At 44.5% G+C, this 57,057-nt stretch carries 55 protein-coding genes, 3 tRNA genes and 1 pseudogene (2 of these 59 cut by a window edge); 32 read left to right on the top strand and 27 right to left on the bottom strand.

All coding sequences use genetic code 11. The features are described 5' to 3' along the window. The 5 genes from hydE to AAIR98_RS09345 form a co-directional block, all read right to left on the bottom strand. Positions 1-501, bottom strand: the 5' portion of a protein-coding gene (gene hydE, locus AAIR98_RS09365) for a [FeFe] hydrogenase H-cluster radical SAM maturase HydE (RefSeq protein ID WP_423971930.1). Its footprint begins 534 nt before the window's first position; the window shows 501 of its 1,035 coding nt (coding positions 1-501); its start codon is at positions 499-501; its stop codon lies beyond the left edge, outside the window. Next, on the bottom strand, positions 494-1,870 hold the full coding sequence (gene hydG, locus AAIR98_RS09360) for a [FeFe] hydrogenase H-cluster radical SAM maturase HydG (RefSeq protein ID WP_423971929.1): 1,377 nt from the start codon (positions 1,868-1,870) through the stop codon (positions 494-496). The genes hydE and hydG overlap by 8 nt, the downstream gene beginning before the upstream one ends. Before the next feature lie 37 nt (positions 1,871-1,907). After that, entirely contained in the window at positions 1,908-2,228 is a 321-nt protein-coding gene (locus AAIR98_RS09355; RefSeq protein ID WP_423971928.1) for a hypothetical protein, read from the bottom strand. Next, the gene (locus AAIR98_RS09350) at positions 2,229-3,905 is read right to left on the bottom strand and encodes an ankyrin repeat domain-containing protein (RefSeq protein WP_423971927.1); all 1,677 of its coding nucleotides are present in this window, start codon (positions 3,903-3,905) and stop codon (positions 2,229-2,231) included. A 72-nt stretch (positions 3,906-3,977) separates the two neighbouring features. Continuing rightward, positions 3,978-4,520 carry a type IV pilin protein gene (locus tag AAIR98_RS09345; protein ID WP_423971926.1) on the bottom strand — a complete coding sequence of 181 codons (543 nt, stop codon included), beginning with the start codon at positions 4,518-4,520 and terminating at the stop codon, positions 3,978-3,980. Positions 4,521-4,657: 137 nt separating this feature from the next. Between AAIR98_RS09345 and AAIR98_RS09340 the strand changes: the two genes are divergently transcribed. Then, entirely contained in the window at positions 4,658-5,542 is an 885-nt protein-coding gene (locus AAIR98_RS09340) for a DMT family transporter (RefSeq protein ID WP_423971925.1), read from the top strand. Between the two features lie 128 nt (positions 5,543-5,670). On the opposite strand, the gene AAIR98_RS09335 is transcribed toward AAIR98_RS09340, so the two are convergent. From AAIR98_RS09335 to AAIR98_RS09315, 5 genes are all read right to left on the bottom strand, one after another. Next, a complete protein-coding gene (locus tag AAIR98_RS09335; protein WP_423971924.1) occupies positions 5,671-6,075 on the bottom strand; it encodes a hypothetical protein in 405 nt (134 codons plus the stop codon). Positions 6,076-6,317: 242 nt separating this feature from the next. Then, on the bottom strand, positions 6,318-7,199 hold the full coding sequence (locus AAIR98_RS09330) for a hypothetical protein (RefSeq protein WP_423971923.1): 882 nt from the start codon (positions 7,197-7,199) through the stop codon (positions 6,318-6,320). 57 nt (positions 7,200-7,256) lie between these two features. Continuing rightward, positions 7,257-7,334 (bottom strand) — tRNA-Asp (locus AAIR98_RS09325). A gap of 94 nt (positions 7,335-7,428) precedes the next feature. Further along, positions 7,429-7,938, bottom strand: a complete 510-nt coding sequence (locus tag AAIR98_RS09320; RefSeq protein WP_423971922.1) for a nitroreductase family protein — start codon at positions 7,936-7,938, stop codon at positions 7,429-7,431. A gap of 9 nt (positions 7,939-7,947) precedes the next feature. After that, complete coding sequence (locus AAIR98_RS09315; protein WP_423971921.1) at positions 7,948-9,171, bottom strand: L-serine ammonia-lyase; 1,224 nt, start codon at positions 9,169-9,171, stop codon at positions 7,948-7,950. A 63-nt stretch (positions 9,172-9,234) separates the two neighbouring features. Between AAIR98_RS09315 and AAIR98_RS09310 the strand changes: the two genes are divergently transcribed. The 11 genes from AAIR98_RS09310 (at position 9,235) to AAIR98_RS09260 (ending at position 20,522) form a co-directional block, all read left to right on the top strand. Continuing rightward, positions 9,235-9,789 carry a manganese efflux pump MntP gene (locus tag AAIR98_RS09310; RefSeq protein WP_423971920.1) on the top strand — a complete coding sequence of 185 codons (555 nt, stop codon included), beginning with the start codon at positions 9,235-9,237 and terminating at the stop codon, positions 9,787-9,789. A gap of 50 nt (positions 9,790-9,839) precedes the next feature. Continuing rightward, entirely contained in the window at positions 9,840-10,412 is a 573-nt protein-coding gene (locus AAIR98_RS09305) for a manganese efflux pump MntP (protein WP_423971919.1), read from the top strand. A 49-nt stretch (positions 10,413-10,461) separates the two neighbouring features. After that, positions 10,462-11,787 carry a surface lipoprotein assembly modifier gene (locus AAIR98_RS09300; protein WP_423971918.1) on the top strand — a complete coding sequence of 442 codons (1,326 nt, stop codon included), beginning with the start codon at positions 10,462-10,464 and terminating at the stop codon, positions 11,785-11,787. 270 nt (positions 11,788-12,057) lie between these two features. Then, positions 12,058-12,585, top strand: a complete 528-nt coding sequence (gene hpt, locus AAIR98_RS09295) for a hypoxanthine phosphoribosyltransferase (protein WP_423971917.1) — start codon at positions 12,058-12,060, stop codon at positions 12,583-12,585. Continuing rightward, positions 12,585-14,480: an ATP-dependent zinc metalloprotease FtsH gene (gene ftsH / locus AAIR98_RS09290; protein ID WP_423971916.1), complete on the top strand. Its 1,896-nt coding sequence runs from the start codon at positions 12,585-12,587 to the stop codon at positions 14,478-14,480. The genes hpt and ftsH overlap by 1 nt, the downstream gene beginning before the upstream one ends. A 1-nt stretch (position 14,481) precedes the next feature. Further along, entirely contained in the window at positions 14,482-15,825 is a 1,344-nt protein-coding gene (gene glmM / locus AAIR98_RS09285) for a phosphoglucosamine mutase (RefSeq protein WP_423971915.1), read from the top strand. 8 nt (positions 15,826-15,833) lie between these two features. Continuing rightward, positions 15,834-16,553: a pyridoxine 5'-phosphate synthase gene (locus AAIR98_RS09280; RefSeq protein ID WP_423971914.1), complete on the top strand. Its 720-nt coding sequence runs from the start codon at positions 15,834-15,836 to the stop codon at positions 16,551-16,553. Between the two features lie 17 nt (positions 16,554-16,570). Next, positions 16,571-18,415 (top strand): glutamine--fructose-6-phosphate transaminase (isomerizing), encoded by a 1,845-nt coding sequence (glmS, locus tag AAIR98_RS09275; RefSeq protein WP_423971913.1) that lies wholly within the window; start codon positions 16,571-16,573, stop codon positions 18,413-18,415. Next, positions 18,415-18,765, top strand: a complete 351-nt coding sequence (gene acpS, locus AAIR98_RS09270; RefSeq protein WP_423971912.1) for a holo-ACP synthase — start codon at positions 18,415-18,417, stop codon at positions 18,763-18,765. The genes glmS and acpS overlap by 1 nt, the downstream gene beginning before the upstream one ends. Next, a complete protein-coding gene (locus AAIR98_RS09265) occupies positions 18,762-19,628 on the top strand; it encodes an NAD(P)H-hydrate dehydratase (protein ID WP_423971911.1) in 867 nt (288 codons plus the stop codon). The genes acpS and AAIR98_RS09265 overlap by 4 nt, the downstream gene beginning before the upstream one ends. A gap of 9 nt (positions 19,629-19,637) precedes the next feature. After that, positions 19,638-20,522: an alpha/beta hydrolase gene (locus AAIR98_RS09260; RefSeq protein ID WP_423971910.1), complete on the top strand. Its 885-nt coding sequence runs from the start codon at positions 19,638-19,640 to the stop codon at positions 20,520-20,522. A 293-nt stretch (positions 20,523-20,815) separates the two neighbouring features. On the opposite strand, the gene AAIR98_RS09255 is transcribed toward AAIR98_RS09260, so the two are convergent. After that, a complete protein-coding gene (locus AAIR98_RS09255) occupies positions 20,816-22,384 on the bottom strand; it encodes a serine/threonine-protein kinase (RefSeq protein ID WP_423971909.1) in 1,569 nt (522 codons plus the stop codon). A gap of 119 nt (positions 22,385-22,503) precedes the next feature. Here AAIR98_RS09255 and AAIR98_RS09250 point away from each other — a divergent pair, with 119 nt between their 5' ends. Both AAIR98_RS09250 and AAIR98_RS09245 read left to right on the top strand, forming a co-directional pair. Then, positions 22,504-23,733 carry an ABC transporter permease gene (locus tag AAIR98_RS09250; protein ID WP_423971908.1) on the top strand — a complete coding sequence of 410 codons (1,230 nt, stop codon included), beginning with the start codon at positions 22,504-22,506 and terminating at the stop codon, positions 23,731-23,733. Positions 23,734-23,737: 4 nt separating this feature from the next. Then, entirely contained in the window at positions 23,738-24,403 is a 666-nt protein-coding gene (locus AAIR98_RS09245) for an ABC transporter ATP-binding protein (protein ID WP_423971907.1), read from the top strand. A 497-nt stretch (positions 24,404-24,900) separates the two neighbouring features. Here the strand turns inward: AAIR98_RS09245 and AAIR98_RS09240 are convergent, their stop codons facing one another. Further along, positions 24,901-25,578 (bottom strand): mechanosensitive ion channel family protein, encoded by a 678-nt coding sequence (locus AAIR98_RS09240; RefSeq protein WP_423971906.1) that lies wholly within the window; start codon positions 25,576-25,578, stop codon positions 24,901-24,903. A 54-nt stretch (positions 25,579-25,632) separates the two neighbouring features. Continuing rightward, on the bottom strand, positions 25,633-26,688 hold the full coding sequence (locus AAIR98_RS09235) for a glycosyltransferase family 4 protein (protein ID WP_423971905.1): 1,056 nt from the start codon (positions 26,686-26,688) through the stop codon (positions 25,633-25,635). A gap of 42 nt (positions 26,689-26,730) precedes the next feature. On the opposite strand from AAIR98_RS09235, the gene AAIR98_RS09230 reads away from it, so the two are divergent. The 3 genes from AAIR98_RS09230 to AAIR98_RS09220 are packed head-to-tail and all read left to right on the top strand — an operon-like array spanning position 26,731 to position 28,326. Next, positions 26,731-27,324 carry an XTP/dITP diphosphatase gene (locus AAIR98_RS09230; protein ID WP_423971904.1) on the top strand — a complete coding sequence of 198 codons (594 nt, stop codon included), beginning with the start codon at positions 26,731-26,733 and terminating at the stop codon, positions 27,322-27,324. Positions 27,325-27,382: 58 nt separating this feature from the next. Beyond that, on the top strand, positions 27,383-27,640 hold the full coding sequence (locus AAIR98_RS09225) for a hypothetical protein (RefSeq protein ID WP_423971903.1): 258 nt from the start codon (positions 27,383-27,385) through the stop codon (positions 27,638-27,640). Positions 27,641-27,645: 5 nt separating this feature from the next. Continuing rightward, positions 27,646-28,326: a hypothetical protein gene (locus AAIR98_RS09220; protein ID WP_423971902.1), complete on the top strand. Its 681-nt coding sequence runs from the start codon at positions 27,646-27,648 to the stop codon at positions 28,324-28,326. On the opposite strand, the gene AAIR98_RS09215 is transcribed toward AAIR98_RS09220, so the two are convergent. After that, on the bottom strand, positions 28,327-28,773 hold the full coding sequence (locus AAIR98_RS09215) for a tRNA (cytidine(34)-2'-O)-methyltransferase (RefSeq protein WP_423971901.1): 447 nt from the start codon (positions 28,771-28,773) through the stop codon (positions 28,327-28,329). A gap of 205 nt (positions 28,774-28,978) precedes the next feature. Next, complete coding sequence (gene glgP / locus AAIR98_RS09210) at positions 28,979-31,531, bottom strand: alpha-glucan family phosphorylase (protein WP_423971900.1); 2,553 nt, start codon at positions 31,529-31,531, stop codon at positions 28,979-28,981. A 226-nt stretch (positions 31,532-31,757) separates the two neighbouring features. On the opposite strand from glgP, the gene AAIR98_RS09205 reads away from it, so the two are divergent. Further along, on the top strand, positions 31,758-33,281 hold the full coding sequence (locus AAIR98_RS09205) for an AbgT family transporter (protein WP_423971899.1): 1,524 nt from the start codon (positions 31,758-31,760) through the stop codon (positions 33,279-33,281). 125 nt (positions 33,282-33,406) lie between these two features. Continuing rightward, the gene (locus AAIR98_RS09200) at positions 33,407-33,892 is read left to right on the top strand and encodes a type IV pilin protein (protein ID WP_423971898.1); all 486 of its coding nucleotides are present in this window, start codon (positions 33,407-33,409) and stop codon (positions 33,890-33,892) included. A 50-nt stretch (positions 33,893-33,942) separates the two neighbouring features. Here the strand turns inward: AAIR98_RS09200 and AAIR98_RS09195 are convergent, their stop codons facing one another. Both AAIR98_RS09195 and AAIR98_RS09190 read right to left on the bottom strand, forming a co-directional pair. After that, positions 33,943-34,644, bottom strand: a complete 702-nt coding sequence (locus AAIR98_RS09195; protein WP_423971897.1) for a class I SAM-dependent methyltransferase — start codon at positions 34,642-34,644, stop codon at positions 33,943-33,945. A gap of 107 nt (positions 34,645-34,751) precedes the next feature. Further along, the gene (locus AAIR98_RS09190) at positions 34,752-38,471 is read right to left on the bottom strand and encodes an ATP-binding protein (protein WP_423971896.1); all 3,720 of its coding nucleotides are present in this window, start codon (positions 38,469-38,471) and stop codon (positions 34,752-34,754) included. Between the two features lie 247 nt (positions 38,472-38,718). Between AAIR98_RS09190 and AAIR98_RS09185 the strand changes: the two genes are divergently transcribed. Beyond that, entirely contained in the window at positions 38,719-39,894 is a 1,176-nt protein-coding gene (locus tag AAIR98_RS09185; RefSeq protein ID WP_423971895.1) for a hypothetical protein, read from the top strand. Between the two features lie 213 nt (positions 39,895-40,107). Beyond that, positions 40,108-40,752 (top strand): YrbL family protein, encoded by a 645-nt coding sequence (locus AAIR98_RS09180; RefSeq protein WP_423971894.1) that lies wholly within the window; start codon positions 40,108-40,110, stop codon positions 40,750-40,752. 53 nt (positions 40,753-40,805) lie between these two features. Here AAIR98_RS09180 and AAIR98_RS09175 read toward each other — a convergent pair whose 3' ends face one another. The 7 genes and pseudogenes from AAIR98_RS09175 to AAIR98_RS09145 form a co-directional block, all read right to left on the bottom strand. Continuing rightward, on the bottom strand, positions 40,806-41,297 hold the full coding sequence (locus tag AAIR98_RS09175; RefSeq protein WP_423971893.1) for a pilin: 492 nt from the start codon (positions 41,295-41,297) through the stop codon (positions 40,806-40,808). 21 nt (positions 41,298-41,318) lie between these two features. Then, positions 41,319-41,864 (bottom strand): type IV pilin protein, encoded by a 546-nt coding sequence (locus AAIR98_RS09170; protein WP_423971892.1) that lies wholly within the window; start codon positions 41,862-41,864, stop codon positions 41,319-41,321. A 182-nt stretch (positions 41,865-42,046) separates the two neighbouring features. Then, positions 42,047-42,121: transfer RNA gene (locus tag AAIR98_RS09165), tRNA-Val, on the bottom strand. 194 nt (positions 42,122-42,315) lie between these two features. Beyond that, positions 42,316-42,819, bottom strand: a complete 504-nt coding sequence (locus tag AAIR98_RS09160) for a type IV pilin protein (protein WP_423971891.1) — start codon at positions 42,817-42,819, stop codon at positions 42,316-42,318. 189 nt (positions 42,820-43,008) lie between these two features. Next, positions 43,009-43,446 (bottom strand): type IV pilin protein, encoded by a 438-nt coding sequence (locus AAIR98_RS09155; RefSeq protein ID WP_423971890.1) that lies wholly within the window; start codon positions 43,444-43,446, stop codon positions 43,009-43,011. Between the two features lie 158 nt (positions 43,447-43,604). Beyond that, positions 43,605-43,678 (bottom strand) — tRNA-Val (locus tag AAIR98_RS09150). A gap of 289 nt (positions 43,679-43,967) precedes the next feature. Further along, positions 43,968-44,406 (bottom strand): annotated as a pseudogene (locus AAIR98_RS09145) (GNAT family N-acetyltransferase). 207 nt (positions 44,407-44,613) lie between these two features. Between AAIR98_RS09145 and AAIR98_RS09140 the strand changes: the two are divergent. Both AAIR98_RS09140 and AAIR98_RS09135 read left to right on the top strand, forming a co-directional pair. Then, entirely contained in the window at positions 44,614-45,780 is a 1,167-nt protein-coding gene (locus AAIR98_RS09140; protein ID WP_423972045.1) for an autotransporter strand-loop-strand O-heptosyltransferase, read from the top strand. A 13-nt stretch (positions 45,781-45,793) separates the two neighbouring features. Beyond that, positions 45,794-46,096, top strand: coding sequence for a hypothetical protein (locus AAIR98_RS09135; RefSeq protein ID WP_423971889.1), 303 nt, complete (start codon positions 45,794-45,796; stop codon positions 46,094-46,096). A 92-nt stretch (positions 46,097-46,188) separates the two neighbouring features. Here AAIR98_RS09135 and AAIR98_RS09130 read toward each other — a convergent pair whose 3' ends face one another. Then, a complete protein-coding gene (locus AAIR98_RS09130; RefSeq protein WP_423971888.1) occupies positions 46,189-47,112 on the bottom strand; it encodes an FkbM family methyltransferase in 924 nt (307 codons plus the stop codon). Beyond that, a complete protein-coding gene (locus AAIR98_RS09125) occupies positions 47,109-47,942 on the bottom strand; it encodes a hypothetical protein (protein WP_423971887.1) in 834 nt (277 codons plus the stop codon). The genes AAIR98_RS09130 and AAIR98_RS09125 overlap by 4 nt, the downstream gene beginning before the upstream one ends. A 51-nt stretch (positions 47,943-47,993) precedes the next feature. Between AAIR98_RS09125 and murI the strand changes: the two genes are divergently transcribed. Together murI and AAIR98_RS09115 are read left to right on the top strand one after the other, a co-directional pair. Further along, a complete protein-coding gene (gene murI, locus AAIR98_RS09120; protein WP_423971886.1) occupies positions 47,994-48,791 on the top strand; it encodes a glutamate racemase in 798 nt (265 codons plus the stop codon). 9 nt (positions 48,792-48,800) lie between these two features. Continuing rightward, complete coding sequence (locus tag AAIR98_RS09115) at positions 48,801-49,490, top strand: purine nucleoside phosphorylase YfiH/LACC1 family protein (protein ID WP_423971885.1); 690 nt, start codon at positions 48,801-48,803, stop codon at positions 49,488-49,490. On the opposite strand, the gene AAIR98_RS09110 is transcribed toward AAIR98_RS09115, so the two are convergent. Beyond that, the gene (locus tag AAIR98_RS09110; protein ID WP_423971884.1) at positions 49,487-50,797 is read right to left on the bottom strand and encodes a cation:proton antiporter domain-containing protein; all 1,311 of its coding nucleotides are present in this window, start codon (positions 50,795-50,797) and stop codon (positions 49,487-49,489) included. The two genes, AAIR98_RS09115 and AAIR98_RS09110, sit on opposite strands and share 4 nt — an antisense overlap. Positions 50,798-50,954: 157 nt before the next feature. On the opposite strand from AAIR98_RS09110, the gene AAIR98_RS09105 reads away from it, so the two are divergent. From AAIR98_RS09105 to AAIR98_RS09075, 7 genes are all read left to right on the top strand, one after another. Next, positions 50,955-52,001 (top strand): DUF1646 family protein, encoded by a 1,047-nt coding sequence (locus tag AAIR98_RS09105; RefSeq protein ID WP_423971883.1) that lies wholly within the window; start codon positions 50,955-50,957, stop codon positions 51,999-52,001. Positions 52,002-52,027: 26 nt separating this feature from the next. Beyond that, positions 52,028-52,663 (top strand): MgtC/SapB family protein, encoded by a 636-nt coding sequence (locus AAIR98_RS09100; RefSeq protein WP_423971882.1) that lies wholly within the window; start codon positions 52,028-52,030, stop codon positions 52,661-52,663. A 6-nt stretch (positions 52,664-52,669) separates the two neighbouring features. Continuing rightward, positions 52,670-53,791: a DegT/DnrJ/EryC1/StrS family aminotransferase gene (locus tag AAIR98_RS09095; protein ID WP_423971881.1), complete on the top strand. Its 1,122-nt coding sequence runs from the start codon at positions 52,670-52,672 to the stop codon at positions 53,789-53,791. After that, positions 53,781-54,278: a type II secretion system protein gene (locus AAIR98_RS09090; RefSeq protein ID WP_423971880.1), complete on the top strand. Its 498-nt coding sequence runs from the start codon at positions 53,781-53,783 to the stop codon at positions 54,276-54,278. The genes AAIR98_RS09095 and AAIR98_RS09090 overlap by 11 nt, the downstream gene beginning before the upstream one ends. 84 nt (positions 54,279-54,362) lie before the next feature. Then, complete coding sequence (gene dnaJ, locus AAIR98_RS09085) at positions 54,363-55,478, top strand: molecular chaperone DnaJ (RefSeq protein WP_423971879.1); 1,116 nt, start codon at positions 54,363-54,365, stop codon at positions 55,476-55,478. Next, the gene (locus tag AAIR98_RS09080) at positions 55,478-56,377 is read left to right on the top strand and encodes a DUF2157 domain-containing protein (RefSeq protein ID WP_423971878.1); all 900 of its coding nucleotides are present in this window, start codon (positions 55,478-55,480) and stop codon (positions 56,375-56,377) included. The genes dnaJ and AAIR98_RS09080 overlap by 1 nt, the downstream gene beginning before the upstream one ends. Continuing rightward, positions 56,367-57,057: the 5' portion of a DUF4401 domain-containing protein gene (locus AAIR98_RS09075; RefSeq protein WP_423971877.1), read on the top strand. The gene runs 350 nt beyond the window's last position; 691 of the gene's 1,041 nt are visible here — the first part of the coding sequence; the start codon lies at positions 56,367-56,369; its stop codon lies beyond the right edge, outside the window. The genes AAIR98_RS09080 and AAIR98_RS09075 overlap by 11 nt, the downstream gene beginning before the upstream one ends.

Raw genomic sequence — 57,057 nt, 5'->3', positions numbered from 1 at the left:
GTTATCGTCCGGGTGCAATTTGGCGTAAAGGTGCTGGTTAGAGGTTTCTATTTTTAAAAGGTAGCGGTTGGCGCCGGCTTTCAGCCAGGTTTTGTAAGTTTCTTTACTTTGCTCCCCGCAGGAAAGTACTACGCGTAAATCAGGAAAGTCTTTTTTAATGGTTTTTATAATGTCTTCTACAAAATCCGTAATTTCGCCGGAGCAAACCTCGCCGGACTGAAGCGTGATTGAGCCAAGTTTGCGCCTGTCGGCCTCGGCCGCCGCAGCCAGTACTTGTTCACGTTCAAGTTTGTAGCGTTGTACAAGAGTGTTGGATTTACGTATGCCGCAGTAGTAGCAGTCTTTGGCGCAGATGTTTGAAAATTCCACAAGACCGCGTAAATATATTTTGTCTCCGCTAAACTCTTTTCTGGCGTTGTACGCGCGCTGCCAAAGCTGGTGCGCCTTGCCGTGACGCGTGCTTAACGCGTCTATAAGAGCTTGCTTGGATGAATCAAACATAAATATCTCTTTTACCGTTTTTTATATCTTCAAGATGTTTTTTAACCTGGTCCAAAAACTTGCTGTCTTTAAACTCAGTCTCTAATGTTTTGTTAATAAGCGCAAAGCCCTTTTCCTGTAAATCTTTGGAGGCAAAGTCGTGCAAATATTCGGCAAAAGTTAACAGTGCGTTTGGCAGACAGTTATGTTTTATCAAACCTGGTTTGGCTAAATCCATAAAGTCTTTGCCCACTCTGCCCAAGCGGTAACAGCCCGTGCAAAATGACGGTATATGGCTGTGCGCCACAATGTCTGCAATAACCTGCTCAAGCGTTCTATGGTCGCCCAGCGAAAACTGCGCGCCCGCGCTGCCCTCTTCATAGCCGCCGGGGTTTGTTTTGGACCCTGCGGACATTTGCGATACGCCCATTTCCATAGCGGCGCTGCGCATTTCCGCGTTTTCGCGTGTGCTTAAAATTATGCCTGTGTAAGGCACTGCCAGGCGCAGTATGGCGATAACCTTTTTAAAGTCGTTGTCAGAAAGCTGATGCGGAGGCGCGACGCTTAACTCGGACCCGTCGGCCGGTTCTATGCGCGGTACCGATATTGTGTGCGGGCCTATGCCGTATTTTTGCTCAAGGTGGGTAATATGGCGGAGCATGGCAAGCACTTCAAATTTATAATCATACAGGCCAAATAGTATGCCTATGCCTACGTCGTGTATGCCGCTGGCTAAAGCGCGGTCCATAGCGTCCAGGCGGAACTGGAAGTCCTTTTTCTGGCCGGCTACGTGCAAGGTTTCGTAAGTGGGTTTGTGGTATGTTTCCTGGAATAACTGAAACGTACCTATATTATGTTTGGCTAATGCTTTAAATTCGTCTTCAGTCAACGGGGCTATGTTTACGTTAACACGTCTTACATTTTGGCCGTTCCAGCGGGTTTTGTAAACGGTGTCTATGGCGTCAAAAATATACTGCAGGCCGCCGTTGGGGTATGCCTCGCCGGCCACAAGCAGCACCCTTTTGTGGCCTTGTTTTAAAAGTTCTATAACTTCTTGTTCTATTTCAGCCTGTGATAACGCGCGGCGGGCCAGGCCTTTGTTGGAAACTCTAAAGGCGCAGTACAGGCACTCGTTAGAGCATAGGTTAGACACGTACAGCGGCGCGAACAGTACCATGCGGTTGCCGTATATTGCCTGCTTTGCTACCGCGGCGGCGGCAAAAAGTTGTTTAAGCTGCGCCTCGTCTTCTACCTGCAGGAGAGCGGCGACGTCGGCCTCGTTAAGGCCTTTAAGTTCTTTGGCTTTGTTTAAAATTGTTTCAAGTTCTGTCTGTGAGGGCTGCTTGGTTTTGGTAAGTAGTCCTGTAAGATAAGATTCGTCTATTATCATAAGTTCCTCTTACTTATATTATATCTTTTTATAAAAATTACGGGGTGACATAGAGGGTAAAATGAGGGTGGAAGGCATATATTATAATTGCGGCCAGGCACAGAGATAGCGCCGCCGACATGATAAACTCTTTACCCTGCCATATTTTGCCCGGGCGGCGGTGTGTGTCCATATGTATAAGCATACCTGTTATTATCGCGGCCAGCCAGAGTAAAAAAATTATAAAAATATTAAGCATGAACAATGGTAAGCTTGCCGCCCAAAGGCCTTTGTTTAGTATAAAAGCCGCCTCAACGGCCAGGCCTGTAAAAGGCGGTGTAAGTAGCAAAGTGTAAAGGATTGTTTTGTTTTTATTCATTTATTTAATTTTGCTTAAATAGGCGGCAACTTCTTTGTGTTTGTTTTGCCTGGCCCAGTCTAGGGCAGTTTTGCCGTCCTCATCTTTTGCTTTTATGTTTGCTTTATGCTTAACCAGATATTTAACAATGTCCAAGTGGCCGCCCACAGCGGCAAGCATAACGGGGGTGCCGTTTATGCGGGAGCGGGCGTTTATGTCGGCGCCATTTTCCACCAAAGTCTTTACCACTTCAAAATGCCCGTTTAAAGACGCGGTAAGAAGCGGGGTGATATTATTATCCGTCTTGGCTTCTATTTTAGCGCTGCGTGCCAATAGTATTTTTACAATATCGTTATTGCCCCTGAAGGCGGCCATTATTAAGGGGGTTTCCTCGTGGTAGGCGCGTTGCTCTATGTTAGCGCCTTTGTCCAGTAAATAGGTTAATGTTTGCGGGTTATTGTAGTAGGCGGCTATCATTAGAAGTGTATAACCCTGTGAATCATACCTGTGGCTAAGCGGCAGCTCTGCCGTATTTAGTAAAAGTTCAATCATGGCAGGATTATCGGCCAGGTATGTCGCACCCAAAAATTCCTGCGCGTATAGCTTGGCGGTATCGGCGGACATTGTTTCTTTAAATAAATATTTTAATATTTCCAGGTTGCCGGTTTTGACCGCGCCGCGTACGGCGGAGTGGACGGAGGCCTCATCGCCGCCGGTATAATCATAAAAATATTTAACCATGTCTAAATTGCCGCTGAGTACAGCGTTTTCAAGCAGCAGTTCATGCGGGGCGACTATATTTTGGGAAATTAAATAATGAACAATATCCTCAAGGTCTCTTGCCTGCGACACCATAAACGCCATGTCACCCACGGTAAGTTTTATGTTTTCGCCGTTATTATAAACATATCTGGGGCCGTAGGCGGCTAGGGGGATGTCATTAATTCTGGTTTTTAATTTGGGGTCGGCGCCTTTGCTTAAAAGATATTTTAGCGTTTCAATATTTGGGTTGTTTGCCAGTGCCGCGCTTTCCAGCGGGCGGCGGGCGGCGGCTATGCCGTTAACATCCGCGCCTTGTTTTATAAAATAACGCATGGCGGATAAGTTGCCATTCATAACGGAATATTGAAACAGCTTTTGTATTTCTTCTTTACCAGGTTTAAAATTTAAATTTTTATAAAGAAATTTATATAAATTTAAATTGCCTTGAGATACAACGCTTTGAAGTATAGTCAGCTTATCTTTGTCCTCATAATCCAGCAAAGAACCTTTGTTAACTAAATATTTTGTTGTTTTTGTTTTGTTGTTTAGCGCGGCGTAAACCCAGGCGCGTTCTTTGTTTGGTGAGGACTGCGCGTTAATATCCGCGCCGTTTTTTACAAGATACTTTACTATACCCAGGTGCCCCTCGTGCGCGGCGTACATAAGCGGCGTCATGTCGTTAGTATGTTTTATATTAATATTTGCGCCAAGCTCCGCCAAATACTTTACAATGTCTTCTTTACCCTCAAACGCAGCTAATGTTAGCGGGAGATTTTCTTGCGTGTCGGCTGTGTTAAGCGCGGCGCCTTGCGCTAATGCTTGTTTTACCCCATCTAAACTACCCGCCGTAATGGCGGAGGTCAGCTTATCTTGTGTATTGGCGTTTAGGGTAAAGGGGAGCATTGCTAATGTTAAAAATAACAAAAATTTTTTCATGCGGTCTCCTGTAATTGGGTTGGCAATTTTAAATTTCTTAATGCCTGTAGCGGCAAAAAGCGGGGGTATTGGTTATTTGGAATAGTATCTGTCGTCCCACTGGGATTTGTAGGCAATTGTATTATACCCTTGCAGTTTGCAGTATTTTCCTTTTGCGGCGCTGGCGGCGGACTCTGAGCATAATAATGTATCTAACGGCATTTGGGCATGCGCTAAGGCGTAAGCGAAGCCAGAGCATTTATAACTGCCCGTGGTTGTCAGCCCCGCCACGGATATATTTGTGCCTGCGGTAACCTGGTTTAAAATTATTTCAAAATTGCCGTATTCTCTTACAGCGTCTTTACCCGGCACGCCAAAGTTGCATACTGATTTGGCTGGTTTTCTTAAAGAAGCCAGCTCCAGGTCCAGCTCCTCAAAAGAGGTTGCGTAAACGCTGTTTGCTAAATAGTATCTTTTTTGCGCGTCGGTAATGTTTTTGACGAGTATTTGCAACTGCGCGGCGCGGCTGCGTTCCACCGCTTTGGTATATTGCGGCAGCGCGATAGCCGCCAGTATGCCTATAATAAGTACAACTACAAGCAGTTCAATAAGCGTAAACCCTTTTCTATTTAACATAAAGAAAGTATATCAAATATTAGATTTGCTAAAACAGAGGGGAAACTGCAAAAGCCTAACGTGGCATGCGGACAGAGAACTTTGTAGATGATATAATTATGTATCACGTATAATAAAATAATCAGAGGTAAAAGTAAATGTCCCCATTAGCCGCTCTTTGGATAAATTGTGTCGCAACCGCGCTTTGGCCTATAGCGGGCAAGGCGGGCGGGCAGTATATAACGCCTGCGCTTTTAGTGTTTTTGGCTTCGATAATTTCGGTGTTATATTTTTCCCCGTGGCTTACTAAAAAGAAACAGTGGGGCCTGTTGTTTGATAAAAAACTATGGACCAAGTTTTTTATAATGGGCCTGTTTGGCACAGCTATACCGTTTACGCTTATGTTTGTGGCCTTGCAGTATACCACGCCGACAAATACCGCTATATTAAACCAGTCTGAACTGCTGTACTCTTTAGTTTTGACATATTTTCTGCTGGGGGAAAAACCATCTTTAAGCCAGCTTGGCGGCAGCGTGCTGATAGTGCTGGGCGTAGTGGTAATTCTAATGCATGAGCAGTTTTCCCCGCGTTGGACGGGGGACTTAATTGTACTGCTTACCCCGTGGACATTTCAAATAGCGCATATTACAGCAAAAAAACTGCCTAAAAATTTGGACGATTCTTTTGTCTCTGCCGCAAGGTCATTTTACGGGGTTTTATGTTTGCTTCCGGTTGTAATTTATATACATTTTACAACAGGGCTCAAGTTTGAACAAACCAAAGACGCGTGGATAGCGCTGCTATTTTTAGGCGGCATATTCTACGGCGTATGCAGGCCGCTGTGGTACAAGGCAATACGTAATATTGATTTAAGCAAGGTAACGGCAATCACGTTGTCTTACCCCGTAATTACGCTGATATTTTCAGTTTTGCTGGGTATAGAAAAAATACATTCCTACCAACTCATAGGCCTGGCCATGGCCATAGCCGGTGCGCTGTGGATTACCGTACTTGTAAAAAAACAGAATAAAAAGAAAAGTTAGAAGAGCGTGTTATAGTGTTTTGAATTTGTAGTTAACCCCGCCTGTCTGTTAAGACAGGCGGGGTTAATGGCGTAGTGTGTAGTTCTGGCAGCAATATTCTCCGATAAAAGAATAATGTTTTTAATGATTTAATAACACTTTGTATTGCCTGCTGCATCAACAGTGCCTGACATCCCGGAGAGGAATACTAAAACATACGGGCAATAGAGTTTGCCATTATTATAATCAGGTTCTCCATAGGCAGGGACTTTGTAGTTCTTTATATTTCCTTCATTATCAACAAATGCTTGGAATTTGCAGGTGGACTCAGTCTCACCGAATGTTCGTTTCAAATTCCATGTATATAGGTATCCGCCTGCCATTTCTTTTGCTTCATCCGGGTAGCCAAATGCTGAAGAATTAAAAAGTTTGGACACATTGAAATTTGGAGGGCACTCTTTAAGTATAGAGTCACTGTTTCCCTTCATTGTTTGCCATGAGGTTCCACACCCGGCAATAAAAAATACCAACAATATAATCGCATATTTTTTCACAATAATTCTCCTCTGACTTTATTTAAACACAACAAAGATTAATATGTTTTCCATCTTATAATATAACGTTTAATGCAACAAGTTATTGCAATTTTTATTACAAAAGTTTCTAGAAAATACTATAGATAAAGACAATTTTAAGCTTTCTCAGACATATAAAAATCCCCTCTTAAAGGCAATTGCCTCTAAAAGGGGATTCTAAATGGCGGTGATTCTAGTTTAGACAGAAATACTCTCTATTTTTAAAATAATAATATATAATCGGTTCCTATTATTTCCTTGTATTCTAGAGGCACGGTAATAATAAATGTTTCGCCAAGAGGGGTATCTTCCTTCGTTTCTTTGTATAGGCGGGCTCTATTCAATAAAAAAACGGTTGAGATTTGTACGTTTTCTTCTTTTAAGCGGACACTTAATGCTCCAGATTCCCCATTGGTTCTAATATGCCCAAGACCTCCATAAAAAGTGATAAAAGTATTTTTTAAATAAGGTCTTAGCCTTTGTATTGAGGTGTGGTTTCTATGTGCCATGGCCTCTTCTGTTTCTAGAAAAGCAAGATTTTCTTCATAATTAAAATCGGCTTCCTCCAGGCGATTGTTTGGGAATACCCCCAAAAGAGTAAGAACTCTATCGTCTTCCAAAAATAAGGTGTTGTTATCAAAATCAAAATGATGGGAAAATTCTTTTCCTAATTTAGTTATAGAGGGAGGATATTCAACTGCGGTGATGGAGTTTGGTTTGATTTTTTTTATTTCATTTAATATTTCTTTTGCATATATTTTGCTATCAGGGTCATGATATTCCCCCAGCAACAAAATATCTGTAGTGCTGCTAATAAAAGCACGGTAATCCTTAGAAGAGGTTACAGGAGTAAAGAAATTGTAGTTTTTGGGATCAGTTATAAAAAGAAAAACATCTGCCATATGTTTTTGGGAAGATATAAATGTCTTGCCAAAATATTTATCGGTTTGGGCATGCTGCTTGACTTCCTCTTTATATTCTGTAATTATTTCAGAGTCTGTCTTAAAGGCAGTATCTTTTGTATTAGCGGTTGGGTTGTTTTGTTGGGAGCATAAAACCAAGGGTCCGGCTAGAAACATAAAGTATAAAAGAGATTTTTTCATAAGGAACCTCTTAGACAAAGCCTGGTTTTATAAAAATAAAACCAGGCTTTTTAATAATGGCGGAGTCGACGGGATTTGAACCCGCGGTCTCCCGCGTGACAGGCGGGCGTGTTAACCGGGCTACACCACGACTCCTAAATCTACTGTATATACATTCTATTAATTCTAATAATTAAAGTCAAACTTTATTTACGCGCGACAGTTTTTTACGTCAGTTTAAACGCGCGCGTTACCATTTTTCATAGTGCACTTTGGCTGGGTCGTAACGGTCTTCGGGCTGTTTTTCTTCGTCTGCTGTGCCAACCACAACTATGCCTACGGGCATTATGTTTTCTGGCAGTTCAAAATATTTTTTAATGCCTTCCAGGCGGGCTTTGTCGTTGCTTACGCCCAGCCATACGCTGCCCAGGCCCATGCCTGTGGCGGCTATCATTATGTTTTGTATGGCGGCGGCACAGTCTACTTCCCAAAACCTGGCGGCGTTATCCACTATAAAATCACTGCACACTATTATGGCAAGCGGCGCGGTTTCCACCATTTTGGCATACGGGTGCGCCAGCATTATTTTTTGCAAATTTCCCCTTTCACGCACTACCACAAAACGCCAGTCCTGTATGTTTCTGCCCGTAGGCGCGGCCATGGCGGCGCGCAGTAGCGCTTCTACCTGCGCCTGGTCCAAAGGAATATTTTTATATTTTCTTATGCTTCTTCTTTTAAAAATAGCTTCTTTAGTTTCCATGTGGCCCCCTTACTTATCTTTTTTAAACAGTTTTTTTATCTTGAAGAATTTTGCCAACCCGCCCTCTGCGGTTTCGCGGTAGGCGGAGTTCATGTCTTTACCCGTTTGCATCATGGTTTGCAGCACTTCGTCGTATGACACATGGTTTTCACCTTCTGAAATCATGGAGTAGGTAGAACAGTCCAGCGCCCTTGCCGCGGCCATAGCGTTACGCTCAATACACGGTATTTGCACCAGGCCGGCAACAGGGTCGCACGTTAAGCCAAGGTGATGTTCCAGCCCCATTTCCGCGGCGTAAGCCACGCGTTTATTGTCGCCGCTTTCCAGCTGGCACATAGCGGCGGCGGCCATAGCGCAGGCCACGCCAATCTCGCCCTGGCAGCCAACTTCTGCGCCTGAAATTGAGGCGTTATTTTTAGCTAAATTACCTATCAACCCAGCGGTAGCCAAAGCGCGTACCATGGCGGTGTCTGTATAATCATACACATCTTTTGCAAAGCGCAGTACCGCGGGTACTACCCCGCATGAGCCGCATGTGGGCGCTGTTACCACAACCCCGCCGCTGGCGTTTTCCTCGGCGCAGGCCAGCGCGAAGGCGAACAGCATGTTTTTGCGCCTTAAAAATCCGGGCGCGGACAATGCTTTTTTATAAAATTTTTGCGCTTTTCTTTCCAGGTTAAGTTCGCCCGGCAGTGTGCCGCGCCTGGAGAGGCCGGCCTCGATAGTTTTTTGCATTTCTTTCCAAATGCCGTATAAAAATTCCCAAATTTCCGGCCCTTCACACTCTTCCACATATTCCCAAAGCGTGATTTTCTTTTTTAATGTGTAGTCTAAGATTTCGTCCATTGTGGTAAGCGGGTAGAGAGAGCGGTCGTCGCGTTTTCTTTCGCTGCCTTCTGATATTTCGCCGCCGCCTATGCTGTAAACGGTTTTGGATAAGAGAACTGCGCCGCTTTGGTCCAGCGATTCAAACTTTAAAGCGTTAGGGTGAAAGGGTAAAAACACGCCGTTTTCCCATACAATTTCAACGGGTTTCGGCGCCAGGCCGTCTTTGACTGCGACGTCTGTTAAGTGGCCGCGGCCCGTTAACGCCAGCGAGCCGTACAAATGCACTCTAAATGAGGAGGCGTCCTCATTTTCTTTGGCAAAATCTTCGGCCGCTTTACGCGGGCCCATGGTGTGGCTGCTGGACGGCCCCATACCTACTTTATAAAGTTCTCTTATGCTTTTCATATATTTAGATTATACCTGATTTTAGGATACCTAATATGATAGTTAAAATGTTAAAATACAACTATGAGTTTACTTACAGTTATTTTTGTGGCGGTCGGGCTGTCTATGGACAATTTTGCGGTGTCTATGGCGTCGGGCTGTGCGCCGGATATTAAAACAAAGCATATTGTAAAGTGCGGCCTTATTTTTGTTATAGCGCATTTTATTATGTTCTCAGGTGGTTGGTTTGGCGGCGCTACTTTAGGCAAACATATAGACGCTTACGACCATTGGGTGGCTTTTGCGCTGCTTTTATTTATAGGCGGTAAAATGATTTACGAGTCTTTTTCTAAAGAAGAAGACGAGTGCTTAAATATTGTCGCCACGGGCAAAAAAATATTTTTTATTTCAATAGCCACCAGTTTAGACGCGCTTGCCGTGGGTATTAGCTTAAGTTTATCTAACGTTAACTTTTGGCTGGCGGTGGCCAGCATATCATTTTTTGTTTTTGCCACAACTTTTGCCGGGTTTAAGCTTGGCAGCGGCATAGGCAAACGCCTTGGCCCCAAGGCCGAAGTTTTTGGCGGAGTTGTTTTAATAGCCATAGGCATAAAAATTCTGCTTGACGGGCTAATGTAAAAATGGTGGAATTCCTTTAATATTAAATATATACATAAAGTGAGGTCATTATGGAATTTTGGGCAGTATTAATAATGTTTATTTGTTTATGCGTTGATAATATGGTTATGGCCAATATGTCCGCCATGAAATCACAAAACAATAATGTCAGAAGTTCACTTTCTTTAAGAATAGCGCTTACATTTTCTATCTTCCACGCTTTATTTTTGCTTGCAGGTTATTTAATAGCGTATATCTGGCCAGCGCAGTACAGCTGGACGGCAAGTGTGTGGATATCATTCGCTTTTGTCATGCTTATAGGCATAAGGCTGCTTTTAGAAACTGTTGAAAAATCCCCCAGCTTTGGCATTGACGACCCTGAGATGAACCCAAAACTTATCAAAACAGGTATGCTGCTGGCGTTAAATTCGGCCATGTTAGGTTTTGCTTTGCAGATAATGTCGGTCAATTACTCTTTGGTATGGCCGTTGTTCGCGTTATTTGCGGTATCTATGATAATGTCACTGCTTGGTTTCCTTTTTGGCAGGCCGGACAGCAAGAGAATATCTTCAAAGGTAGTAGAATCCGTAGCCGGTATAGTCATGATAGTTCTTGCCATAAGAATTTTAATCATGTACCGCTAGGAATAACGTGAAAGCCGTAAAAAATTTTAAAACAAAAAAGTGTGCAATAATGTGCGCACTTTTTTGTTTTACTTTTTTATGCGGCGGCATTTTATACGCGCAGGAACCAGATATAGTAACCAAGTCCATAATAGTGGCGGAAAGTTTAATAGACCAGCAAAAGCCGGACGAAGCCGTTACAATCCTGCTGGAGGCTTTCCCGCTTGCCCAAAACAAAGAAGACAAAACCCAAATAGAATTTTTGCTCGGCATGGCCAGCATGCTTAAAGAAGACTACGCTACGGCGGAGTGGGTGTTTAGGCGTATACTTAAAAACTCCCCGGGCCTTACCCGCGTGCGTTTAGAACTGGCGCTTTTATATTTTAAAACAGGCAAAGACGAAAAGGCCGACTACCACTTCCGCCTTGTTAACGGCAGTAAAGATTTACCGCAGGAAGTTAAAGATAAAATAGGGTTTTTCCTCTACCAAATACGCTACCGCAAAAAGTGGGATTATTACCTTAACCTTGGTATAGCGCCCAGCAGTAATGTCAACAACGCCGCCGGCCAGCGGTATGAATGTATATATTTTTGGGGTATACCGCTTTGCCGTGAGTTGGAAACAAAAAAGTCTTCCATCGGCCTTAGCGGCAGCGCCGGGCTGGAGTATTACCAGCGTCTCAGCCCAAACCTGCGTTGGAAAAGTACGCTTTCCGGCACGGTGTCAGATTTTTCGGGCAGTCAGTATGATGTGCACTCCGTAGGTTTTGCCACCGGCCCCATGTATAACTACCGCCGGGGCAGCGCGGCGCTCTACGCGTCGGGCAGCCGCATTTGGTACGGCGGCAAAGGGATGTTGTATGACTACGGGCCGCTGTTACAGTTAAACTACGATATCGCGCCCCGCGCCAGCCTGTGGCTTAACACATCTTTTAAGTTTACTGATTATGACCGCAAAGGTTATGATTATATGAATGGCACCGATACTTTTGTCATGCCCAGCTTGTTTTACGCTATAAGCTCTAAAACTTATATTATGTTAAAGCCGTCGGCCAGTTTTATCCGTACCGAGGAATCTTTTTCTAATAAAGAAATTTACCGCATAGGCCTTGGCATAGGCACGGAACTGCCGTTGGGTATTTCGCTTTATGTGGAGCCATCTTACAGCAATTCCCGCGCTAAAGGTGAGGGGACTTTTGTAGAGGACTACACTTTTGTCTACAAACGCCGCCGTGACGAAAACTACGGCATAGAGGCACGTATTTTAAGCCGACAGATAAATATTTTTGGTTTTACGCCCACACTTAACTATTCTTACGTAAAAACTAAGTCTAACGTATACAGCGGCAACTATGACAAACATGTGGTGGAAATGGGCATAACCAACAGGTTTTAACCCATATCCTCCCTCTCCCTTGTTGGATGAAAAGTGAGGCAAACTTGCCGAGCGTGTCAATTGGTATTCTCCCTCTCCCTTGTTGGATGGGAGAGGGAAGCGAACGTAGTGAGCAGGGTGAGGGTGAATAAGAGTATTATTTCTACTTCTAAAACAGTTGTTTAAATCCTCAGCTAATAGTCTGCAGTATTGGCTATTTCCGGTTGAGTATAGCGTTAAAAAAGGTATTCTTGTATATGTATATATATTTAAGATGTTTCGGAGGGTTGCATGTCACTTGAAAGTGTAGTAGAACGTGTTTTAATTACAGAAGCGGAAATAGACGCCCGCGTTAAAGAGCTTGGCGCACAGTTAACCAAAGACTATGATGGCAAAAAACCGCTTATCGTTGGCATGCTTAGAGGGTGTGTAGTATTTTACAGCAATCTTTTAAAACAAATTAAGACGGAATGTACATTAGATTTTATGTGCCTTAGTTCCTACTGCGGCACACAATCGTCAGGCTCAGTGCGTTTTATGCTGGATCTGCGTGACGATATTAAAGACCGCCACGTAATAATAGTGGAGGACATTGTAGACACAGGCCTTACGCTTGACTATGTTCTTAAAAATCTTAGAGACCGCGGCGCCGCCAGCGTGGAAATATGCACACTGTTGGACAAACCATCTAACAGAAAAGTTGAAGTATCTGTTAAATACATAGGTTTTACCATACCTAACGAGTTTGTAATAGGTTACGGCCTAGACTACAATGAACTTTACAGAAATTTACCTTATATAGGAGTTTATAAACAATAATGAAGAAGACTCAAAACCCAAATATTTTTTCTTTTAAACCTATAATGTTTTGGATAATGCTGTTCGCGCTAAGCGTGGCTATTTTCCAGTTTAGGGACAAAACTAAAACAATCGATGTTGACTACTACGATTTTAAAACCAAAGTTGCCGCGCAGCAAGTGGAAAACCTGGTTATCAGCCCGGACCTTATTACAGGCTCCACCAAAGAGGGCGACACTGTCGTCAACTTTAGAACAGTAAGGCTTGACGATGAAGATTTAGTTAAAGAACTTATGGCCGCCAAAATTAAGTTCAAGGCCGAGACCGACAAAAGCTGGATGTTCAGCGTACTGTTAAATGTAGGTTTCGTTGCGCTGCTTATTGGGGCGTGGTGGTTTTTATTCTTACGCCCGCAGCAAGGCGGCGGCAAAGGCAACCCCATGAGCTTTGCCAATTCCAAAGCCAAGCTGCAAATGGGTAACAATGAGGGCATTACGTTTAAAGACGTAGCCGGTTGTGACGAGGCTAAAGAGGAACTGGAAGACACAATTAAATTTCTTAAAAACCCCAAAAAATTTCAAAAGTTGGGCGGCAAGTTGCCCAAAGGTATTTTACTTTACGGCGCGCCGGGCACGGGTAAAACACTGCTGGCCAAGGCTGTAGCGGGCGAGGCTGGCGTAGCGTTTTTCTCCGCCTCAGCGTCAGAGTTTGTTGAAATGTTTGTAGGCGTTGGCGCCGCGCGTGTGAGAGATTTATTTGAAAAGGCCAAAAAAATGGCCCCCGCTATTATTTACATTGACGAGCTTGACGCCGTAGGCAGACGCCGAGGCGCGGGTATAGGCGGCGGGCATGACGAGCGTGAGCAAACGCTTAACCAGCTGCTTATTGAATTAGACGGCTTTGAATCAAAACAAGGCATTATTTTAATGGCCTCCACCAACCGTTCCGACGTGTTGGACCCGGCCTTAATACGCCCCGGCCGCTTTGACCGCCACATCAACGTCCCCGCGCCCGATATGAAGGGCAGAGAAGAAATTTTAAGAGTGCACGCTAAAAAAGTTAAGCTTGCCCCGTCGGTAGACCTTAAAATTGTAGCCAAAGGCACCCCCGGTTTTGTAGGGGCTGACCTGGCCAACGTTATTAATGAGGGCGCCATTTTAGCCGCCCGCCAGGACAAGGCCGCGGTAACGGAGTCTGACCTTGAGGAAGCTGTTGAACGTGTTATAGCGGGCCCGCAGCGTAAAAGCAGACTTATTAGCGCGCATGAAAAAAAGATTATCGCTTACCACGAGGCAGGCCACACTGTTATCGCCAAAAAAACCGACAATAGCGACCCTGTGCACAAAGTTTCTGTTATACCCAGGGGCCCAGCGCTTGGTTACACCATGCAGCTGCCGCTGGAAGATAAGTTTTTAACAACCAAATCTGAAATTTTAGATAAGTTGTGCGTGCTGCTTGGCGGCCGCGCGGCGGAAGCTATTGTATTTAAAGAAGTTACCACAGGCGCGCATGATGACCTGTCGCGCACAACCTCCTACGCCCGCCGTATGATTGCGGAGCTTGGCATGAGCGACAAGCTTGGCCCGATATCCGTGCAGACAAGCGAGGACGAAGTATTTTTGGGCCGCGACATAGCGCGTACCAAACTTTCAGAAGACCTGCTTAGAAGCATAGACGATGAGGTCAGCCAGGTTGTTAAAGCCTCTTACGCAAGAGCGCAGGAAATACTGCAGGCCAACCGTGAGGCGCTTGACGTGCTGGTAGAAAGACTTTTAGAAATTGAGGTAGTAGAGTCCAAAGAAATTGACGAGATTTTAGCCGACCCCAAAGCCTATAAAGCCAAACTTGAAGAAATAAAAAAACAAGAAGAGGCCGCCAAGGTTAAACCGCAGGACGAAACGGTACAGGAAGGTTAACATGAAATATTTTGGTACAGACGGTGTACGCGCGGTGGCGGGGCAGTTCCCGCTGGTGGAAGATTTTGTTGTTAAGCTTGGTTACGCGGCGGTAAAACACGTGGACGCAAGCCTGCCCGCAAATCTTAAAAAAAGCGTTGTTGTGTGCGAGGATTCCCGCGCGTCGGGCGCTATGCTGCTGTCTAACCTCAGCCAGGGTATTATGGCGGCGGGGTACAATGTTATCAGCATTGGCGTCGCGCCTACACCGGCGGTTTCTTTTTTGGTTAAAAAAATGGGTTTTGCTTTTGGCGCGGTAGTCTCGGCCAGCCATAACCCGGCGGAGTTTAACGGCATCAAGTTTTTTAACCATGAAGGCAAAAAAATGAACGAGGCGGACGAGCAGTCTATAGAAAATATTTTAGACTCTCTTACAGAAGCGCCCATAGACAATAAAAACGCCGAGTTTGAGTTTAACGAAGCGTTAATGCTGGACTACCAAAACTTTCTTGTAAACACAGTTCCCCAAGATTTATTTAAAAACGTGAAAATAGTGCTGGACTGCGCCAACGGCGCAACCTCACGCATAGCGCCTATGGTGTTTGAAGCATTGGGCGCGGACGTTGTTGTAATGGCAAATACTCCGGACGGTAAAAATATTAACGCCGGCGTAGGCGCTTTGCATACGGAAGGTATGCAGGCGCTTGTTAAAGAGCGCGGCGCGTTTTGCGGTTTCAGCTTTGACGGCGACGGCGACCGTGTGATAGCGGCCGACGAAATGGGCCGTCAGCTTGACGGCGACCATATTATAGCCGCCAGCGCGCTTGAGCTTAAGCGTAAAAATAAACTTAATAAAAATAAAGTTGTGCTCACAATTATGGCCAACCTGTCTGTAATCAATTTTCTTAAAGAGAAGGGGATGGACGTGGAACTTACAGGCGTGGGCGATAAGTATGTGTCAGAAGCGCTTGAAATAGAGGGCCTTACCGTAGGCGGCGAGACATCTGGCCATATTATTTTTAACGAAATCAGCCCCACAGGCGACGGCATTTTAGCCGCGCTGCAGCTGTCCGCTTTTGCTTTAGAAAATAAAACAAACCTTTCTGCGTTTCATGATTTATGGCACAAATACCCCGCGCTGCTTACGGCGGTAAAAGTGGAAAACAAAGTACCGCTTGAGGAAGTGGACGGCTTTGAGCAGCTTATAAAAGAGTTGGAAGATTCTTTTAAAGGCAAAGGCCGCATAATTGTGCGTTACTCGGGTACAGAGCCTAAACTTAGAATTTTAGTTGAGGGCGAGGACGACGGTTTAGTAAAAGATATTTCCTGCCGTCTTGAAGAACATTTTAGAGCAAAGGTTAAATAGGTAATAATATGACAGTAAAATTAGGCGTTAACATAGACCACGTAGCGACACTAAGGCAGGCAAGAGGCGTTGGTTACCCCAAGCCCGAAGAAGCCGCAAGAGTGGCGCTTGGCATGGGCGCGGAGTTTATAGTAGTGCATTTACGCAGCGACCGCCGCCACATACAAGATAAAGACATAGAAATTTTGTGCAAAAAATACCCAGGCAAAATACATATGGAATGCGCCGCCACCGATGAGATGATGAAGATAGCCCTCAAATATAAACCCGCCAGCGTCTGCCTGGTGCCGGAATTCCCCGGGGAAAAGACAACGCAGGGCGGCCTTAACTTAAGCCCAAAAAACCTTGCCAACATTACCAAAATTACACAAGCATTGCAAAAGAAAAAAATTGCCGTAAGTTTATTTGTTAACCCCGCCGCCAAAGATATACGCGCCGCGCACAACACAGGCGCAAAAATAGTGGAGCTTTGCACCGCTGATTACAGCGAAGCCAAAAATAAAAAAGAACAAAAAAAGCTTTTAGAAGAATTATCCGTATCCACAATACTTGCCCACGAGCTTGGCCTTGAAGTGCACAGCGGCCACGGGCTGGATTATGAAAACGTGCAGGCCGTGTCTGACATAGAGGGCATGCAGTGTTTAAATATTGGTTTTTCAATAGTGGCCAAATCTGTTTACGTGGGTCTCAGCGCCGCTATATCTGAAATGCTTAATCTTATCTCCTAAAATTTTGAGAGGTTTTTATGTGCGGTATAATAGGTTACGCGGGCGCAAGACGCGGCGCTGATTATGTGATAGAAGGTCTTAAAAATTTGGAGTACCGCGGGTACGATTCCGCCGGTATAGCGTCTATAGAGGATGGCGCCTTAAAGCGCCTGCGCGCCCCCGGTAAAGTAAAAGCGCTTGAGGACGTTCTTAAAAAGGCTGGGTTTAAAGGCACCACCGCCATCGGCCACACACGCTGGGCCACGCACGGCAGACCAAGCGAATCTAACTCCCACCCGCATACAGATTGCAGCGGCCGCCTGGCCGTAGTGCACAATGGTATTATTGAAAACTATTTAACGCTTAAAGAAGAACTTAAAAAGAAAAAACATATTTTCAAATCAGAGACAGACACAGAAGTTGTCGCCCACCTTATAGAAGAAAATCTTAAAACGGTTAAAGACGGCTCCACCCAATACAAACTGCTTACCGCAGTACAAAAAACAATCAAACAAATTACAGGCGCATTCGCCATAGGCGTAGTGTGGGCAGACGCGCCGGACACTATTATAGGCGTGCGTAAGCAAAGCCCGCTTGTGGTCGGCATAGGCAAAGGTGAAAACTTTATAGCGTCTGACGTTACGGCGTTTTTAAGACACACCAACAAAGCGGTGTTTTTAGAAGATAACGAAGTCGTCGCCATTACACCCCAAGGCGCCATAATTTACGGCGAAAACGGCAAAGCCAGAAGGCCCGAAATTACCAAAATTAAATGGAGTAATAAGCAAGCCGAAAAAGGCGGCTACGCGCACTTCATGCTTAAAGAAATACATGAACAGCCCGAAGCCGTTGCCGACACCTTGCGTTTTGGCGTGGAAGACATGGCGGACGTATTTGGCATGACAAAGCGTGAAGCCAAAGAAATTAAAAACATACAAATAGTAGCCTGCGGCACCGCGTACCATGCGGGGCTTACCGCAAAGTATTTTATAGAAAAATACGCGGACATACCCGTCAGCGTTGACTTCGCTTCAGAATATAAATACCGCCACGTGCCCAAAGCGGACGGTACTTTAGTAGTGGCTATCAGCCAGTCTGGCGAAACGGCCGATACTATTGCCGCCGTTAAAAAAGCGCAGGAACTTAAATTTAAAACTTTTGCCGTATGCAATGTGCTGGGTTCAACCTTAACACGCATGGCGGACCATACTTTTTACACCCGTTGCGGGCTGGAAATAAGTGTGGCCTCAACCAAAGCGTTTACCAGCCAGCTGGCCGCGTTGTACGGCTTCGCCTTGTTTTTGGGCCGCGCCAACGGCAATATGACCGCAGAGGATTTTGCCAAATTAACAAAAGAATTTTTTGCCTTGCCAAGACTACTGGACGCCGCTATAACAGCGCTTGATAAACCTGTCAGGCGTTTGGCCAGAAAAGTTTATAAAGAAAAAACTTTTGTATTTTTAGGCAGAGGCGTTAACTACCCTATCGCGCTTGAGGGCGCTTTAAAACTTAAAGAAATTTCTTACCTGCACGCAGAGGGGTTCCCCGGAGGGGAAATAAAACACGGGCCTATCGCGATTATAGACAAACGCGTGCCCGTTATAGCATTAGTACCCAAAGACGATTTGTTTGAAAAAATGCTTTCCGCCTGTGAGGAAACAAAGGCGCGTGGAGCGCGCGTAATAGCGGTAACAAACTACGCGGGCGTAAAAGGTTTACACGGTAAAATAACAGACACTCTTACTATACCCGACGCCAGCGCGTTTTTAAACCCCGTGCTTAACGCCGTGGTGGTACAATTTTTTGCTTATTACGTAGCCAAACTCAGAAAGTGCGAGATAGACCAGCCAAGAAATTTAGCCAAAAGCGTAACGGTGGAATAATGGAAATAATAGGCATAGGCACAGATATTGTAGAAGTACAAAGAATAGCGGAATTTGCCGAAAACTCCGCCGCGCTTATACGTATTTTCAGCGAGGCTGAAATAGACTATTGTCTCAGCAAAAAAAACCGTTATGAACATTTTGCCGTACGTTTCGCCGCTAAAGAGGCCGTGTATAAAGCGCTGCCTTTTGACGGGGTAGCACTCAAAAAAATTGAAGTGCATAACGAGTGCACCGGTGCGCCTATAATAGTATTTGACGACCCGCGGGCAAAAGACCTGGATATTAAAATTTCTCTTTCACACACCAAAAAGTACGCCACCGCCGTCGCATTAATAACCAAAAAATGAAAATTATAACAAAAGATTTTGTTAAGTCAAATTTCCCCAAAAGGCCTGCTGAGAGCAGCAAGGGCACATTCGGCCGTGTGCTTTGCGTATGCGGTAGCACTAATATGATGGGCGCGGCGTTGTTATGCGCACGCGGTATTTACGCGGCCGGGGCTGGTTACGTTACTATGGTTGTGCCTGAGGAAGAAAAGGATATGGTGTTTTCCACATTGCCCGAGGCCGTGCTTCTGCCGCTTGAAAACAACCAAGAAATTACACAAATAAAAAATTTAACCGCTGACCAAAAACAGGACGTTATGGTTATGGGTTGCGGATTGGGAACTGACGCCGCCAAATATGTGCCCGGTTTAATTAGCACGCTTGATTTACCTTTAGTGTTGGACGGCGACGGGTTAAATGCCTTAGCGGGATTAAAAGAAAAATTTAAATTTAATATGCCCGCCATACTCACGCCGCACCCGCTGGAAGCCGCCCGTTTAATAGACGGAGAAATACCAAAAGACGACGCCCAGCGTGAGCAAATGGCAAAACAAATTTCCGCCAAATACAACGCAGTATGCGTGCTTAAAGGCGCGCGCACAATTGTGGCGTACGGCGGTGATACGCTGGTAAACGAAACAGGTTCATCCGCCTTAGCCAAGGCCGGCACCGGCGACGTTTTGGCAGGGCTTACGGCGGGTATTTGGGCGCAGCTTGGCAAAGCGAACGTATTTGATATTAAAACAGCTTTTAACGCCGCCGCGTGCGCTGTTTATCTTCATGGTTTGGCCGGGGACAAAGCGGCGGCGGATATGAGCGACTACAGCGTAATGGCGTCTGACTTAAATAAATATATAGGAATTTCAATCAAGGAAATATTATAAAATTAAAATATGAATATCATTATTATACTTATTATTTTGCTTATCATAGTTTGTGTGGCTGCCGTTTATTTAATTTATAAACAAAGTGTTGCTGTGCTGGAGCCTGTTTATAAAAGAAAGCCGGTAGTTATTTTCCCGGACCAATTTAAATTACCCTTTGAGCAAATTTCTTTTAAATCCACAGACGGCATCCCGTTAAAAGGCTGGTTTGTACCCGCCGAAAACAGCGACAAAACGCTTTTCCTTTTACACGGCTGGGGCCAGAACAGGGGCGATATTTTAAAATATACCGCCTATTTACATGACCTTGGTTTTAACCTAGTATATTTTGATTTTAGGGCGATGGGCGAGTCCGGCGGTAAAGTTAATTCTATAGGTTACTTAGAAACTAAAGATTTAGAAGGCGCTATAAAATATATGAAGGACACCCGGCCCGCTAAATGCGCCTCCATAGGCCTTTACGGTATTAGCATGGGCGGCACGGTGGCTATTTACACGGCCGCTAAAAACAAAGAAATTAAGTGTGTAGTGAGTGAGGCCGCCTACTACTCTTTTAACCGTGTGGTAGCGCGCTGGGCGTGGATTAATAAGCGCGTGCCGTATTTCCCGGTAATACCTTTGGTGCTTTACTTTATACGCCGCAGGCTTGGCTTTGACCCGCAGTATTACAGCCCGGCCTATAACATAGCAGGACTCGCGGGCAGGCCTATTTTTATTATTCACGGCCGCCACGATAACCTGGTGCCGGCAGTTAATGCCACTTACCTTTATAAGAACGCCAAGGAGCCTAAAGAGTTGTGGATTATCCCGGGCGCCAAGCATAACCAGAGCGCGGAAGTAGGCGGCGAGGAATATCGCTACAGGTTGGCCCAATTTTTCACCAAGAATATGTAAATAAAAAACCTGCTTACACAGCAGGTTTTTTTGTATACCCTCTCCCTCTTAGGGGATAGCGTAGCATGCAGATATCAAGCTGTAGAGGAAGTGAGCGAAGCGAGCAGGTGAGGGTGATATACACAAATATTTTGTTGTAAAATTTAAATTGAAACTCTTGTTTTATAACAGCAGTAATACCCTCACCTGCTTTTTTGCAAGCTGCTGCGCAGCAAACAACGCAAAAAAACTTCCTCTCCCCTAAGAGGGAGAGGAAAATGAGTATTGTTTAAGCGGGGAGTTTTTTTGCTAAGTTAAATATGCTTGGGTCTTGGTTGTTCGGCCAGCGGCTCAATCTTGCTGAGCCTTGTCCAGAACTCGTCTATAGACTGTATTCTTTGTGTAGGGTCTTCTTTAAGCGCGTCTGAGAGCAGCGCGTCAACTTCCACAGGTATAAACGGCACAATCTTTGACGGCGGTACTACGCGTTTATTAGCTATGTCAAAGCCCGCCACGCTCCACGGTACCTGGCCGACCAGTGACTCGTAAAGGCATACGCCAAGCGAGTACACGTCAGACTGCTTTTTCATAAAACCTTTCTGCTGTTCTGGCGCCATGTAAGCGGGGGTGCCGGCCACGGTTCTTGCGCCGTTGTCGCCCTCTACCACTTTTTTGGCTACGCCAAAGTCCATGACTTTCGCGTTAGAGCCGTCTGTAATCATAATATTGCCGGGCTTTAAATCGCAGTGTATAATATCCTGCGCGTGCGCGTAATGCAGGCCGCGGCAAACGGATTCAAACAAAACTTTGCACTCAGAAAACGGTATAAAACCGTCTATATCCAGTCTGGTTTCCAGCGTTTGCCCGTCCACATATTCAAACACAAGGTACAGGCTGTTGTCAGATTCTATAACAGTATAAATCTCAACAATATTAGGGTGGCGGAGCAACGCTACCATTCTGGCTTCTGACAAAAACTGTTCTCTTACATAATTGCTGCGCACAAGTTCGGGGCGTACGCGCTTTATGGCAACGCGGCGTTTTAATACTTTGTCGTAAGCCTCGTACACTTTGCCCATGCCGCCCTCGCCAATTTGGCGGGTAAAATTGTATTGCTCTTTAATGTCAATTTTTTTAGCGCCGCTGGGTGAAGAGCCTGATTTAGCGGGGTAACGGAAATAAACAAAAGCGCATATTACAGCCAGTACGGCTATAAAATAAATTATCCACCAGCGTATTGTTTCAAGCCTTTTTGTTTTCTCGGCCGCCGCTGTATCCGCCGCTACTTTAGCGCCGGGGGTGGCGGGGGGTTGCGCGGTTGGCTGCGGCCTGGCGCTTACTGTGGTTGGCGCGCCTGCTTTGGCGTCGTCAATAAGCTTTTTAATAAGTTTGGCTTTGTTTGAGTTGGGGTTAATTTTAAGAGATTTTTCTATGTCAATAGAAGCTTTATCAAGCTCACCTTTTTTATAGTAAGCGCCGCCTCTTATTGTAAAACCTCTAGAGTCTGAGGGGGACATTCCTATAACTTCACTGGCGTGGTAAACAGCGTTGTCCCACTGCGCCGTGCCTTCATAGGCTTGTGCCAAAAGTAAATTAAAACGCGGCGTATTTTTTCCTTCAGCCACAAGAGAGTTTATTCTTGAAATAACATTGTTGTATTGTTTTTTTGAAATTGCTTCTCTAAGAGAGGACAGTTCGTCCTCCATATTAAACGCCGCGGTGGTTTTAGCGGCGGCCGCTGTTGCCCCGGCGGAGGCTTCTTCCCCGGAAAATGTTCCGCCCACTTTTATAGGGGCCGCAACTTCGGGGCGCCCCTGCGCTAAAAGCGGCAGTGCCGTAATTAAAAAAGCCGATAATATAAATAGTTTAATTTTTAAACGCATATTCTAATCTTATTAAAAACTGGTCTTTTACGCAATATAAAATAACATCATTATTCTAATATAACAAATTATTACGTATTATTTTTAAAGTCTGCCCTCGCAAATTGTATAATATAACAATGGGATTTGAACTTTTTGTAGCTAAACGTTATCTTTTTGCCAAACGTAAGGGCATTTTTGCCCTCGTCACCACTATTATTGGCGTGGCCGGTGTGGCGGTGGGCGTTGCGGCGCTTATTACCACGCTTGGCGTTATGACAGGCTTTCAAACCGATATCAAAAATAAAGTCATAGGCGCGCAAAGCCACATTTTAGTTGCCGGCCATATGACGCGTGAAGAATATTCCCAAAAAATAAAAGAAATAGAACAACTGCCCGGCGTAATAGCCGCCGCGCCCAATATAATGGGACAGGCTATAATAAACCATGACAATGCCTCTATGGGTGTAATGCTGCGCGGGCTGGACCCTGAACTTGAGGGTAAAATAAATAATCTCAACACGTCTTTTGAAGCGGGCTCTTACACGGCTGTTAAGCGCGTGGGCGAGGCCGCCGCGCCTGCCGCCATTGTGCTGGGGGCGGAGCTTGCCACAAGCTTGCGTTTGTGGGTGGGGGATGACGTGGTTTTAATTTCACCGTCTTCCATAGCCGCCAGCGCCGCTATGGTGCCTAAAATGAAAAAGTTTAGAGTGTCCGGCATTATTAAGACGGGTTATTACGAGTTTGACACAAGCATAGTCTATACAAACCTAAAAGACGCGGGCGAGTTTTTGGACTTGCCGGACGGGGCGGACGCGTTGTCTGTAAAACTTGAAAATATTGATAAAGCGGATAAAATTGCCAAGCTTATTAAACCGCTTTTTAGTGACGCCTACACCGTGCGTACTTACGCGGAAATGAACTCCACTTTATACGCCGCCTTAAAGCTGGAAAAAGTTGTCATGTTTATTATTCTATCTTTAATAATTTTGGTGGCGGCTTTAAACATAGCGTCTAACTTAATTTTGTTGGGCACAGAAAAAATAAAAGACATAGGCATACTGCGCGCCATGGGCGCGAAACCGGTAAGCATACTGCGTATTTTTATATTAGAAGGTATGCTGATAGGTGTGTTTGGCATAATATGTGGTATTGTACTGGCGCTTGGGCTGTGCTGGGTTATAGCGTCTTCGGGCTTATTTGAGCTGCCGGGCGACATTTACTATATAACCAAAATACCTGTAATACTTGAAGTAAGCGATATTATAAAAGTAGTTTGCGGCACGGTGGCGTTATGCTTTTTGGCCGCGCTTTACCCAGCGGTGCGCGCCTCGGCCGTGGTACCTACCGAAGCTATAAGAAACGGATAATAATATGAAAATACTTGAAATTAAAAACTTAACAAAAATCTACGGCCAAGGCACAGAAGACCTGCATGTTCTGCAAGATGTAAACCTTGAGGTAAAAAAAGGCGAATTTATTGTTTTGGTAGGGCCCAGCGGTTCCGGTAAAAGCACGCTGCTTAATATGATAGGCATGCTTGATACGCCTACATCGGGCAGTATAGTTTTTGACGGTAAAGAGTTGACTAAACTTTCGGAGAACCAAAAATCCGCCATGCGCCTTAAAAGAATGGGTTTTGTATTTCAGTTTGACGGCCTGCTGCCTGATTTTACGCTTATAGAGAACGTAAATATGCCTGCCATTATGGCCGGTAAAAAAAGAGACGGTAAGGCTAAAGAACTGCTGGCGTCGTTTGGTTTAGAAAAGATGGCTGATAAAATGCCGTCGCTTCTTTCCGGCGGTGAAAAGCAGCGCGGCGCCGTGGCCCGCGCTATGCGCAATAACCCCGCTTTAATTTTGGCCGACGAGCCTACCGGCAATTTAGACGCCCATAAAAAAGCTTTTGTGTTTGAAGATTTTGCCAGACTTGCCAAAAGCGGCATTACCATAATTATGGTAACGCATGACCTGCAGGCGGTTAATTACGCTGATACGGTTTATACTATGGATGATGGCAAATTAGTAAAAACGAAATAAAAGCTTTTTTCGCTTCGCGTCTTCCAGATTGCGCTCACGGTGTTCGCTTGGGTTTCATCAGCGGTAAAGAATTTCTTCGGCTTTTGGCAGATTTTTTATTTTTTCCTCCTCACCGTAGCTCCGCTACTTGAATATCGTCGGAAGAAAATAAAAAATCTACTCAAAATCCTGTGAAATTCGCCTCTATAACAGCATTTTATAACTACTTAACTGCACTTGTTTTGTTCTCCTCCCCCTCTTAGGGGGAGGAAGTTTTTTTGCGTTGTTTGCTGCAAAGCAGCATGCAAAAAAGCAGGTGAGGGTATTTCTGCTGTTATTAATTAAAATTTTCAAGTTAAGCTTTACAGCAATATGTTTGTGTGCATCACCCTCACCAAGCCCGCCTTTGGCGTTGGCCTCCTCTACATCTTGATATATGCATGCTACGCTATCCCCTAAGAGGGAGAGGAAAACAAAAAAATCCCCGCCGGGTTGGCGGGGATTTTTGTTTGTGAGTTTTATTTTTTGTTTACTGAGTTTTTTATAAATTCTGCCACAGTGTCTTTGGCGCCAAGGCCTACCGCTATGCCAAACGCTAAACCCATAGAGGCCAAGAGTACCAAAATAACATTGTTAACCAGTTTTGTTGCTACGCCCAGGTTTTCTAGGGCGATAAGCGCGGTGAACAGTACCATAAAAGCTTCTACGCCTTTGGCTACTATCAGGCCGCCGCCAAGGTTGTTGGCTTTTGAAGAGTTTTCAATAATGTTGCCCAAAAACTTGCCAAATAAAAGCCCGGCGAACAGTATAAGTATGGATACAAAAAGTTTAGGCAGGAAAGCTAAGAATTTTTCTAACAATATCTGCACGTCGTTAAGGTTTAACGCTTTTGCGGCGTAGATAATGGCGATTATCATTACAACCCAAGAGAGTACAAAGGCCAAAATATGAGTGGGGCTTTTGCCAAAGCCGAAGCGTACGCACATTTCGTTAATGCCTACTTTAGAGGTGCGAGAGTCAAAATCTATTTTATTTAAAACTTTTTTAACATATGTGTTTACCAGGCGGGAAAGGTAGAGGCCCACTACTAAAGCCAGTAAAGCAAGACAGATATGGCCGACTATTGTAAGTAACTCCCAGCCCATGGTTTTGATCTGGGGGGTTATTGTTTCTATAAATTTTGTCCAGGTGTTCATAACATCTCCTTTTTAGGTATTAATTAATTCTATGATATTTTGCATGGGTGCGGATTAGTTTTTAAATAAAAATTCATATGCGTCTATATATTTTTGCAGGCTGAATCTTTCCGTAACCTCAGCGGTGGCCTGGGCGCACTGGGTGCGCAGGGGAGTGTTTTTAATAAAATCTTTTATTGCTCTTGCCAGCGCGTCCGCGTTTAAATCAGTGACAAGCACGCCGTCCTCGCCGTCGCGTATTATAACGTTGGGGCCTGTTTCACAGTCAAAGGCTACGGGCGGTACGTTCCAGCTCATGGCCTCGCACAGCGCAAGCGGAAAGCCCTCAGAGCGGGAGGATAATACAAAGATATCGGCGTTTTTATATACCGCCGCAATATTGTGGTAAGAACCCGCTAAAGTTACTTTGCTTTCCAGGTTCGCTGTTTGTATGATGTCTTGCAGTTCGCTCAGCTGCGGCCCCTCGCCCACTATGCTGAGGTGCCAGTCGGGTTCCGTTTTGGCAACCTCGGCCCAGGCGTTTATAAGTATATCAAAACCTTTTTGGCGTACCAGGCGGCCTACGGCTACAGCGTTGAGAGACGGCTTCATAAACGGCGGCAGCACGTCTTCTTCAAGTTCCGGTTTTATAGCGGGGTTATAAATAACCTCACAACGGCTTTTAAATTTAAGGCGGTTAAATGTTATGCGGTCACGCTCGGATAAAAAAACGCAGGCGTGCGCCTTGTTTAATACAAAACGTTTTGTAAAAGTAAGCGTTTCTGTATTTAATACAAGGTGTTCTACAAAAATTGTTTTTATGCCCAGTATTATGCCTATGAGAGAAGCGTTGAACATCATGTGCGATATAAGCACGTCCGGCAATATGCCTAGCAGTGTTTTTGCAACATAAGCCGCCACGCGTGCTCTGTGCCAAAAGGAGGCATGCACGTGCGGCAGGTTAAGGTGTACACGGTTAACCTCTGGCGGTACTGTGTAAAAATCAGGTTTATTATAGGCGGTTAGTATAGTAACGTTATGGCCGTTTTTGGCAAATTCACGGGCCTGCAGTACGGCCAGTCTTTCCGCACCGCCCATGGCAAGTGTTGGTATAGCTATTACTATTTTCATATACTAGAATTATATAATAGATTCCACTTTTTTAGGGGTAATATGAAAATAGTAATAGCCACGGAAAACCAAAATAAAGTGCGCGAGTTAGAAGAAATACTGCACGCCGAAAACCTGACGGGGATAGAGTTTTTAACTTTAAAAGACTTCCCCGGTTTTACGCTGCCTGAAGAGACGGGCACAACTCTTGAGGAAAACGCTATAATAAAGGCCGTCGCCGCCGCTAAATTTACCAAGCTGCCCGCGTTGGCCGATGATACCGGCCTGGAAGTAGACGCGCTTAACGGTATGCCCGGCGTGATAAGCGCCCGCTACGCGGGCGCGGGTAAAAGCGCGGAAGACAACAACAGAAAACTGCTCTCAGATCTTGACGGCATACCGCTTAAAAAGAGGACCGCGCGTTTTAAAACAGTTGCTTGTTACGCCAAGCCTGACGGGGGAATTAGCACAATTGAGGGTATATTAGAGGGATTTATAGGGGAAAAGTATAAGGGGACCAACGGCTTTGGTTATGACCCGCTGTTTATAGTAAAAGACGCAGGTAAAACTTTGGCCGAAATGACCGCGGAAGAAAAAAATAATATCAGCCACCGCAAAAAAGCATTTTCGCTTATGGTTAAATCTTTAAAAGCTTAGGATGTTTTTCTCCCTTTACGAAAGGGAGAAAAATTTTTAAAAATGTTATCATGAGAATATGAAGAAGATAATTATACCGCTTTCTGCTTTTTTACTCTTCGCCTGTAACCCTTTACAGACGTATAAGCCCGATATGGACAAACTGGTTACCTTTGAAACAGGCGGCCAGGCCATGGCCGAAGAGGGGCGCACGCAGCCTTACATAGCCATATATACAAAAGACGATAAAAAACTTATTTATGTTGCCGAAAAGCATTATGACATGGCAAGCCTGCAAATGATACAACACTCTTTTGATACCTATGCCCCCAAGTAGCCGTGGTGGAATTTAGAAGAGAATGGAAAACTGCCAATAAATGCGATAAGTTTGGCGGTGTCTACGCCGCTTTTGAAGCGCAAAAGCGCGGTATTCCCGTAGTAAAGGCGGACCTGGCGCGTGAGGACGTTTTAAAAACTTTAGTGCTGGATAAAAAACTGTACAGCTATTACGATTTCCAAGGCAGGTGGATGATAAACAACGCCAAAAGCGCCCAAATGTTTTTTGGCGACACGCCAAACGCTGAGCAACAGGTAAGAGATTTTAAAGCAACAAGGTACAATTCTAAATTTGGCGCGATGTTTACGGTAAAAGATTTTGAAAATTGGTTTTTAGAAAATTTTGATATGGAGTTTGCTAAAACGGACCTTGTTACTTTTACCGCTAATAATAAACTTAACTATCCGTCGTCAAAAGGCTACATAACCAACCGCCTTAGCGAGGACGAAGACTTTCACGCCAGAGACCCTTTTATGCTTAAAAATATCGCCGCCGCCCTTAACCGCTATGACACTGTGCTTGCCGTATTTGGCGAGGGCCACTACGTTGCACAGGCGTCCGTACTGCAAGATATGCTTGGCAGCCCGCAGTATATAACAGAAGTTGACCCGCTTATAAACACAGGTATGAACAAGTGTAAAAAGGAAATATTACCGGTAAAAGGCGTTAAGTTGGTAAACTGGTAGCTACCTGTTTTGGCGCAGCGCCTCAAATAGTGCTACGCCCGCGCTTGTAGACAGATTGAGAGACCTTACCGGCCCGCCCATGGGAATGTGATACAGCTTTTCACGGTAGGTCTCGTAAATTTCTTTAGGAAACCCCGCCGATTCACAGCCGAATATAAGATAACTGTTTTTGGGGAAGTTAATGTCCCAAAGGCTTTTTTCACCTTTGGTAGAAAAGAAAAACATATTTTCTGTATTATCTACAGTCGCTAAAAACTCTTCAAAATCTTTATATGTTTTATATTTAAGGTTGGCCCAATAGTCCAGCCCGCTGCGCCGTATTTCTTTATCTTCAATTTTAAAACCCAGCTTGCCCACCAAATGCAAAACGGAGTTTGTGGCAACGCAGCTGCGGCCTATGTTGCCCGTGTTAAAAGGTATTTCTGGGTTGATTAATACTATGTTCATGGTTAGTTGATATATAAGGCACTTTATTTTATAACGGCACTTATTAACGGCGCCCGTCTTCGCTTTGCTACGACGCGGCAAAGTTCGTACCTCACTCATTAAATCCCTCCCCGGCTGTGCCGGTACTCCCTTTACGAAAGGGAGAAAGGGGGGGTATACGTAACAACAAAGGGCGGGGGAACCCCCGCCCTTATTATTTAAATAATTAGTTTTCCCAGCGTATAAACAGCGGTGTGTACTGGTTAGGTACGTTGGGGATATTGGGCATTACACGTATGGAATAATCCTGCCTGCCGCTGTTCTGGGGCACGTAGTTTATTTCATAAATATAAGCGTCGCCTTCCATATCAACGTGCTGCATGTTGGTAAGTTGGCCTGATATAATATCGCCCGTTGTGCCGCGTACGCCAAGCAGTAACTGCACGTTAACGTTTTCAGGCTTTAAAGCGCCTAAGAATACTCTGGCCCTTATTTTCATAGAGTCGCCTATCTTAAGTTCTGTTTCCAGTTTGGGGCTGATGTCTGTTATAGACACACGGTACCAGTTGGAAGCTATGGCTACTCTCTGGGTGGAAATTTCCGCCAGTTTGCCCTCTTGGCTTAAGAGGTTAAAGAAGTAATGCGCTTTGGTGTAAAACTTGTCATAGTATTCGCGTACCATGCGGTGCGTGTTAAACACAGGGGCGATTGTTTTGACAGATTTCTTCATATAGCCAATCCATGTGTTGGGTATGCCGTTGGCGTCTTTATCATAATAAGTAGGCGCAATTTCCTGCTCTATAATGTTATACAAAGCTTCGGATTCTACAAAATCTCTTTCAGCGTCTGTCTTATAGTTTTCAATGCCGCCTATTGACCAGCTAAAGTCGCACGGGCCCACTTCGTCCCACCAGCCGTCCAGTACAGACAGTGTTAGCGCGCCGTTTAAGGCGGACTTCATGCCGCTGGTGCCGCTGGCTTCTAAGGGGCGGATGGGGTTGTTCATCCATACGTCCACGCCTTGTACCATGTAGCGGGCCAGGTTCATGTTATAGTCTTCTACAAAAATTAACTTGCCGGCAAAGCGGGGGTCATTTTGTATATTAGCTATGTATTTAATAAACTCTTTACCCGCCGTGTCAGCCGGGTGGGCTTTACCCGCGAATACAAATTGTACCGGGCGGTCGGGGTTATTGACTATGCGGTCCAATCTTTCTAAATCTCTAAACAAAAGGTTGGCGCGTTTGTATGTGGCAAAGCGGCGCGCGAAGCCTATTGTAAGTTTATCCGCGCTCAGTATTTTGCCCGCTTTGTTTATCAAAGTATCGTCTGCGCCCTGGCGTTTAAGCTGGTGTTTAAGGCGCTTTCTGGCTGTGTCTATAAGCTTTTCTTTTCTTATATTATGTACTTGCCAGAATTCATTATTGGGAATATTGTCTATGCCGGCCCATGTTTCGGCTTTGGTAATGTCGGTATGGTTAATATCCGCGCCGTTAAAGCTGTATTTTTGGTACAGCTCTGCGTTTTCATGGCTTATCCAGCTGGCGCTGTGTATGCCGTTGGTAATGCTGGTTATAGGCACTTCCTGCACGGGTAATGTGGGCCAAACTTTTTCCCACATTTCGCGCGACACTCTGCCGTGTAAGGCTGATACGCCGTTAAGGTAGGCGGCCAATTTTAACGCTACCACTGTCATACAGAAGGTGGGGGCATTGGGTTCATCTTTACCTATAGCTACAAAGTCTTCCCAGTTAAGGCCCATTTTCTGCGCGTAAACTTCCATGTATTTGCGTACTAAAGCGGGGTCAAAATGTTCATTGCCGGCTATAACAGGCGTGTGGGTTGTAAATACTGATGTTGCCCAAACCACGTCGCACGCTTGCTGGTAGGTAAGTTTGTGTTCCGTCATCATGTCTATGATTCTTTGGAACAGTAAGAAGGCGGAGTGCCCCTCGTTAATATGGTAAACGGTGGGGGTAATGCCCATGGCTTTAAGCGCTTTTACGCCGCCTATGCCAAGCACAACTTCCTGGCGTATTCTGTTTTCTCTGTCACCGCCGTAAAGAGATTCTGTTATAACACGTTGCTCAGGCGTGTTTTCCTGTAAATTTGTGTCTAAAAGGTAAAGCTTGGTTACGCCTACAGATACTGCCCAGACGCCGGCGTAAATAATTTCTTTGCCTAATTCTATAGCTATTTTAAGCTCGCCGCCGTTGGCGTCTTTCACGCGCTCAACAGGCATATGTGCCCAGTCGTTCTCCGGGTACTCTTCGTTTTGCCAGCCGTCGCGGTTTAAAACCTGCTTTACGTAGCCTCTCTGGTAAAATAAACCTACGCCGATTAACGGCATCCCCAGGTCGCTTGCGCTTTTAATATGGTCTCCCGCTAGCATGCCCAGGCCGCCGGAATATATGGGCAGGCCCTCGCCTATGCCAAACTCCATAGAGAAATAGGCTGTTAAAAAGTTATGTTCCTGTTCTTTTTTATTTTGTTTGTACCAAAAGTCGGTCTCTTTGTATTTGTAAAAAAGGTCTTTTACATAGTTAAGGTGGGCCAGAAAGTCAGCGTCTTTGCTTATTTCTTCAAGCCTGCTTTGGTCAATAGTACCCAAAAACCATTTGGGATTGCGTTTGCTCTTGCTCCATAGTTTTGGGTCTATTTTGTAAAACAGGTATATTGCCTGCCAGTTCCAGCTGAACCACATGTTGTCGGCAAGTTCTTCTAAAAATTTAATGTTCTCAGGTAAGTTAGGTTGTACGGTAATAGAATGGATTTTCATCTTCACACCCCTTTTTGAATTATCTTTATTACCTTAATTATATAAAAATTGGCAGTAAAAAGCCCCTTTATATTACCGCCGTAGATTAAGCGTAAAAACTACCGTGTGTATTTTAGTTAACACAGGGTAGGTTTTTGCGTATTTAAAAATACAAAAAGTTAGTTTTCCTTGAAAAAAAGGCAAAAAATAAGGTACCCTATAGAGTATTTTCTTTTTGGAGGTCTTGATGGAACAAACTCAAACTAAACAAAGCTTAGTCTTTAAGTTCCTTAATATAATTGAAGTTGTTGGTAATAAACTTCCCCACCCGGTAGTACTTTTTGCGGGTATGGCGCTGTTAGTAATACTGCTTTCCTGGCTACTTGCTATATTTGGCGTAGAAGCGCTGCACCCCTCAACAGGCAAAGTAATCCCCGTAGTTAACCTTGTAAGCGCGCATGGCTTACAGTTAATCCTTACAAAAATGGTAACCAATTTTACAGGCTTTGCCCCCTTGGGCACCGTGCTTGTGGCCCTTATGGGTATAGGCATAGCCGAACACAGCGGCCTTATGAGAGTGGTGCTGCGCACAATAGTGCAGGCCGCGCCTAAAGCTTTAATTACCATGATAGTTGTATTTTGCGGCGTTCTTTCCAATACCGCAAGTGAAATAGGCTACGTACTTTTAGTGCCGCTGGGCGCTATTATTTTTATGTCGGTGGACAGGCACCCTATAGCGGGTTTGGCCGCGGCTTTCGCCGGTGTATCGGGCGGCTACAGCGCCAACTTGCTGCTTGGCACTATTGACCCGCTGCTTGCCGGCCTCTCACAGGAAGCAGCCAGGATTTTGCCTGAATATATTGAATACACTGTAAGCCCAGCCTGTAACTATTATTTTATGTTTGTATCCACATTCTTTATAACCTTGGCCGGTACTTTTGTAACTGAGAAGATTGTGGAACCCCGCCTGGGTAAATACACAGGTGAAAAAGACGAACACCTGGAAGCCCTTACTAAAGAAGAAAAACGCGGCATGATATGGGCGGCTGTTGTAAGTGTAATATGTATAGTACTGCTGGTTTTGTCTGTACTGCCGGAAAACGGCATTTTAAGAGGCCCCGGCGGCAGTGTGCTAAAATCGCCTTTTATGAACTCTATAGTAGCGTTTATCTTCATAATACCGGGTTTAGCCGGTATAGCTTACGGCTTGGGCGCAGGTGTTATTAAAAACGAGAGCACTGTTGTAGGTTATATGTCTAAATCTATGGGAACACTGGCCAGTTATATGGTGCTGGTATTTTTTGCTGCGCAATTTGTGGCGTATTTTAACTGGACTAACCTTGGCCTTATATTCGCTATTAAGGGCGCTAACGCTTTGCAGTCTATGAGCATGCACCCCATACTTTTAATGACAATATTTATACTTTTGTCGGCCGCCATAAACCTGTTTATGGGCAGCGCCAGCGCGAAATGGGCTATTATGGCGCCTGTTTTCATACCTATGTTTATGCTGCTGGGCTATACGCCCGAGGCCACGCAGGCCGCTTACAGAATAGGCGACAGTGTTACTAATATAATATCTCCCATGATGTCATACTTCGCCATGATTTTGGCTTTCTTTAATAAGTATGATAAGAACGCCGGTATAGGCACTATGGTGTCTACCATGATACCGTATTCAATAGTATTCCTTATTGTGTGGACAATATTATTTGCCATATGGGTAATAGTTGGACTGCCGTTAGGGCCGGGCGTATCGTTCAGATTATAGTTTTAAAATAAAAACACGGCCTTTTAAGACCGTGTTTTTTATTATTAAATTACAATTGCTTGTTGTCAGTTTCAGCTTTTTATTCTGTATAATTAATGTAGTATTTTACACCCAAAGGGAGGAATATGAAAAAAGGTTTTACGCTGATAGAATTACTTGTAGTAGTGCTTATTATAGGCATACTCGCGGCGATTGCGCTGCCGCAATACACCAAAGCGGTGGAAAAGAGCCGCTCGGCCGAAGGGTTGCTGGTAACCAAAAATATTGAGGACGCTATACAAAGATATATTTTGGCAAACGGACTGACCTCAACGGCGGAGTATTTAGATGCTTTGGATATAGATTTAACCGGCGGCACCTGGGACTCGGAAAGCCATACTTATAAAACGAAGAACTTTAACTATGAAATCTCAGTCTCTTCCCCGGTAGCAAGCATTTACACATACAGAATACAGAACGAAAACAAGTTGTATATGTTTTACATACATATTGACGGCGGCGGCACTGTTACAGATAAAATATGTTACACATTTAATACCCCTACCGGGCGCGCTATCTGCAAAGGCGTTGAAAACTCCGGCTATACATATAGAGAAGACGTTTACCCGTAACACAAACTGTTTTATACTAAAAAGCCCCGGCAACCGCCGGGGCTTTTTAATTATTTCTGTACGATTATTGTGCAAACGCAGGATGTGTGTTTGATTATCTTCAACACGTTAAACCCGGTAAACAGAAAGTGGTGCATCATAAGCGAAAGGTCGCTGGGGTTAGAGTGGTAAAGGTCGTGGTAGAAAGCGTCGCGCATGTCCGTCCACTTGGCGCCGTAATACTGTTGGCCCTCTGCCTCAATCATTTCGTGGCGTTCGTCTCTTCTGTGCAGGGCAAAGCTTGTTATAATATCTTCCACCACAAAAATACCGCCCGGCTTTATCCAGTGGCTGGCTTTATGTATAAGCACGCCTTTTTCGTGGTTGTTAAGGTTGCGGATGGCGTTTCTCATTGAAATTTTGTCAAAAGAAGCGGCGTCAAAATGCGCGTCTTGCAGCCAGCCCTCAATCAAAGTTACTTTTTTGGTTTTTTTAAGAGCCTCCGCCGCTAAAGCCAGCTGCTCGCTGCTGCAGTCCAGGCCTACGGCGTTTTTTACTTTAGGCGCGGCCTCGGCTAAAAATGCGCCGTCGCCGCAAGCAAGGTCAAGCAAGGTGTCAGTTTTTTTAAAATCGAAGTATTCTAGGTAAACGTCTTTTTTCGCGATTGGTTTTGCCGCCGGTTTTACTGTTTTTACCGCTTTAGGTTCCTTAACCGCTTTAGCGGGTTTTGCTTCTTTTACTGCACCCTTTTTTGCTGTTTTCTTTTCTGCCATATCACTACCCCCCATTGTTTCTTATATTTTCATTTTACCACTTTGAGAAGAAATAATCCCCTTTGCGAAACAAAAAAAGCCCCGCCAAATGCGGGGCCTTTTTTATATTAGTTATGCGGCAGATATTTGAACAGCACCTCAAATAACCTTTCCATTTCAACAGGTTTGGTTATATGGTCGTTCATACCGTGCTTAAGCGCTTTATCAATATCTTCTTTAAACGCGTTGGCTGTCAGCGCCACTATGGGGACGGTTTTAGCGTCCGCGCGGTCCATATTTCTGATAGACTGCGCCGCTTCATAGCCATCCATATTAGGCATTTGTATGTCCATAAATATAATGTCATACGTGCCGGCGGGTGAGTCTTTAAACTTCTGTACCGCCACCACGCCGTCATCCGCGTGGTCTATGGCTACGCCCGTGGGTTCTAACAGAGATTCCACAATCATGCGGTTGATTTCAACGTCGTCAACCAGCAAGACTTTTTTGCCGTCAAATTTACCTGTGGCGTCGTCGGCCTTTTTCTCTGAAACTTCTTTTGTAATAGTTTCTTTAAACCATGCTTCAAAGGAGAAAACACTGCCGTTGCCAAGCGTACTCTTAACGGCGATGTTGCCGCCGAAAAGCTGCACTATGCGCCTGCTTATTGATAAGCCCAGGCCTGTGCCGCCGTATCTTTTGGCTATTTTACCGTCTGCCTGTTCAAAAGGCTTGAATATATTTTCTATCATGGCTTCGGATATGCCTATGCCGGTGTCCGCAACCGTAAACTCTATAAGAGTTTTATCTTCCTGGCGGCCTTTGTTTGTTACGCGGAAGTCAATCCTACCCAGTTCCGGGGTGAATTTAACGGCGTTGCCAAGCAGGTTAATAAGCACCTGGCGCAACCTAAGTGAATCGCTAAGGAACGTGGGCGGGGTGAAAGAATCCACTGAAACATTAAACGTAATATTCTTTTCATCACAGCGCGGCTTTATAATAGTGGCAACCGTGTTTATAAGTTTGGGCAGGTCTAATATCTCTTCAGATAGTTCTATTTTGCCTGCTTCAATCTTAGAAATATCCAAAATGTCGTTAAGTAAGCCAAGCAAGTGCTGCGAGGAGGACTCTATCTGGTTAACATGAGACTTAACGGTAGGCATTTCCAACTCTGCAGGGTTCATGCCCTCAAGCTTTTTCTGCACAATGTTTGTCAGCCCTATAATAGCGTTCATGGGGGTGCGTATTTCGTGGCTCATACGCGCTAAAAACTCGCCTTTATGCTCATTGGCTCTGTTAGCGTCATTTACAGCCTGTTCCAGGCTAAGCTGCGCTTCACGCAAGTCCTTCTCTATCTGTACGCGGGCGGTAACGTTGCGGGCAAAGCCCAGCACGCCAACCAACGTGCCGTTAGCGTCATATATAGGAGTGCGGACGGAGTCAAGTATTTCCTCGTGTTTGTCGGAGAATATAATTTTTTCTTCTGTATATAAAGGCGCTTTTGACTCAATTGCCGCCATATCGTTTTTGGTAAATTCCTGCGCGATTTCAGGCGGGAACATCTCCGCGGCGGTATGGCCGGTAAACGCTTCTTTAGGTTTGTTGGAAATAGCGGCGTAACGCGGGTTAACCGTAAGATATTTACCTTTAGCGTCCTCATACCAAATAAGGTCGGGGGAGGCTGAAAATACTTTGTCAAGCAGTATTCTCTGTTCTTCAATTTTGTTTCTTTCCAAAAGCATTTCGGTAACGTCGTTAGTTACAACGATATACCCTATTTTTTCGCCTTGTTTATTAAGGAAGTAGTTTGCCGTGCCTCTTACGTAACGGCCGCTGTTTTCAACATAATAAATTTCGGCTTCACGCTCATGTTGCAATGCTGTGATAGGGCAGTATTTTGACCCCACAGGATAAACGCTGTTTTGTGTGTAGGATGTGCCAACAACCTCAGCCAGTGTTTTTTGCGCAAGCGCTAAGGCCTGGTCATTCATATAAATAATGTTGAGGTTCATGTCTGTAATGCTAAGCGGGTTTTTAACACTGTCAACAATACTGTCGGCCATGTCGTCAAAGGAATCCGCTAATTGGCCAAACTCGTCCTTAACAGGGGCGTTAAAGCGGAACTGCCTTTCACCTGCTCTAAAGCGTGATACGCCGCTGATAAGCCTGGTAATGTTATCCATAAGCGTCCAGGCCAGCCATATTGCTATTAAAACCACTACTAAAATAAGCAGCGCTGTTGTAATAATAAGCTGGAAGAATGTTTGGGTAAGGTTTTTTTCAATAGTGCCCACAAGTTTAAGTTCCGTGTCTTTGGCTGGGCGGGTAAAGTCCTCCAACCCGGCGCCTATGGCGACAAACGCGAAGCCGCGCTTAGAATAACCATTTTCAGCCGACGGCGCGTACTGGCCAGTGTAGTAGGGTATGGCGGCGGCTGTGGTAAGTTTATATAAACCGCTCCATAAAATATAGAAAGAGCCGGAACCGCCGTCTCTGGTTAAGTCCATCCAGCCTGTGCACTGCGGCGCGTTGTTAAGGTAGCGGCAGTCAAGGCCTACCAGACCTGCTTTAGTAAGAGCGAGGGCGGGCTTCTTTTCCCTAGACTGATGGTCAAAAGTCGGCCAGTCTTTTACAAAATCCGTCCATTTTTTTACGTCTGACTTTTGCCACGCTTCGTAGATGGAAGACTCCAGCCATGGTATTTCAGGCTCGCCCGTTTCTGGGTCAAAACCCACTATGGAATGGTGCCTGGGGTGGCAGATGCTGCGGCCTTTATAATCCCAAATAAAAGAGTAGTTGCCGTCATAAGCGTCCGGCAGTTCTGTATATCGTTCGTTCATGGGTGTGTTATGGTCAACATACTCCATAATATGGTCATGATTAAGCGCGAAGGTTACGTAGCCTTTAATTTTACCGTCTGCGCCGGTAACCGGGGTGGCCCAGCGTACTATCCCCTCAAAGCGCACGCCGTTGGGGTTTTCCATGCCGGCGTAAGACTGTTCCTCAGGCTTGTAGGGTATGTCATAGCCGCGGTCTTTAGCGGCTTTTTCTACAATTTTAGGTGTGTACATGCCTATATAGTTGGACTTTGTGTACGCGCCTATAACGTCAGAAACAAAAATCTCGCCGGGTTTTAATTTTTTAAGTTTAGGAAAATGTGTTTCGGCCTTTATATAAGTGTTAAGCCTGTTGGAAATATTCTTTTTAACCGGGCTTAGTGGGTAACGTGTTTTAGTAGTGTTGGGGGTTGTTACTTTAACAACCTCGTTACCGTCAAGATCTATGAAGGCAACCTCATCATAAAGCGGCACTTCTTTATATTTAAAATGGTCCGGGTAACGGTAGTGAAAGCCGTCTCTGTCATTATTTTCTTTGTTGGTGGACACGCCTTCTTCATTTTCTATGGGCTCTCTGTCCGCTTCCACCCAGGACATGCCGTCGTCAGCCAGTTTCCACTTGCCTCTTACTATAACTTTACCCACTCTGTTTTCTATAAAAGCGCGGTAGTTTTCCTGGGTAGGCTGGACTTTGGAAAGATATAGTATCTCGCTGTCACGTTCATATAAAAATTTAGCCACGTCGCCGGCGGTGTCTGTGGTCATGCGTTCAATGTTTTCGGTGGCGCTGCTGTTAAGGGCGGCGGTAGAATCGCTAACCGCGATATCTCTAAGAGAGTCGCCAAGTATGTTCATCTGCCTCCAGGCAATGGCGGTAAGCAGTACCAGCGGAATTACTTTTACTACCAGAAATATGATGATAAGTTTTGTTCTCATGCCAAGGCCGAACCTGTTAAGCAAGTTGTCCATCAGCAAGTTAAAATAACCTTGAAAGCGTTTTAATCCCATCATAGCGGTTTCTCCATAGACACAATATAATTATAAATTATATTAAATAATAAAAATCAGAGTGATATATATTTTATAATATAAATGTGATATATTTACAGGATTTACTTTTACCCCTGAATATAGTTTAATAAACTGTCACTTACGGTTAAAACAACAGGCAGTAAGACAGTATTGGCGTTTTTAACTCTGTATTTGACCACCACCCGACCGCCGTACACCATACGGTAAAAAAATTAAAGGAGAAAACATGCTTAGAAAACTAGCATATGTTGTTTGTCTTACACTTGTAACAGCAGTATCTTCCTTTGCCGCGACTGATATATGGAAAGACAAGCTTTTCATAGACGGTGAAGTAAGAACCTTTGGCATTTTTGACAAAGATATTATAGACCGTACAGGCCCCGCCGGCGCAACGGTAAACTATAATACGGCCCCCACCCGCATACTTTTTGGCGCGGGCTACCGTATTACGCCCGATATTACAGTTTTTGCCAGAGCCGGGTATTTTACCCTTTGGGGCTCAGACAAAGGCCAAACCTTTGCCAGCGACACCTTGGACAACAAACTTAACTTTGCAGAGGGTTACGCTGAGTTTAAAAATATTTTTGATACATTTGATATTAAACTGGGCAGACAGTTTTACGCGTCGGATGACGTGTTTTACAAACCTTTAGGGTATTCCGTAGAAAGAAACCTTTACGCGGCCATTGACGGCGCCAGCGCTAAAGTAAGAATTAAAGGCACAGAAGTACAGCTGCTTGCCGGTAAAGAGGCTGATTTAATTTGGGGCGAACTTGCAGATAAATACGCTTTCGGTTTTCAGTCAACAACCAAAGTTAATGACTACCTCTCACTTTATTTAAGCGCGTATAACATTCATACAGAACATGTTGGCGACTATACATTACTCAGCGCCAAACCTACCGTTAAATATAAAAACGCCACAGCGTTCTTCCGTTATATAGCCAACCGTAACGAAGAGCACCAGCACGGCCAGTTTTTCCACGCCGACGCCAGGTATAAACAGAAAGCCGGTTCCGTTACGCTTACTCCTAAAGCCAGCGTAATTTGGGGCACGGGCACAACACATTGGAACACAATTACCTACCTGCGCAGTTTAATAGTGGAACAGGCCCTTGGCGGCGGCGCTCTTAGAGACGCTGAAATTTACAGCGCCGGTTTAGACTTTGGTATGGACGCTTTGCCTAAAGCGCTTGTTTCACTGGACGGTTACTATTACAGAAGCCGCAACCACAGCAGAACAATTGCCGCTAACAGAGGCACGGAGCTTGACCTTAAAGTTACCTACCAGCTTTACAAATGGTTAGAACTTGGCGTTGCGGGCGGTTATTTATTTGCAGATTCTGACTTCCAAGACAAAGACACCAAAAAGCTGCAAACATGGTTTGTGCTTAAGTTTTAAAACCTGACTTTCGTATAAATATAGCGCCCCGTTTATTTGAGCGGGGCGTTTATTGTTTTTTGCTTTAAGTGTTACAAAAGTTTAAAAACATGGTTTACGTTTGTGTCGCTGTATTTACCTCTAAAATCCTACCGACCGGTAGTTCTGTATTCTGATAAAGCTTGTCTTCTTAGAAGAAGATTACTAAAATGTAATCTAACGGAGATTTTTTGTATGAACCTTACTAGTGAAATAGCTTTAACCAAAGACCTTTTTGTGGCCAGGGGCAGCCATAAAGAGTGTTACGCTCATCCGCATGATAAAAACCTATGCATAAAAGTCGCTTATAACGAGCCCGGCAAAAAAGATTTAGAGCGGGAAATTTTTTACCTTACAAAAGTTTTAAAAGACCGCAGGGAAAAATGTACCTTTTTACCCTATTACCACGGCGCGGTGGAAACTGATAAAGGCCCGGGCCATGTGTTTGACCTGGTAACAGACTATGACGGGCGCGTGTCCAGAGATTTGGAAAGCTGTTTTGTATACAGAAAGGAAATAGAAAAAGCCCATTGCGTGCTTAAAAGCGGTTTGCTGCAGTTGCGTGAAAATATGCTGCAATATCTTTTGATACCTATGGATTTATACCCTTTTAATATACTATGCAAGCGTGAAAGCGAAGATAAATGCGTGTTTATGCTGATTAACGATATCGGCAGTTCTTCTTTAATTCCGCTGGAATACTGCCTGGATACCGTGGCGGCCGCCAAAGTAAAAAGATTGTGGAACAGGTTTATCATCTCTATGACGGACAAATATAAAGACGATACGCTTATAAAAGGATTGTTTGCCGGCTTGGAATTTGCGGACAGCAGGTCTTAGTTTTTAGATAAAATAATAATCCCCGCCTTATGGCGGGGATTATTAAATGTTTACTAATCAATTCTAAAATAGCTTGTGTTCCAAGTGTCGTCTTTTCTGTCCAGTTTCCCTACTGTTTTGCAAATGTCTTCTTGTATAGTGCCTGTTGTGGCTATGCAGAAGAACCCGCCCCATGGCGGCCAAGGGGAATTGTTGTATTCAATAAAAGGCATTGTGGTGTTATTAAGAGAAAAATCGTATCTTACCTGAAAATAATACTCACCCACGTTAGTTCTGTTTATGCCTATGTTATATTTTTTAAAAAGCAGACATTGGCTGCTTTCTTCACTACATTCTTCCAGCAGTTCGGACAAGTCGGTAGTTACGTCGCCAGCCTGCAGGGTATATATTTCCTGCTCGTTGATAATCCTTCTTGCGATAAGAACCATTTCGGATAACCTGGATTTTGCCACGGCTTTTGTGTACTGCGGCAACGCGATGGCGGCCAGTATGCCTATAATTAATACAACAACTAAAAGTTCGATAAGTGTAAAACCTTTTTTCATTTTACTTCCCCTTAATTAATGTTATTCCATATTGCAGACAACGCCGTCTTCACCATACTTGTTGCAAGGCGCTGTGCTGAAAGCTTTGCAGATGGGTGCGGCGGCCGCGTTTTTGGCATAGCATGATTTTAGCCTTGCGTCACGGTTGTAAAACAGGTATACGGTTACGCCGGGGACTCTTGTATCTTGTCCGCACGCAGCACCTTCAGAAAGCTGCACAAGTGTCTTTTTTTTAGAGTCTAAATACATTCTGTAAACTTGGCCCGATGAGTTTTTGAACTCAATGCCGGAGATGGTTAAATCCAGGTCATTTAAATCTTTGGCGTACTCGCCGTGTGACATAAAATATATTTTCTGTGCTGTGTACACGGCCTCAATAGCGGGTGTAAGCGCAGCTATGCGTGATTTTGCTACAGCCTTATTATACTGCGGCAACGCGATGGCGGCCAGTATGCCTATAATTAATACAACAACTAAAAGTTCGATAAGTGTGAAACCTGAGGAGCATTTTTTGAGACAACAGTTCTGTTTTGTATATCTTATGGCCAGCGGCGGGGTGAATGGCATATTTTCTCCTTATGCTTGGGATATTACATTGTATAGATTATACAAAAAACCCCGCCGTTTGGCGGATTTAAAAATGGTGCTCAGTATAGGGATGTTTTTGTACTTGGGCACCGCAAATTAAAAGCCTTTGCGGCTTGAAGGTCATAATTTAAAACCCCGCACTTACGTGCAGGGTTAAAAAATGGTGCCCAGTATAGGGATCGAACCTATGACCTTTCCCATGTCAAGGGAACGCGCTACCGCTGCGCCAACTGGGCAATAAATTAGTTCTGGTTGTGCGCACGTTCCAAGGAACGAACTGATATTACTGGCAACTGCGCCAACGGAGTTTGTTTTAATTCTTAGATTTCAGCTTACCTATTTTGATTTAAAACCTTCTCTTGCAGAGGGAACAGAATTAAACTGCTTATTTATTATTATACAAACTTAATAAATATTTGTAAAAAATCTTTTAGAATGGGCCAAACGTGGAATCAACATATTCAAATCCTTGCCCTTCTAATTGTTTGCAAATGTTTCTGCCTAGCGGGTTTTCCCAAGTAAAACATTGTTTGAATGTTTTGCCTTCTTCATGAAATGTAGCAAAGGAATATTTAAAAGAAAAGCATTCACCCTCTTCTCCATCATTTCTTGCTGCCCAGGACCAATATGATGGAGCGGACCCGGGAGAACATTCAGCGAAAAAAGAAAAATTTTTATTTGACATCCAACTACAGGAATTTTTAGTTAAAGGTAGCTCTATATCCATAGAATTGTAATCTATTTCTCCGCCTATACAGGCTTCTTGGAGCATGTGTCTTTCCAAATAGTCCCACATTGCTTTTTGTATTATTAAAGCCTCTGAAACCTTGCTTCTTTCTACGATTTTTGTATATTGCGGAAGAGCAACCGCCGCCAAAATACCGATGATTAAGACAACTACTAACAATTCTATAAGCGTAAACCCTTTTTTCATATTGGCTAACCTTTCTATTAAAATAATATTATTTAGAACTAAAAAAGTATACAAAATATTCTTTCTGAGAGTGCAGATTTCTATGAGCCAGGCGCTTTATATAGAATATAAAAGAATAATAGTATATTCTGTATTTCTCTAGAGACAAAACACCTGTTCTTAAAAATTAAAACTTTTTCATACGGAGGCCTATTTATGCGGCAAGTTGGGAAAGAAGGCTTTGCATTCTTTTTCATAAGAAGGACAATAGCTCTCTATTACTTTACCCCCTTCATGCGAATATACTAAAGTAGCAAACTGTTTTCCTGGTATAGTTTCGCTGGGGGTTACATAAATCAACCGTTTATTGCTGCCGGTGGTATTACCCATTGTACCGTCAGTATATAACTGCCAGAAAGACTTATCATTCCACGGGATTTCTATATCAAGAGCGTCCATTCCTGTGCTGTAGTAAGTGGAAACAACAAAGTCATTATAAGATCCGTTTGCAAGATAGTATCTTGACGCAGAGTCAGACACTGCTTTTGCCATAGTCAGAGCTTCTATGCCTTTTGCTTTTTTAACGGTTTTTGTATATTGCGGAAGCGCAACAGCCGCCAAAATGCCGATAATTAAGACAACTACCAACAGTTCTATAAGTGTAAAGCCCTTTTTTATAGATACTCCTTTCTGTTTTTAAGATAATGTGTTTATATTGCAAAAATTATACAAAATATTCCCGTCAAGTAATGGGCGTTGTAAAACAAAAATAACCACCGTATTTTGTAGTGCGGGGGTCATAAAAATGGTGCTCAGTACAGGATTTGAACCTGTGACTTTCCCATGTCAAGGGAACGCGCTACCGCTGCGCCAACTGGGCTAAAAATTATAAAACTACTTTGCTTCATGCGCTGCTATCTAAAGCGCGTTCCCTGCGGGAACAACCAATGCTATTAGCGCTGCGCCAACTGGGCTAAAATTATAATTAACGACTTGATGTGCAACTTAAAACTAAATTCTGTTTTAACACTTGCAGCGCTTACTAATTGATACGCTCGGCAGGCTTGCCTCACTTTTCGCTGCGCCAACTGGGCTAAAAATTTGTTTAACTTCTATATAGTTATACTAAAAAATATAATTTCTGCTTTATTGCTGAGCAAAAACATAAATTAAAGCGTTTTCTTAAGGTAAACCATATCTACCAGTTGTACCCCACCCTCAAACATAGCGTGATCATAATTATCCGTAAAAAAGTTTTTAATGCGGTGCGCTTCTTCAAAACCAAAACTTTTATAGAATGCCAGTATGCCAGGTATATCCCCCCACAAGCATTGTTTGGTATTTGTCTTTGTAATAACCGCAAATGTGTTTTATAAGAGCCGTAGCGTAGCCTTTGCCCTGTTCCTGCGGGTATGTGGCTATGTTTTTTAACTCAACGGTGTCCTTCTCTATAGGTAAAACCACGCAAATACTTTTTACGCCGTTATCATTCAGCGCGAACATATCGCCGTTTTCAAGGTATTTGTCAATCATGCTTTCGTGCTCATCAGCTAAAAGCAGTAGGGGCAGGAATTGTTTTTTGTTGGAGGTTATTTTTTCTATCGTCACTAGGTTTATTATATAAATTTTAATTTATAACGGACGGCTTTATAGGTACTTCTAATGGGTACTAATTATGTTTGACATTGCGGGGCAGCTTATGTATTATCTAAGCTGAGGCAGGATTTCTTAGGATTTTATTATGAATAAAAACAGCGGGTTGGAAAATGATTTAACGCAGGCAGCTTCCGCCCCGGGGCTAGTGATGACCCTTTTATAATCCCCTCGCCCGCAACCCCTACGCAAGCGGGGCCGCACGGCATAAAATATGACTTTAACGACGGCGCGCGCGTGTGGCTGCCCAAGGGCAATTGGTATGTACAGTTTGAGGATATAGAATCCGGCAATACAATTTACAGCGCGGATATTGAAGAGGGGTTGGTTTTAAGCGCTAAAAAATATTATGTTCCCTTTCGCATATTAATATGGAAAGGCGATGAAAAAGAACCGTTTTTTGTGCATGAGCTGGACCTAAAGGGTAAGGAAGTACATTTTAAGTTCCCGGTTGGCACGCTGGGCGATATTATAGGCTGGTTTCCGTATGTTGAAAAGTTTTGCCTAAAACATGGCTGTAAGGCGGAAGTTACCATGGCGCCTGAAATGGCGGATTTATTTGAGCCAAGCTACCCGCAAATACGCTTTACCCGTATAGGTAAAGATGATTTAAAATTTGAAAACCCGTACGCAACTTATAGAATGGGTTTGTTCTTTAACAACAACAATACACACCAGCCGCTGGACTTTCGTATAACGGGCATTGCTAAAAGTGCGGCCTATATATTGGGTGTTGACGCAGATGAAACGCCGCCCCGTATTAAGCTGGACTATGAACGTACCATAAAAAAACCGTACGTTTGTATAGCGGCCAAGGCCTCTTGCCAGGCTAAATATTGGAATAACCCAAACGGGTGGGATGACGTTGTAAAATATTTGAAAACTTTAGGTTACCGTGTACTTTGTATAGACAGAGACGCTGTAGCGGGCCATGACTTTACCTGGAACCATATACCGCACGGCGCGGAGGATTTTACAGGTAATAAACCTTTAACGGAACGCGCGGCACTGCTGGCGCACGCGGACTTTTTTGTAGGACTGTCCAGCGGGCTGGCGTGGCTGGCCTGGGCGGCCAAAAGGCCTGTAGTTTTGATAAGCGGTTTTACTTTGCCTACGTGCGAGTTTTACACCCCGTACAGGGTTTATAATACGCATGGCTGTTACGGTTGCTGGGACGACGCCTGCATACCGTTTAAACACGGCGACTATTTTTGGTGCCCCCGTCTAAAAGGCACAGACAGACAATTTGAGTGCACCCGCCTGATTACCGCAAAACAGGTAATAGGGCATATAGACAGATTAATGGCGGACAACAATTTTTTAAATTAAAAAGGAGGTAAATATGTTCACAAGAAATAACGCTGTAACCCCTGCGGGCGGTTATACAACGGGTTCTTATACAGCAGCCACAGGTTACGCCGCGTCCAACATCGGGCCCGTAACATCTAACGTTGGTCCTGTAGCGTCAAATGTAGGCCCCGTAATGGTTGCGTCAAACGTCGGTCCGGTAACATCAAACGTCGGTCCCATAACTTCCAATGTGGGCCCTATAATGGTTGCATCAAACGTAGGTCCCGTAACGTCAAATGTTGGCCCGGTAACATCAAATGTAGGGCCTGTTACGTCAAACGTAGGCCGCTTCTAAGTCAAGCTTGTTTTAAAAATAATACAGCCCGCGCAAGAGCGCGGGCTGTATTATTTTTATAATCCTCTCCCTCTTAGGGGAGAGGAGAATATTTAAACCGACGCGTACAGCACAAATTCCACCGCCTCTGCGTTTTTGCGGCACCATAGGCGGTAGTTTGGCATGATTTGTTTAATAAGTATGGGTATCTCCCACATATCGTTAAGGCTGTGGTAAAGGCATATTGCCAGTTTTGGTTTATGCGCCGCTATTGTCTTGGCCGCGCCTTTAAGGGCGGCATTTTCCGCGCCTTCAATATCCATTTTTATAAACCCGGGTATTATGTTGTTTTTAGTGCACCAATTGTCAATTGTGGTAACGGGAATTATTTGGTCTCTGGGAGTATCTTTAGCTGCGGGTACCAACTGCGCGCTGCCTATGCTTTCGTGCGATAGTTCCACCGTAAAATCACCTTCTTTTTCACCTACGCCATATGGCACGTGCCCGGCTTTGCCTTGGCAATATTTTTGCAGGTTGCTTTGCAGGTAAGGGGTAAGAATGGGGTTAGGCTCAAAACAGTAAACTTTTTTTGCGCCATGCATGACAGCCCAAACGGCAGTCTCCCCGCAGCACCCGCCGCAGTCAAGAAATACTGTGTTTTCAGGTGTTACATTTGAGGTGGAATATTGGTTAAAAATAAATGTGGAGGTGTACATAGCGGGTATTTCCCAAGATTGTGCGGATAACGGCAGGTCCAGCTTAGGTATATCACCTTTGGCTATTAAAGTTCTGGCTTTTTCTATGGCGTTAACCCAGTGTTCATGCGTTACATTGCCGGCGTATTTTACGGCGTCCGGCCCCGGTATAAGGCGGCGCAGCAGCATAAAAGCCAATTCTTTTTGGAAGGCATTTCGGCTGGCCTCATCTTCAAATAAAGACGACGCCAGCGCTATGCTTTCAGCGTTTTGGGTAAGCGGGCTTAGCTCACTTTTTGTAATGGCGGGCAGCGCTTTTTTTACATAATCTATGGCGTTCATAAATTTATTCTTCTCGGGTGTCCGCTGGTTAATGTTGTTAAAAAGTAGCGGGCGGGCTCGTAGTGGTTTTCAGGCGTGAACGGGCCTGTGAATAAATTTTCAACCAAGTCGTCGCGCACAAAAAAGGCGTTTACGCCGCTAAATGTACAGGCGACAAGTGTATAGCCCTTAGTCTCGCCCAAATTATAAAGCGACTGCAAGCTGGCGCCAAAGTTGGTGGTGCCGTCCCAAGTTGCCTGCGGGTCATAAGGCACAATAAATTCGCAGCCGGGGCGGAATATGGCGTTGTATTCAATACAAACAACTCTTGGCGAATACTTGTTAATTGCGCTCCACACGTGGTAATCATTCCGGTCAATGTCTATGGAAAGCAGGTCAAACTCATACGGTACGGCAGCCTGTGCAAATAAACTTTCTATATTTTCAGCGGTTATAAAACTTTGCAAAACTTTTAATTTTCCATCGGCTATTACGCTTTTAAAACTTTGGTTAATAGCGTTAATATTTTCCTGCCCGCCGTCTATCCACGCGCCGCGCCAGTTGTTGTGCAGCAGGTAAGTGGTGTTGGTTTCCACACCAGTTTCTACGCCAAATTCAACAAAAAACCTGTTGGGAGTAGTACCTATGCGTTTAAAAATTTCTTGTATCAGCCCGTCTTCGCCGCCCTGCGAAAATACTTTAAACTCGCTAAGGTTAAGTTTGGCTGGGTCTTTATATTTTGGGTTATTATAGAGGTGTGTTTGCAGGTAACTGTCTAAGTTTACATCAGACAAATTTTTAAGAGTACGCAAAATATAATTAACTTCGTTTTTATTTAAAATATCGCTCATATTTCCCCCGGGTTTGCTTTATTGTACTAAAAAGTTAGCTATAATTTAATTATGGATAAAAGAGCTATCGGGATATTCGACTCCGGCCTTGGCGGCCTTACAATTTTAAAAGAACTTACCAAAAAATTACCTAAAGAAAATGTGATTTACTTTGGCGATTCCGCGCGTGTGCCGTACGGCTCCAAAAGCCCGGAAACGGTTATACAATACTCGCTTGAAATAGCTAAATTTTTAGAATCTGAAAATATTAAAATGCTGTTAATAGCGTGTAACACAGCCTCTGCCTTAGCCATAACCGAAGTTATAAAAAATGTTAAAGTGCCCGTGGTGGGTGTGATAGAAGCGGGCAGTATGGACGCCGTTAAAAAAACCAAAAACAAACGCGTCGCCGTTATAGGCACCAGCGCCACCGTAAGAAGTAATTCTTACAAAAAAATGTTAAAAAGCCTGGATAAAAATATAGAAGTTTTGCAAACCGCCGCCCCGCTTTTTGTGCCTATAATTGAAGAAGAATGGAACGAGACAAAAGTAGCGGAAATTGTGGCCAAAGAATACCTTAAACCCATTAAAGCCAGCGGCGCGGACACCCTTATTTTAGGCTGTACGCATTACCCGATAATTAAAAAATTGCTCAAGCGCATTATGGGCGGCAAAGTAAATTTGATAGACTCGGCCGAGTCTGTTTCCTGCCAAGTGGCAAAAATGTTGGAGGCCGGCGGGCAGCTTAATAAAAGCGGCAAAGGCAAAGTTATCATTTACGCCAGCGACGCGCCCAAAACATTTGCGGACAAAGCCTCTAAAATACTTGGCAAAAAAATATCTAAAGCACATTTAAAAAAGTTTAACTAGGTTGGTATTATGGAAATATTTAGCGATGAACGCCTGCAAGCGCTTGGCGTGATGAACGGCACTGCCTCACGTGATTTTGGCAATATGCGCGAGTATAAAAACCAAGACGCGTTTTTTGAGCGCATAGGCCTGCCGCCGCAAAATTTTGTTAAGTTTAAACAAGTACACGGTACAAAAATAGTGACCGTGGATACCGACGAGGATTTTAATAATTATACACAAAATTTAGTTGAGGCCGACGGCTGGATACTCAGCCGCCCGCGCACCGGCGCCGTTATTTTAACGGCTGATTGTGTGCCGCTTTATATGTGGGATGAAAACGCCAAAAATGTCGGGCTTATACACGCCGGCTGGCGCGGCGTTGCTGCGGGTATGCCAAAATTATTGGCCGAGAAACTGCTTGAGCGCGGGGCCAAAAAACTGTACGCTTTTGCGGGCCCGCATATACAGTCCTGCTGTTTTGAAGTACAAAATGATATTGTTGGTAATTTTAACCCCGCAAGCGTAGAGGAAAGAAACGGCAAAATTTATGTTAATTTACGCACGGAAATCCGCTTGCAGCTGGCTGGGTTTAATATAGATCAGATGGACGTGCACACCCCGTGCTTTTGCACATGCCACAACCCGGACGTGTTTTTCTCCTACCGCCGTGACCATACCAAAGACTGCATAATGTCCTTTATTTACAAATTAGGTTAATTACATTGTTGCTGTTCCCGCTGGGGCGGCGTTTCCTGCGGGTGTTCTTCGGCGGGGGCTTCTTCTTTTGGCACGTATGGCGCGTGCCTGTAAAACAACACATTGCCCACTTTGCCAAACCAGCCCTTTTCTATAAAGAATGACAGTACCGATGAGAATATAACCGTAAAGAAAATTACGGAGTAAACTAAATCTTCTATACCTTTAGACGCGCCGTATTGCTGCGCCATTGTGGCCGCCAGTACAGCGCTGACAAGCCCGTTGGGCACCATGGCAAACGCCACGGCGGCGTCATGCCTGTTAATATTTTTGCTTAACAAATGGTTAACCACGGGTATGCGTATAATGTACTTAACCAGCGCCAGTATTACGCCGCATATAATAAGGTATTTGTTTTGTATATACAGGCTCATGCCCATATATACAAAAAATAATGTTTTAAAAGCGAACTCAATTTCCGAAAAAAAGTTTCTTTCAGTGCCTTTAAAGGACTCTGCCTTAAGGTCTATACGCTTGCTCCAAAACCTTTGCAGTACTCTTATGTTACCCATTACTATGCCCAGCATAAGCACGCCGATAGCGCCCTTGGACCCTACGGCGGCGGAAACGCTGTACACAATTAAAATAAAAGCGAATGTCAGCACCATAGAGTTTTCAAGCATTCTTACTTTATCAAGCACGGCCGTCCAAAAAATACCGCTTATCAGGCCCACCAACGCGGCCATTAAAAATGTGTAAAGTATTTCACCCGCTATAATATGCGTGGCTAATTTTTGCTGCGATACCATGCTTAACAGCGCGAGTACCACTATTACGTTTATCATGCTGCCCATGGCGTTTTCCACGGTTAAAATTGTTTTTAAATTTTGTGTTATGTTAAACTTGGCTATCATAGGCATTATGATAACAAGCGAGTTGTCCGCCAATATAAAACCCAGCGTTACCGCGTAAAGCATAGGCAGGCCAAGCATCTTCATTGTTAATATGGTTATAACTATAACAACAAGCAGTATGTACGCCACCGCAAAAAACAGGCCCGGCAGAAAGGAGTCTCTAAGGTAAGACAGACGGAACGCCGCCCCGGTTTGGAACATTACAAGTATCAGCACTATTTCCGTAAACACGTGCCCCATTTGGCCAAAGGTGTCGGGGTTAACCAGTTTTAGTGTGGGGCCAAGCAGAAAGCCCAGCAGCATAAGCGGCAGGATATCAGGCACGCGGGTGCGTTGGAATGTCGCGCTGAATACCTGGCCTAATATAAGTATAAGCCCTATAAAAAAGATAGAAAATGTAATATTTATAGCCATACCAACAGTTTAGCAGTTTTTGAATAGCCATATTACATTCAAAAAAGGCCTACGCTCTTTACAATAGTAAAATCTGCGTGGTTTTAATGATGCGTTTATCATTTATATTAGGTCTTTTTTTGTTGGCACCGGCGGTGGCTAAATGTTATAATTAAGCATGAGTCACTTTACCATAATATGTCTGTCTTTTATTGTACTTTTAGTACTTATTCTTCCTCTTACTATTCATAAAATTGAGGAAAACCTGGAACCCTTTCTTTTAGTAATGGGTATACTTGCGGTTACCATCACAAAAAAATGGAGCTGGCATTTAGTGGCCGACGCCGCAAAAGACCCTGTTATGATAACCATAGCGGTTGTTGTGCTGGGTTTTGCCTTTAGGGCGTTAGGCAAACAGTTTCGGTTTTTTATGTTGCGTTTGTCCCACAAAATAGGTTTTAAGGTTACAATCTTTTTGGTTGTGTTAGGCCTGGGGTTATGCTCCAGCATTATCACGGCCATAGTGGCCGCCGTAATGCTGGCGGAAGCTGTAAATGTACTTGGTTTAAAAGACGACAGCAAAGTGCACGTTGTTGTAATGGCGTGTTTTGCCATAGGTATGGGCGCGGTGCTTACACCTATTGGGGAACCGCTTTCCACTATAACGGTTTCTAAACTAAGCGGCCCGCCGCATAACGCGGACTTCTTTTATTTATTTAGAATTTTGGCCGCTTTTATTTTACCCGGCGTGCTTATAAGCGCCGGTATGGCGGCGTTTGTTAAACAAAAAAGAATTTCTATTATAGGCCAAAAACGCCAAGAAAAAGAAACTCCCGCGCAAATTATTATAAGAAGCGTAAAAGTTTACTTCTTTGTAGCCGCGCTTGTGTTTTTGGGCGAAGGGCTTAAACCGTTGGCGGAAATCACTATTTTTAAATTGTCCGACCCTGTGCTTTATTGGGTTAACAGCATCTCGGCCATTTTAGACAACGCCACTTTAGCCGCCATAGAAATTGTGCCCGCTATGCCCACGCACACAATACAGTTCCTGTTAATGGGGCTTGTTTTGGCAGGCGGCCTGCTGATACCGGGCAATATACCAAATATTATTTGCGCGTCTAAGCTTAATATAAGAAGCGGCGCCTGGGCCAAAAAGGCTATTCCCATAGGCAGTGTTTTAATGCTAGGCTATTTTATTATAATGATGTTAGTACTGCCGCATTAATCAACGCAGTTTGGCAAGAGGGTTATATGACAGAAATGGTTTTTATTGAGCGTTTGCTTATTTCGCTTGCTTTGGGCGGGCTGATAGGTTTAGAAAGGCAGTATAATGACAAACCCGCAGGGTTTGCCACTAATAGTTTAATTTGTATAGGCTCCACTTTATTTACGCTTGTTTCTCTTAAAGCCGCCGGCCTGGGTGCTGACCCGGCGCGTATAGCGGCGCAGATTATAACTGGCGTGGGTTTTTTGGGCGCCGGCGCTATTATAAGAGACGGCGTTAAAATATCAGGCCTTACAACAGCCGCGGGTGTTTGGCTGGTGGCGGCTGTGGGTATGGCTGTCGGTTTTGGGGATTATATTATAGCCTCTACGGCGGCGGCATTGGTGCTTACCGTGCAGCTTGTGCTTAGAAAAACACTCAGGCTGTTGGACCATGTTAAACGTTATGAAACGCTTAACGTAGTGTGTGAGCCTAACTGGAAAGTTATAGATAAAATTTCACACACCATGGAAAAGCACGGGGTGGAAATACTTAGCAGAAAGGTTTTAAAAGAAAACGGCTACTTTCACGCCAGCATGGTGGCCACATTTACGGGTAAAGAATTTGAAAGAATAACTAAGGAGCTGTTTGAAATGCCTGAAGTTAAGGATTTAACGAGGTAAAAAACTATGCCAGATGAAACTATACCGTTGTTTAATTTGCAGCACCAGCACGAAAGTCTTAAGAAAGAAATTAACGAAGCGGCCGTGAAGGCGCTTGACTCTATGAAGTGGCTTCTGGGGCCTGAAACAGAAGCATTTGAAAAAGAATTTGCCGCTATGATGGGCACCAAATACGCTATCTCCTGCTCCAGCGGCGCAAGCGCCATACAAATAGCGCTTATGGCCGCGGGTATAGGCCACGGGGACGAAGTTATTACAACGCCTTTTACGTTTGTGGCTACCACAACGTCAGTTTCTTTGACAGGCGCCAAATTTGTGTTTGCCGATATTGACCCGGTTACCTATAATATAGACCCAAAAGATATTGAACGTAAAATTACAAAAAAAACCAGGGCTATATTACCGGTTCACCTTTACGGTTACCCTGCCAATATGCCTGAAATTATGCGCATAGCCAAAGAGCATGATTTAAAAGTTATTGAAGACTGCGCCCAAAGCCATTTGGCCGAGTGCGACGGTATTTTAACAGGCGGCATAGGCGACGCGGGCGCGTTCAGCTTTTACCCCAGCAAAAATTTAGGCGCGTGCGGGGACGCCGGCGCCATTACAACTAATGACGAGCACATTGCCGACCTTTGCCGCAGCATACGCCACAGCGGCCGCGCCAAAGATAAAATGTATGAATATGATTACGAGGGCTCCACACTTAGAATGGACGAGGTGCAGGCCGCCATATTACGCGTAAAAATGCGTCATTTGAAACAATGGACGGATGACAGGAAATATGTGGCCAACCTTTACGCGGACGGTTTGCAAGGGCTGCCGGTAGTGTTGCCGCCGGAAACGCCAAACGGCTGGAGCCAGTCTTTTTACGTGTTTACAATACGCGCGGAAAGACGCGACGAGCTTATGGCTCACCTTAAAAAGAATAATATAGGCTGCGCGGTTTATTACCCCGTACCGTTATATAAACAGCCTGTATATAAAAATCTTAAGCTTAAGGCTGAAGATTACCCCAACGCGGAGCGTGCCGCGCTGGAAGTGCTTTCCTTACCAATGTTTCCGGAAATGACCGAGGCGCAGGTGGAAAGAGTGTGCAAAGTAATAAGGGCATTTTATGAAGATTAAAAATAATAAAAAAGCTTTTACAATGGTAGAACTGCTGATAGTAATGGTTATTATAGCTGTGCTTGCGGCTATAGCGCTGCCCAAATATATTAACACAGTTGATATAGCGCTTGGCAAAAAAGCGTACGACACTATGCAGGTGCTTTACGCCGCGCAATTAAGGTTTGCGGGCGAGCAGCCCAACGGCACGGCTTACCCGTATGCTACAAACCTAAAAACTCTGGATGTTTCTTTCCCGTCCGCTACTTTTAGCAACAAGAATAACACTAACGATACTGTTAACTTTGGTAAATACTCCATAACCACCTATGTGGGCGGGGTTACCAATCATTATTCGCAGACTTCCGGTTTAGAAAATTATTATTTAGACTTTAACTATTACGACGAAACCAAAAAGTGCATAGCGTCTAACAATAAAGGCGCCAGAGTTTGCCGCGCTATCGGCGGTATAGAGACATCAGACGCGCTTAAATTTGACTTACCATAGACACAAAAACTCCGTTATTGCTTTGCCCCTACGGCACGGCGCTGCGGAGTTTTTATGTTTTTATACTTACTTAAGAGGATTACAATGGCAAAAGTGAAGGAAGATTATTACAAAATTTTAGAAGTGGCCAGAAACGCGGAAGCGGTGGAAATAAAAGCCAGCTACCGCCGCATGGCCATGAAATATCATCCGGACCGCAACCCCGGTAATAAAGAAGCGGAAGAAAGATTTAAAGAAGTGAACGAGGCGTTTTCCGTATTATCTGATGACTCCAAAAGACAGGTTTACGATACCTACGGGCACGAGGGGCTTAATAACTCCGGCGCGGGCGGATTTCACGGTGGCGGGTTTGCCGATATTAACGATATTTTCAGCTCCGTTTTTGGCGATATGTTTGGCGGCAGTTTTGGCGGGCAACGCGCCGGCGGCAGCAGAAGCAGAGCGCAAAGAGGCAACGATTTAAAGCTGGATATTGAGATTACCCTTGAAGAAGCCTTTTCAGGTTTAGACACCCCCGTACAATATGACCAGATGGACACCTGCGCAGAATGCGAAGGCACCGGGGCCCAAAAAGGTACCGGAACGCGCACCTGTTCCACCTGCCACGGCAGCGGCGTAGTGCAGTTTAGCCAAGGGTTTTTCAGCATGCGCCAGGCCTGCCCGGACTGCGGCGGCCAGGGCACCATACTTGAGCATCCGTGTAAAAAATGCCACGGCGGCGGAAGGGAAAAAAGCAGAAAAACTATTACCGTTAAAGTGCCCGCCGGCATACGCACCGGCATGACGCTGCGCGTATCAAACGGCGGCGACATAGGCACCAAAGGCGGCGGCTATGGGGACCTTTACATAGAAGTGCACGTTAAAAAGCACAAAGTGTTTTCCCGCGAGGGCGATGACCTGGTGCTTGAAGTGCCTTTACCTTTTACCACGGCCGCTTTGGGCGGTAAAATAAAAGTACCCAATATTTTAAAAGAAGAGCAAGAGCTTACCATAACCAAAGGCACGCAATACGGCACGGTTTATACGGTAAAAGGCCAGGGCATGCCGCACATAGGCAAACGCGGTTTTGGTGATTTAAAAGTTGTTACCTTAATAGAAGTGCCCAAAAAATTAAGTAAAAAGCAAAAAGAACTTTTGGAAGAGCTTGATAAAGAAGCGGGGCCCAAAGAAAGCTTTTTAGAAAAATTATTTAAAAAATAATGAATATAAATAAAGAAAACTTAGACGCGCTGTTGAGTAAAAACCTTATTACCTACAGCGCGTACTGCAAAATGCTGGGGGAAATTGCGCCGATTGACTGGAAAGATTGGGCGCTTAAAAACCTGCTTGTGCTGGGCGCTCTTTTGGCGCTGTCCGGCGTAGTTTTCTTTTTTGCTTATAACTGGTTTCTTATACCCGCGTGGTCTAAACTTGGGGCGTGTATTTTGCTGTTTGGCGCGGCGGCAGGGGCGGCATATAAAAAGGGTTTGGACGGTATGGCTGGCACGGTGCTTTCATTTTTAACATGCTTTTTGATTGGCGCGTTTTTGGCTGTGTTCGGCCAGGTTTACCAGACGGGGGCAAACGCGTGGCAGTTGTTTTTGGCGTGGGCGGCGTTAATGTTGCCGCTTGCTTTTGTCGCGCACAAAAGCGCAATTTGGGTGTTGTTTATAGTTTTGCTTAATACGGTGGTGTTTTTGAACGCGGCCTATGCGCCGTTTTACGCTTTGTGCGCGGTAAATATTCCGCTTTTTATTGTTGCTTGTCTGCCTTTTGATGTTTTTAAACAAGAAAAATATTTTTACTATTTGCTGGGCACATATATAACAATTTTCCTTACATGCTTTGCTATGCCGCACTGCGGCAACATTATGCACATCAGCACATTTTTACTGTGGGTTTTGGCAATGGGCGTTTATTATTTTAAAAATAAAAACTTATATTTTGTGGGTGTTAACGCGCTGGCGTTTGGCGTGTTTATATTTGCCCAGGCCAATGTGCATATACTTCAAACAATGTGGGTTGCTAACGCTGTTTTTGCGTTACTGCTTTCCGGCGGGTTGGGATATTTTCTGCTATGGGCGCACAAACGCTTTAAGGGGGTAAAACATGACGCTTGATAATTTGTTAGCCCTTATCCCCGCCCAAAAGCATGAAAAAGTTAAAAAGTTTTTAGAACAAAAAACCGCGGACTTGCCCGTTATAATAAAGGTGCTGCTGGGCTTTGGCGCGGTAGTATCGGCCGGGTTCTTTTTTGCCGCTCTTTCGGCTGCTGTAAGAATGCTGGCTTATGGTGAAATACAAACGATAGCGCTTACAGTCGGCATTGTTTTAATGCTTGGCAGTATAGTTTTATATAATTTTGTCACGCCTAAGTTTGGCGTTACTTTCAGGTTTTTTGCCGAGCAGGTTTTGCTGGTTGCCATGCTTTTTTCGCGTGTATGCATTTTTGCGGGCGCAATAAGAACGGCGCGTGAATGGGACTGGGTTGTTTTACTTTTTGTAATGGCTGCAGTGCCGTATATGTTGTTTAGAAACACTGCTGACAGGTTTATATCCGTACTGGCTTTTGTGATAGGTTTTTACTTGCAGATGTTTGTGTTCAAAAATTATTTTGGCATTTATAATACCGATATTATTTTTATTTCTTTTGTGCTAAGCGCTATTATCTTTGCCGTCAGAAAAAATGTTCTTTATCCTATTGCCTGGGCCTTGTGCGCGGGCATGATAATACCAACTATCACAGGCATGGTTACTACAAAAAGTATTCACGGCGTGCCTTACATGGTAGTTATGTTTA

The organism is Elusimicrobium simillimum (assembly GCF_049639735.1).
Classification (GTDB): Bacteria; Elusimicrobiota; Elusimicrobia; order Elusimicrobiales; family Elusimicrobiaceae; genus Elusimicrobium; species Elusimicrobium simillimum.
The sequence above is the reverse complement of the archived record's forward strand: the minus strand, read 5'-3'. Positions and strand labels throughout refer to the sequence as shown.

Coding starts and splice junctions, on each gene's coding strand:
- hydG (WP_423971929.1), bottom strand. CDS start 1,870: ATGATAATAGACGAATCTTATCTTACAGGACTACTTACCAAAACCAAG.
- AAIR98_RS09355 (WP_423971928.1), bottom strand. CDS start 2,228: ATGAATAAAAACAAAACAATCCTTTACACTTTGCTACTTACACCGCCT.
- AAIR98_RS09350 (WP_423971927.1), bottom strand. CDS start 3,905: ATGAAAAAATTTTTGTTATTTTTAACATTAGCAATGCTCCCCTTTACC.
- AAIR98_RS09345 (WP_423971926.1), bottom strand. CDS start 4,520: ATGTTAAATAGAAAAGGGTTTACGCTTATTGAACTGCTTGTAGTTGTA.
- AAIR98_RS09340 (WP_423971925.1), top strand. CDS start 4,658: ATGTCCCCATTAGCCGCTCTTTGGATAAATTGTGTCGCAACCGCGCTT.
- AAIR98_RS09330 (WP_423971923.1), bottom strand. CDS start 7,199: ATGAAAAAATCTCTTTTATACTTTATGTTTCTAGCCGGACCCTTGGTT.
- AAIR98_RS09320 (WP_423971922.1), bottom strand. CDS start 7,938: ATGGAAACTAAAGAAGCTATTTTTAAAAGAAGAAGCATAAGAAAATAT.
- AAIR98_RS09315 (WP_423971921.1), bottom strand. CDS start 9,171: ATGAAAAGCATAAGAGAACTTTATAAAGTAGGTATGGGGCCGTCCAGC.
- AAIR98_RS09310 (WP_423971920.1), top strand. CDS start 9,235: ATGAGTTTACTTACAGTTATTTTTGTGGCGGTCGGGCTGTCTATGGAC.
- AAIR98_RS09305 (WP_423971919.1), top strand. CDS start 9,840: ATGGAATTTTGGGCAGTATTAATAATGTTTATTTGTTTATGCGTTGAT.
- AAIR98_RS09300 (WP_423971918.1), top strand. CDS start 10,462: ATGTGCGCACTTTTTTGTTTTACTTTTTTATGCGGCGGCATTTTATAC.
- hpt (WP_423971917.1), top strand. CDS start 12,058: ATGTCACTTGAAAGTGTAGTAGAACGTGTTTTAATTACAGAAGCGGAA.
- ftsH (WP_423971916.1), top strand. CDS start 12,585: ATGAAGAAGACTCAAAACCCAAATATTTTTTCTTTTAAACCTATAATG.
- glmM (WP_423971915.1), top strand. CDS start 14,482: ATGAAATATTTTGGTACAGACGGTGTACGCGCGGTGGCGGGGCAGTTC.
- AAIR98_RS09280 (WP_423971914.1), top strand. CDS start 15,834: ATGACAGTAAAATTAGGCGTTAACATAGACCACGTAGCGACACTAAGG.
- glmS (WP_423971913.1), top strand. CDS start 16,571: ATGTGCGGTATAATAGGTTACGCGGGCGCAAGACGCGGCGCTGATTAT.
- acpS (WP_423971912.1), top strand. CDS start 18,415: ATGGAAATAATAGGCATAGGCACAGATATTGTAGAAGTACAAAGAATA.
- AAIR98_RS09265 (WP_423971911.1), top strand. CDS start 18,762: ATGAAAATTATAACAAAAGATTTTGTTAAGTCAAATTTCCCCAAAAGG.
- AAIR98_RS09260 (WP_423971910.1), top strand. CDS start 19,638: ATGAATATCATTATTATACTTATTATTTTGCTTATCATAGTTTGTGTG.
- AAIR98_RS09255 (WP_423971909.1), bottom strand. CDS start 22,384: ATGCGTTTAAAAATTAAACTATTTATATTATCGGCTTTTTTAATTACG.
- AAIR98_RS09250 (WP_423971908.1), top strand. CDS start 22,504: ATGGGATTTGAACTTTTTGTAGCTAAACGTTATCTTTTTGCCAAACGT.
- AAIR98_RS09245 (WP_423971907.1), top strand. CDS start 23,738: ATGAAAATACTTGAAATTAAAAACTTAACAAAAATCTACGGCCAAGGC.
- AAIR98_RS09240 (WP_423971906.1), bottom strand. CDS start 25,578: ATGAACACCTGGACAAAATTTATAGAAACAATAACCCCCCAGATCAAA.
- AAIR98_RS09235 (WP_423971905.1), bottom strand. CDS start 26,688: ATGAAAATAGTAATAGCTATACCAACACTTGCCATGGGCGGTGCGGAA.
- AAIR98_RS09230 (WP_423971904.1), top strand. CDS start 26,731: ATGAAAATAGTAATAGCCACGGAAAACCAAAATAAAGTGCGCGAGTTA.
- AAIR98_RS09225 (WP_423971903.1), top strand. CDS start 27,383: ATGAAGAAGATAATTATACCGCTTTCTGCTTTTTTACTCTTCGCCTGT.
- AAIR98_RS09215 (WP_423971901.1), bottom strand. CDS start 28,773: ATGAACATAGTATTAATCAACCCAGAAATACCTTTTAACACGGGCAAC.
- glgP (WP_423971900.1), bottom strand. CDS start 31,531: ATGAAAATCCATTCTATTACCGTACAACCTAACTTACCTGAGAACATT.
- AAIR98_RS09205 (WP_423971899.1), top strand. CDS start 31,758: ATGGAACAAACTCAAACTAAACAAAGCTTAGTCTTTAAGTTCCTTAAT.
- AAIR98_RS09200 (WP_423971898.1), top strand. CDS start 33,407: ATGAAAAAAGGTTTTACGCTGATAGAATTACTTGTAGTAGTGCTTATT.
- AAIR98_RS09195 (WP_423971897.1), bottom strand. CDS start 34,644: ATGGCAGAAAAGAAAACAGCAAAAAAGGGTGCAGTAAAAGAAGCAAAA.
- AAIR98_RS09190 (WP_423971896.1), bottom strand. CDS start 38,471: ATGATGGGATTAAAACGCTTTCAAGGTTATTTTAACTTGCTGATGGAC.
- AAIR98_RS09185 (WP_423971895.1), top strand. CDS start 38,719: ATGCTTAGAAAACTAGCATATGTTGTTTGTCTTACACTTGTAACAGCA.
- AAIR98_RS09180 (WP_423971894.1), top strand. CDS start 40,108: ATGAACCTTACTAGTGAAATAGCTTTAACCAAAGACCTTTTTGTGGCC.
- AAIR98_RS09175 (WP_423971893.1), bottom strand. CDS start 41,297: ATGAAAAAAGGTTTTACACTTATCGAACTTTTAGTTGTTGTATTAATT.
- AAIR98_RS09170 (WP_423971892.1), bottom strand. CDS start 41,864: ATGCCATTCACCCCGCCGCTGGCCATAAGATATACAAAACAGAACTGT.
- AAIR98_RS09160 (WP_423971891.1), bottom strand. CDS start 42,819: ATGAAAAAAGGGTTTACGCTTATAGAATTGTTAGTAGTTGTCTTAATC.
- AAIR98_RS09135 (WP_423971889.1), top strand. CDS start 45,794: ATGTTCACAAGAAATAACGCTGTAACCCCTGCGGGCGGTTATACAACG.
- AAIR98_RS09130 (WP_423971888.1), bottom strand. CDS start 47,112: ATGAACGCCATAGATTATGTAAAAAAAGCGCTGCCCGCCATTACAAAA.
- AAIR98_RS09125 (WP_423971887.1), bottom strand. CDS start 47,942: ATGAGCGATATTTTAAATAAAAACGAAGTTAATTATATTTTGCGTACT.
- murI (WP_423971886.1), top strand. CDS start 47,994: ATGGATAAAAGAGCTATCGGGATATTCGACTCCGGCCTTGGCGGCCTT.
- AAIR98_RS09115 (WP_423971885.1), top strand. CDS start 48,801: ATGGAAATATTTAGCGATGAACGCCTGCAAGCGCTTGGCGTGATGAAC.
- AAIR98_RS09110 (WP_423971884.1), bottom strand. CDS start 50,797: ATGGCTATAAATATTACATTTTCTATCTTTTTTATAGGGCTTATACTT.
- AAIR98_RS09105 (WP_423971883.1), top strand. CDS start 50,955: ATGAGTCACTTTACCATAATATGTCTGTCTTTTATTGTACTTTTAGTA.
- AAIR98_RS09100 (WP_423971882.1), top strand. CDS start 52,028: ATGACAGAAATGGTTTTTATTGAGCGTTTGCTTATTTCGCTTGCTTTG.
- AAIR98_RS09095 (WP_423971881.1), top strand. CDS start 52,670: ATGCCAGATGAAACTATACCGTTGTTTAATTTGCAGCACCAGCACGAA.
- AAIR98_RS09090 (WP_423971880.1), top strand. CDS start 53,781: ATGAAGATTAAAAATAATAAAAAAGCTTTTACAATGGTAGAACTGCTG.
- dnaJ (WP_423971879.1), top strand. CDS start 54,363: ATGGCAAAAGTGAAGGAAGATTATTACAAAATTTTAGAAGTGGCCAGA.
- AAIR98_RS09080 (WP_423971878.1), top strand. CDS start 55,478: ATGAATATAAATAAAGAAAACTTAGACGCGCTGTTGAGTAAAAACCTT.